At 61.5% G+C, this 40,625-nt stretch carries 40 protein-coding genes, 3 tRNA genes and 2 pseudogenes (1 of these 45 running past the window's edge); 26 read left to right on the top strand and 19 right to left on the bottom strand.

The features are described 5' to 3' along the window. Positions 1–76: 76 nt before the first annotated feature. Positions 77–556: a hypothetical protein gene (locus A9513_RS06290; protein ID WP_141678345.1), complete on the bottom strand. Its 480-nt coding sequence runs from the start codon at positions 554–556 to the stop codon at positions 77–79. 85 nt (positions 557–641) lie between these two features. After that, the gene (locus A9513_RS06285) at positions 642–1,118 is read right to left on the bottom strand and encodes a pilin (RefSeq protein ID WP_065084258.1); all 477 of its coding nucleotides are present in this window, start codon (positions 1,116–1,118) and stop codon (positions 642–644) included. A 226-nt stretch (positions 1,119–1,344) separates the two neighbouring features. Here A9513_RS06285 and pilB point away from each other — a divergent pair, with 226 nt between their 5' ends. From pilB to yacG, 5 genes are all read left to right on the top strand, one after another. Then, on the top strand, positions 1,345–3,048 hold the full coding sequence (gene pilB, locus A9513_RS06280) for a type IV-A pilus assembly ATPase PilB (protein ID WP_065084257.1): 1,704 nt from the start codon (positions 1,345–1,347) through the stop codon (positions 3,046–3,048). Positions 3,049–3,051: 3 nt separating this feature from the next. Further along, positions 3,052–4,269 carry a type II secretion system F family protein gene (locus A9513_RS06275; protein WP_065084256.1) on the top strand — a complete coding sequence of 406 codons (1,218 nt, stop codon included), beginning with the start codon at positions 3,052–3,054 and terminating at the stop codon, positions 4,267–4,269. A 2-nt stretch (positions 4,270–4,271) separates the two neighbouring features. Continuing rightward, complete coding sequence (locus A9513_RS06270) at positions 4,272–5,144, top strand: A24 family peptidase (protein WP_065084255.1); 873 nt, start codon at positions 4,272–4,274, stop codon at positions 5,142–5,144. Positions 5,145–5,209: 65 nt separating this feature from the next. Beyond that, on the top strand, positions 5,210–5,818 hold the full coding sequence (gene coaE / locus A9513_RS06265) for a dephospho-CoA kinase (protein WP_065084254.1): 609 nt from the start codon (positions 5,210–5,212) through the stop codon (positions 5,816–5,818). After that, on the top strand, positions 5,815–6,021 hold the full coding sequence (gene yacG / locus A9513_RS06260) for a DNA gyrase inhibitor YacG (protein ID WP_065084253.1): 207 nt from the start codon (positions 5,815–5,817) through the stop codon (positions 6,019–6,021). Before coaE ends, yacG begins: the two co-directional genes overlap by 4 nt. Positions 6,022–6,107: 86 nt before the next feature. On the opposite strand, the gene A9513_RS06255 is transcribed toward yacG, so the two are convergent. The 3 genes from A9513_RS06255 to A9513_RS06245 all read right to left on the bottom strand — a co-directional run bounded on the left by A9513_RS06255 (position 6,108) and on the right by A9513_RS06245 (position 7,550). After that, positions 6,108–6,323: a hypothetical protein gene (locus A9513_RS06255; protein WP_065084252.1), complete on the bottom strand. Its 216-nt coding sequence runs from the start codon at positions 6,321–6,323 to the stop codon at positions 6,108–6,110. 106 nt (positions 6,324–6,429) lie between these two features. Further along, on the bottom strand, positions 6,430–7,119 hold the full coding sequence (locus A9513_RS06250) for an energy-coupling factor ABC transporter permease (RefSeq protein ID WP_065084251.1): 690 nt from the start codon (positions 7,117–7,119) through the stop codon (positions 6,430–6,432). Further along, on the bottom strand, positions 7,116–7,550 hold the full coding sequence (locus tag A9513_RS06245; protein ID WP_083196031.1) for an FAD/FMN-containing dehydrogenase: 435 nt from the start codon (positions 7,548–7,550) through the stop codon (positions 7,116–7,118). The genes A9513_RS06250 and A9513_RS06245 overlap by 4 nt, the downstream gene beginning before the upstream one ends. Positions 7,551–7,671: 121 nt before the next feature. Here A9513_RS06245 and A9513_RS06240 point away from each other — a divergent pair. From A9513_RS06240 to A9513_RS06230, 3 genes and pseudogenes are all read left to right on the top strand, one after another. Next, a pseudogene (locus tag A9513_RS06240) lies at positions 7,672–8,301 on the top strand (DUF1780 domain-containing protein). Between the two features lie 94 nt (positions 8,302–8,395). Then, positions 8,396–8,566: a DUF3094 domain-containing protein gene (locus A9513_RS06235; RefSeq protein ID WP_065084249.1), complete on the top strand. Its 171-nt coding sequence runs from the start codon at positions 8,396–8,398 to the stop codon at positions 8,564–8,566. Positions 8,567–8,619: 53 nt separating this feature from the next. Further along, positions 8,620–9,918: an NAD(P)/FAD-dependent oxidoreductase gene (locus tag A9513_RS06230; RefSeq protein ID WP_065084248.1), complete on the top strand. Its 1,299-nt coding sequence runs from the start codon at positions 8,620–8,622 to the stop codon at positions 9,916–9,918. 201 nt (positions 9,919–10,119) lie between these two features. On the opposite strand, the gene cyoE is transcribed toward A9513_RS06230, so the two are convergent. From cyoE to A9513_RS06190, 8 genes are all read right to left on the bottom strand, one after another. Further along, positions 10,120–11,007: a heme o synthase gene (gene cyoE, locus A9513_RS06225; RefSeq protein WP_065084247.1), complete on the bottom strand. Its 888-nt coding sequence runs from the start codon at positions 11,005–11,007 to the stop codon at positions 10,120–10,122. Between the two features lie 11 nt (positions 11,008–11,018). Next, complete coding sequence (gene cyoD / locus A9513_RS06220) at positions 11,019–11,381, bottom strand: cytochrome o ubiquinol oxidase subunit IV (RefSeq protein WP_065084246.1); 363 nt, start codon at positions 11,379–11,381, stop codon at positions 11,019–11,021. Beyond that, on the bottom strand, positions 11,381–12,016 hold the full coding sequence (cyoC, locus tag A9513_RS06215) for a cytochrome o ubiquinol oxidase subunit III (RefSeq protein ID WP_065084245.1): 636 nt from the start codon (positions 12,014–12,016) through the stop codon (positions 11,381–11,383). Before cyoC ends, cyoD begins: the two co-directional genes overlap by 1 nt. A gap of 3 nt (positions 12,017–12,019) precedes the next feature. After that, the gene (gene cyoB, locus A9513_RS06210; RefSeq protein WP_065084244.1) at positions 12,020–13,999 is read right to left on the bottom strand and encodes a cytochrome o ubiquinol oxidase subunit I; all 1,980 of its coding nucleotides are present in this window, start codon (positions 13,997–13,999) and stop codon (positions 12,020–12,022) included. 6 nt (positions 14,000–14,005) lie between these two features. Continuing rightward, positions 14,006–15,001, bottom strand: coding sequence for a ubiquinol oxidase subunit II (gene cyoA / locus A9513_RS06205; RefSeq protein WP_065084243.1), 996 nt, complete (start codon positions 14,999–15,001; stop codon positions 14,006–14,008). 937 nt (positions 15,002–15,938) lie between these two features. Continuing rightward, a tRNA-Lys gene (locus A9513_RS06200) sits at positions 15,939–16,014 on the bottom strand. A gap of 6 nt (positions 16,015–16,020) precedes the next feature. Further along, positions 16,021–16,097: transfer RNA gene (locus tag A9513_RS06195), tRNA-Pro, on the bottom strand. 9 nt (positions 16,098–16,106) lie between these two features. After that, positions 16,107–16,182: transfer RNA gene (locus A9513_RS06190), tRNA-Asn, on the bottom strand. Between the two features lie 217 nt (positions 16,183–16,399). Between A9513_RS06190 and A9513_RS06185 the strand changes: the two genes are divergently transcribed. Together A9513_RS06185 and A9513_RS06180 are read left to right on the top strand one after the other, a co-directional pair. Then, a complete protein-coding gene (locus A9513_RS06185; RefSeq protein ID WP_065084242.1) occupies positions 16,400–18,703 on the top strand; it encodes a DUF1631 domain-containing protein in 2,304 nt (767 codons plus the stop codon). Positions 18,704–18,713: 10 nt separating this feature from the next. Continuing rightward, positions 18,714–19,067, top strand: coding sequence for a PilZ domain-containing protein (locus tag A9513_RS06180; RefSeq protein ID WP_065084241.1), 354 nt, complete (start codon positions 18,714–18,716; stop codon positions 19,065–19,067). A 301-nt stretch (positions 19,068–19,368) separates the two neighbouring features. On the opposite strand, the gene clpB is transcribed toward A9513_RS06180, so the two are convergent. After that, a complete protein-coding gene (clpB, locus tag A9513_RS06175; protein WP_065084240.1) occupies positions 19,369–21,933 on the bottom strand; it encodes an ATP-dependent chaperone ClpB in 2,565 nt (854 codons plus the stop codon). 536 nt (positions 21,934–22,469) lie between these two features. Between clpB and A9513_RS06170 the strand changes: the two genes are divergently transcribed. The 5 genes from A9513_RS06170 to A9513_RS35975 all read left to right on the top strand — a co-directional run bounded on the left by A9513_RS06170 (position 22,470) and on the right by A9513_RS35975 (position 26,643). Next, positions 22,470–22,802: a hypothetical protein gene (locus A9513_RS06170; RefSeq protein WP_065084239.1), complete on the top strand. Its 333-nt coding sequence runs from the start codon at positions 22,470–22,472 to the stop codon at positions 22,800–22,802. A 121-nt stretch (positions 22,803–22,923) separates the two neighbouring features. Beyond that, on the top strand, positions 22,924–23,892 hold the full coding sequence (locus A9513_RS06165) for a DUF932 domain-containing protein (RefSeq protein WP_065084238.1): 969 nt from the start codon (positions 22,924–22,926) through the stop codon (positions 23,890–23,892). A gap of 75 nt (positions 23,893–23,967) precedes the next feature. Beyond that, positions 23,968–24,969 carry a YqaJ viral recombinase family protein gene (locus tag A9513_RS06160; protein WP_065084237.1) on the top strand — a complete coding sequence of 334 codons (1,002 nt, stop codon included), beginning with the start codon at positions 23,968–23,970 and terminating at the stop codon, positions 24,967–24,969. 76 nt (positions 24,970–25,045) lie between these two features. Next, on the top strand, positions 25,046–25,987 hold the full coding sequence (locus tag A9513_RS06155; protein WP_065084236.1) for a hydrolase or metal-binding protein: 942 nt from the start codon (positions 25,046–25,048) through the stop codon (positions 25,985–25,987). Between the two features lie 92 nt (positions 25,988–26,079). Continuing rightward, complete coding sequence (locus A9513_RS35975; RefSeq protein ID WP_176707220.1) at positions 26,080–26,643, top strand: hypothetical protein; 564 nt, start codon at positions 26,080–26,082, stop codon at positions 26,641–26,643. A 1-nt stretch (position 26,644) separates the two neighbouring features. Here A9513_RS35975 and A9513_RS06145 read toward each other — a convergent pair whose 3' ends face one another. Then, positions 26,645–27,007 (bottom strand): helix-turn-helix domain-containing protein, encoded by a 363-nt coding sequence (locus A9513_RS06145; protein WP_065084235.1) that lies wholly within the window; start codon positions 27,005–27,007, stop codon positions 26,645–26,647. A gap of 143 nt (positions 27,008–27,150) precedes the next feature. Between A9513_RS06145 and A9513_RS06140 the strand changes: the two genes are divergently transcribed. Next, positions 27,151–27,600 carry a hypothetical protein gene (locus A9513_RS06140; RefSeq protein ID WP_065084234.1) on the top strand — a complete coding sequence of 150 codons (450 nt, stop codon included), beginning with the start codon at positions 27,151–27,153 and terminating at the stop codon, positions 27,598–27,600. A gap of 60 nt (positions 27,601–27,660) precedes the next feature. Here the strand turns inward: A9513_RS06140 and A9513_RS06135 are convergent. The 3 genes and pseudogenes from A9513_RS06135 to rluD all read right to left on the bottom strand — a co-directional run bounded on the left by A9513_RS06135 (position 27,661) and on the right by rluD (position 30,571). Further along, a pseudogene (locus A9513_RS06135) lies at positions 27,661–28,656 on the bottom strand (IS30 family transposase). A gap of 233 nt (positions 28,657–28,889) precedes the next feature. Then, positions 28,890–29,615, bottom strand: a complete 726-nt coding sequence (pgeF, locus tag A9513_RS06130; RefSeq protein ID WP_065084233.1) for a peptidoglycan editing factor PgeF — start codon at positions 29,613–29,615, stop codon at positions 28,890–28,892. Next, positions 29,612–30,571, bottom strand: a complete 960-nt coding sequence (gene rluD / locus A9513_RS06125; RefSeq protein WP_065084232.1) for a 23S rRNA pseudouridine(1911/1915/1917) synthase RluD — start codon at positions 30,569–30,571, stop codon at positions 29,612–29,614. Before rluD ends, pgeF begins: the two co-directional genes overlap by 4 nt. 147 nt (positions 30,572–30,718) lie before the next feature. Between rluD and A9513_RS06120 the strand changes: the two genes are divergently transcribed. The 4 genes from A9513_RS06120 to A9513_RS06105 all read left to right on the top strand — a co-directional run bounded on the left by A9513_RS06120 (position 30,719) and on the right by A9513_RS06105 (position 35,076). Then, the gene (locus A9513_RS06120; protein ID WP_065084231.1) at positions 30,719–31,744 is read left to right on the top strand and encodes an outer membrane protein assembly factor BamD; all 1,026 of its coding nucleotides are present in this window, start codon (positions 30,719–30,721) and stop codon (positions 31,742–31,744) included. Between the two features lie 157 nt (positions 31,745–31,901). Next, positions 31,902–32,144: a PP0621 family protein gene (locus tag A9513_RS06115; protein WP_065084230.1), complete on the top strand. Its 243-nt coding sequence runs from the start codon at positions 31,902–31,904 to the stop codon at positions 32,142–32,144. Continuing rightward, positions 32,134–33,723, top strand: coding sequence for a PAS domain-containing sensor histidine kinase (locus A9513_RS06110; RefSeq protein ID WP_065084229.1), 1,590 nt, complete (start codon positions 32,134–32,136; stop codon positions 33,721–33,723). The genes A9513_RS06115 and A9513_RS06110 overlap by 11 nt, the downstream gene beginning before the upstream one ends. Before the next feature lie 15 nt (positions 33,724–33,738). Further along, a complete protein-coding gene (locus A9513_RS06105; protein ID WP_065084228.1) occupies positions 33,739–35,076 on the top strand; it encodes a sigma-54 dependent transcriptional regulator in 1,338 nt (445 codons plus the stop codon). A 13-nt stretch (positions 35,077–35,089) separates the two neighbouring features. Here the strand turns inward: A9513_RS06105 and thiO are convergent, their stop codons facing one another. Next, a complete protein-coding gene (gene thiO, locus A9513_RS06100; protein ID WP_065084227.1) occupies positions 35,090–36,199 on the bottom strand; it encodes a glycine oxidase ThiO in 1,110 nt (369 codons plus the stop codon). A gap of 195 nt (positions 36,200–36,394) precedes the next feature. Between thiO and A9513_RS06095 the strand changes: the two genes are divergently transcribed. From A9513_RS06095 to A9513_RS36410, 6 genes are all read left to right on the top strand, one after another. Beyond that, the gene (locus tag A9513_RS06095) at positions 36,395–36,907 is read left to right on the top strand and encodes a GspH/FimT family pseudopilin (protein ID WP_065084226.1); all 513 of its coding nucleotides are present in this window, start codon (positions 36,395–36,397) and stop codon (positions 36,905–36,907) included. 152 nt (positions 36,908–37,059) lie between these two features. Further along, positions 37,060–37,548: a GspH/FimT family pseudopilin gene (locus tag A9513_RS06090; RefSeq protein WP_065084225.1), complete on the top strand. Its 489-nt coding sequence runs from the start codon at positions 37,060–37,062 to the stop codon at positions 37,546–37,548. Next, entirely contained in the window at positions 37,545–38,003 is a 459-nt protein-coding gene (pilV, locus tag A9513_RS06085; protein WP_065084224.1) for a type IV pilus modification protein PilV, read from the top strand. Before A9513_RS06090 ends, pilV begins: the two co-directional genes overlap by 4 nt. Further along, a complete protein-coding gene (locus tag A9513_RS06080) occupies positions 38,000–38,896 on the top strand; it encodes a PilW family protein (RefSeq protein WP_065084223.1) in 897 nt (298 codons plus the stop codon). The genes pilV and A9513_RS06080 overlap by 4 nt, the downstream gene beginning before the upstream one ends. Next, the gene (locus A9513_RS06075) at positions 38,893–39,363 is read left to right on the top strand and encodes a PilX N-terminal domain-containing pilus assembly protein (protein ID WP_065084222.1); all 471 of its coding nucleotides are present in this window, start codon (positions 38,893–38,895) and stop codon (positions 39,361–39,363) included. Before A9513_RS06080 ends, A9513_RS06075 begins: the two co-directional genes overlap by 4 nt. Before the next feature lie 22 nt (positions 39,364–39,385). Then, positions 39,386–40,625 carry the beginning of a pilus assembly protein gene (locus A9513_RS36410; protein ID WP_065084221.1) on the top strand. The gene runs 2,711 nt beyond the window's last position, so 1,240 of the gene's 3,951 nt are visible here — the first part of the coding sequence; the start codon lies at positions 39,386–39,388; its stop codon lies beyond the right edge, outside the window.

Here is a 40,625-nt window from a genome sequence, read left to right as displayed (position 1 = left end):
GCGCAAGCGCTTCAATTGGAAATGCCCGATTGAGGTCATGACAGAGGTAGTGGCGTTGCAGCATGATGCACCTGCTTCAATCCAGTAACCGTGTTGCACTCAGCTTCTGCAACCGCCTAGGCTCGCCATAACTGAAAACAAATTTACTTCCATACGCAGCTGGTAACACCAACAAGGTGAGCAGCGCAAGATAGCGAAGTGGCCCATTGAACAACTTTCGCAACAGCAGATAAGAGCACAATAAAAAAGCGACGCGCCCAGCCAGTGTTAGCCACGCGAACAGCTCGGAGGCCGGAAAGTATTTCATCAGCCCGCCAAGTAGCCGGGGGAACAACGTATAACTGGCCTGACTTCCGTAAGCGAAGAAAAGATCCTTGCCAAACTCTTCGGGATAGAGCGCAAGCAAACCTTGACCGAGGTAGAACACTGCATCATGCCGAATACCCGCATAGGGCCGCAACGCCAATAACAAAGCCAACGCCAACAACGCCATGATCAGCTTGTTCAGGCAGGTATTTCCGGCTTTGAAATGATTACCCCAACCTTCAAACGACATAATGGCGAGCCAGCATCAAATTACGAGATTCAGCAACAGATAAAAAGAAACCCCGGAAACCGGGGTTTCTTCTCACACCAAGCTATTAGCCGCGGCAGGAACCCGGCAGGTACTTGGCAGGGATCGGGCTGGTTGCGCCCGGCTTGCAGACCCACTTGAATACGGTTTTGCCCACATCGCTGTTGGCGATAGCAGTGGTATCGTTGGCGTACGGAATCAGCTCCAGAGTTTTGGACCGAACCTCGGTCGGCAGGTCACTCGCAGTGGAGGTAGTTACAGTGATCTTGCCAGCGCTGTCGGTAGCAACGGTAGATACGTACTTGGTGGTAGCTGCGGTGGACTCACAACCCCAAGCGCCAGCCGACGGCAGAGCAGAACCGTTCGCAGTCTGGATGGTTTCGGTGATGCTAGTACGGCATTGCGACGCAGCCAGAACAACCTCGGAAACTTTCGCACGCACAGTGTAATCCTGATAGGCCGGCAGAGCGACTGCGGCCAGGATGCCGATGATCGCAACAACGATCATCAGTTCGATCAGAGTGAAGCCTTTTTGAGCTTTCATAATTCTCTCCAGGGTTTTAGATTCGGTCCGGGGACCTAAGCCCTGAGAAAGCAGGTTCCGTGCCAAATCTTCCACTCCAGAAAACACGGCCCGACGGGGATGCTTCAGATATCGATCAGCGAAATTACGCAAGAAGTGACGTTTTTTGGCATAAGCGGTTGTGTGATTTGGCACCTTTTCACATCTGCGTTATAAGGCTTTCAATTCCTTATTCGGCCACCGTCCCATGAACGATCAAGTCGTCCTGTCCGGCCTCGCTCGCCAACTCGTGCAGTCTCAGTTACTTGATGAGAGAAGCGCACAGCAGGCACAACTGCAGGCTCAACGTAACAAACTGCCCCTGGTGACGTATCTGGTGCAGAACAAGCTGGTGAAGAGCCGCCCGTTGACGGAGCTGGCAGCGGAACAATTTGGTGTTGCCTTCTGCGATCTGGGCAGCCTGGATCGTGAAAGTTTCCCCAAGGAACTGGTCAGCGAAAAACTGGTACGCCAGCATCGCGTGCTTCCTCTATGGAAGCGCGGCAACAAGTTGTTCGTAGGCGTATCGGACCCTACCAACCACCAGGCCATTACCGACGTACAGTTCAGCACTGGTCTGACAACCGAGGCGATTCTCGTCGAGGATGACAAGCTTGGCGAAGCCATTGAAAAGTTATTCGAAAGCGCCACTGGCGGCCTGGACGATCTGGGTGATGTCGATCTGGATGCCCTGGATATTGAAAGCGGCAACTCGGAGCAAAGTGACGACTCAATCGGTGGCGACGCCGATGACGCCCCCGTCGTCCGCTTCGTCAACAAGATGCTGCTCGACGCCATCAAGAGCGGCTCGTCCGACCTCCACTTCGAACCCTACGAAAAGATTTACCGCGTTCGCTTCCGTACCGACGGTATGTTGCATGAAACGGCCAAGCCTCCTATCCAGTTGGCCAGCCGCATTTCCGCACGCCTGAAGGTCATGGCCGGCCTGGACATCTCCGAACGCCGCAAACCCCAGGACGGCCGGATCAAGATGCGCGTATCCAAGACCAAGTCCATCGACTTCCGTGTCAACACCCTGCCCACTCTATGGGGCGAGAAGATCGTGATGCGGATTCTCGACTCCTCCAGTGCGCAGATGGGGATCGATGCACTGGGCTACGAGGAAGCGCAGAAGCAGCTTTACCTGAATGCCCTCAAGCAGCCCCAAGGCATGATCCTGGTGACTGGCCCTACCGGTTCAGGAAAGACGGTATCGCTCTACACTGGCCTGAACATCCTCAACACCCCGGATATCAACATCTCCACCGCCGAAGACCCGGTCGAGATTAACCTCGAAGGCATCAATCAGGTCAACGTCAATCCCAAGCAGGGAATGGACTTCGCCCAGGCACTGCGCGCCTTCCTGCGCCAGGACCCGGACGTGATCATGGTCGGCGAGATCCGTGACCTGGAGACCGCCGAGATCGCCATCAAGGCAGCACAGACCGGCCACATGGTAATGTCCACCCTGCACACCAACAGCGCCGCCGAGACGCTGACCCGCCTGCTGAACATGGGCGTAGCATCATTCAACCTGGCAACGTCCACCAACCTTATCATCGCCCAGCGCCTGGCACGCAAGCTCTGCCCGCACTGCAAGAAGGAACACGATGTTCCCAATGAAGCACTCCTGCATGAAGGCTTCCCGGCGGACAAAATCGGCACCTTCAAACTATACGCCCCAGTCGGGTGCGACAATTGCAAGGATGGATACAAAGGACGTTTGGGTATTTATGAAGTGGTTAAAATCACGCCCGCCCTGCAGCGCATTATCATGGAAGAAGGCAACTCCATTCAGATCGCCGAGCAAGCCCGCAAAGAAGGCTTCAACGATCTGCGCACCTCGGGCCTGCTGAAAGCCATGCAAGGCATCACCAGCCTCGAGGAAGTCAACCGCGTGACCAAGGATTAATCCATGGCGGAAAAAGCATTGAAGACCAGTGTCTTTACCTGGGAGGGCACTGATCGCAAGGGCGGGAAAGTCAAAGGGGAGCTTTCCGGGGTCAATACAGCCTTGATCAAGGCTCAACTGCGCAAGCAGGGTATCAACCCGACCAAGGTGCGCAAGAAGGGTATCTCGCTGCTGGGCCGCGGCAAGAAGATCAAGCCGATGGACATCGCCCTGTTCACCCGTCAGTTGGCAACCATGATGGGCTCTGGCGTCCCGCTGCTGCAGTCTTTCGACATTATTGCCGAAGGCTTCGACAACCCGAACATGCGCAAGCTCGTTGACGAGATCAAGCAGGAAGTCGCCGCCGGTAATAGCCTGGCCAATTCCCTGCGCAAGAAGCCACTGTATTTCGACGATCTGTATTGCAACCTCGTTGATGCGGGCGAGCAATCCGGTGCGCTGGAAACCCTGCTGGATCGGGTCGCCACCTACAAGGAAAAGACCGAATCGCTCAAGGCGAAGATCAAGAAGGCGATGACCTACCCCATCGCGGTCGTTGTCGTCGCCATCATTGTTTCCGCCATCCTGCTGATCAAGGTAGTGCCGCAATTCCAATCGGTATTCGCCAACTTTGGTGCAGAGTTGCCAGCATTCACCCGCATGGTCATTTCCATTTCGGAAGTCCTGCAGGAATGGTGGTTCATTGTCCTGATCGCCTTGTTCGCAACGGCATTTGCACTAAAAGCCGCGCATCAACGATCCGAGAAGTTCAGAGACTCAGTGGATCGCACCATACTGAAGGTCCCGGTTGTCGGCGATATCATCTATAAGTCCGCCGTTGCGCGTTACGCTCGTACGCTTTCCACCACATTTGCCGCTGGTGTTCCGCTGGTGGAGGCTCTGGATTCAGTATCCGGCGCAACAGGCAACGTGGTATTCCGCAATGCGGTGGGCAAGATCAAGCAAGACGTCTCCTCCGGCACACAACTGAACTTCTCCATGCGCACCACCGGTGTCTTCCCGAGTATGGCCATCCAGATGGCCGCAATCGGTGAAGAGTCGGGCTCGCTAGACGCCATGCTCGACAAAGTCGCCAGCTATTACGAAGAAGAGGTCGACAACGCCGTCGACAACCTGACCACCCTGATGGAGCCCATGATCATGGCCGTTCTGGGTGTACTGGTCGGCGGCCTGATCATTGCCATGTACCTGCCAATCTTCCAACTGGGCAACGTAGTCTAAGCATGCAAGTGATCGACTTCCTGGCCAGCACCCCGCTGGCCTTTGTTTTATGCGTCACCCTCCTCGGCCTGCTGGTCGGCAGCTTCCTCAACGTGGTGATCCATCGCCTGCCGCGGATGATGGAACTGGACTGGCAGCAGCAGGCGCGTGAAACCCTGGGCCTGCCGGAAGGCGAGAAACGGCCGACCTACAACCTGATCCTGCCGAACTCCCAGTGCCCGCACTGCGCCCACGAGATCAAGCCCTGGGAGAACATCCCGGTGGTCAGCTGGCTGGCGCTGGGCGGCAAGTGTTCGTCGTGCAAGGCGCCGATCAGCAAGCGCTATCCGCTGGTCGAACTGGCCTGCGGCACGCTATCGGCCTTCATTGCCTGGCACTACGGCTTCGGCTGGCAGGCCGGGGCGATGCTGCTGCTGACCTGGGGCCTGCTGGCGATGAGCATGATCGATGTCGATCACCAGCTGCTGCCGGACGCCCTGGTGCTGCCGCTGCTCTGGCTGGGGCTGATCGTCAATCACTTCGGGCTGTTCACCAACCTGGGCGACGCGCTCTGGGGCGCGGTGTTCGGCTACCTGAGCCTGTGGTCGGTTTACTGGCTGTTCAAGCTGATCACCGGCAAGGAAGGCATGGGCTACGGCGATTTCAAGCTGCTGGCCATGCTCGGTGCCTGGGGTGGCTGGCAGGTGCTGCCGCTGACCATCCTGCTGTCGTCGCTGGTGGGCGCGGTGCTGGGTGTGATCATGCTGCGCCTGCGCAACGCCGAAACCAGTACGCCCATCCCCTTCGGGCCCTATCTGGCCATTGCCGGCTGGATTGCGCTGCTCTGGGGTGATCAAATAACCGCGACCTATCTGCAGTTCGCCGGTTTCCGCTAGCCTTCTCCCGCGCCGAGTCTCGTCGGCGCATCTGGACGGCCACCGGGCCGGCTGAAAGGAGAACGATGAAACCCTGGATCCTGGGCCTCACCGGCGGTATTGGCAGCGGCAAGAGTGCCGCCGCCGAACACTTCGCCTCGCTGGGCATACACATGGTCGACGCCGACCACGCCGCTCGCTGGGTAGTTGAGCCCGGCCGGCCTGCCCTGGCGCAGATCGTCGAGCGCTTTGGCGACGCCATGCTGCTGCCGGACGGCCAGCTCAACCGCGCCGCATTGCGCGAGCGCATCTTCAAGGCCGAAGACGAACGTCGTTGGCTGGAGCAGTTGCTGCATCCGCTGATCGGCAAGGAAATCGTCAGCAACCTGGCGCAGGCGCAATCACCCTACGCCATCCTGGTCTCGCCGCTGCTGGTGGAGTCCGGGCAATACCGCATGGCCCAGCGCGTGCTGGTGGTGGACACCCCGGAACACCTGCAACTGGAACGCACCATGCGCCGCGACCGGGTGTCCGAAGAACAGGTTCGCGCGATTCTCAAGGCCCAGGCCTTGCGCGACGACCGACTCAAGCACGCGGACGACGTACTGCTCAACGATGGCGACCTCGGTCACCTGCACCAGCAGGTCGAGCGTCTGCATCAGTTCTATCTAGGCCTGCGTGGAGGACAACCATGAGCCAACCCCTGACCGTGGAATGCCCCACCTGTGGCGCCCCCGTGGAGTGGAGCGCCAAGAACGAATACCGCCCCTTCTGCTCGCACCGTTGCAAGCTGATCGACCTCGGTGCCTGGGCGGCGGAAGAGCACGCTATCCCCGGCGACAACCTCGAGGATGAACTGTTTTCCGGCGACCTGGACAAACCGCCACGCGGTCATTGAGCCGTAACGGAAAAGCCGCCCTGAAGGGCGGCTTTTTTGCGTCTACTGGTGACATCGACCTACAGAAAAGCCAGAGCGCTGCACGTTCAAGGCCGCATGAAAGCGTAGTCCCGTTCCTCATCCAGGTTGTCGGCGAGGAAATGCAGCTCGTGGCCCAGGTCATCCTGCGTGCGGACCTGCGCGTTGGCCTGCACCACCGCGCTGAGCAGCGCGCGCACAACCAGTTGCGGGTCCTGCCCGGCCGCCTCGGCTTCGATCAGCAGTTCGTGGAGGCGCTGCTCGGCCCAGCTGTGAATGCTCATCGGCAATCTCCTTGCGAAGGGGGGCCAAGCTTCCCTGATCGTAGGAGGTTTCCGAACTGACCTGGATCAAACCGCGAGGGCAATGTGCCTCGCAGATGGCCCGACATCAGCGTGATTCATCGTCATCCTTCCACGGCGCCTGCAGGTAGCGCGTGCGGTTGAAGGTCTCCAGCCAGTCCGGGTAGAAGACCACCAGCCCGGTGACGATGGTGCCGTTGATGAAGGCTTCGGGAAACATGATCAGCCAGAGGTAGCCGATGAAGTCCTCGATCCATGGCGGCATCGGGAACAACCCGTCCATCCACAACAGGCCCAGCCCCAGCAGCAGGCTGCAGAGCGCCGCCAGCGCCGCCGGGAAGAACCCTGAGCAGAAGATGTAGACGAACAGGTTTCGCGGCTGGCGGCGCTCGACGAAGATCGCCGCCAGCTCGGTGATGACCACCGGGATCAGCACCAGCAGGATGCCGTTGACGCCAATGGCCGCCCAGTCCTGGCGGCCGATGGCGCACAGCCCCAGCTGCGCCACCAGGCCGACGATGATTGCCAGCGGCCAGTCCAGCAGCAGGGTCACGGCGGTCATGCCGATGAAGTGGAAGGACACGCCGGAAGCGAAGTCGCGCCGCACCAGCCAGAGCAGGAACAACCCGAGCATGGTGCCGAACACCAGATGCTGGCGGCGGAAGTCACTGACCAGTTCCAGCCACGGCGCGCGCCAGATGGCCCAGGCGACGATGGGCAGGTAGATCGCCCAGCCGATCTCCAGGGTTTCCGCCGACAGCAGCTGTGCGGCGATCACGGTGTGCTTCGCTCCAGCGCCTGACGCAACGCTTCAGCTGAATCGAGCTGATGAGTTGAGACGACCTCGCCCTGTTCGAGTTGCAGCCAGGTCAGCGCATCGGCCTGGGCCGGGAAGCGGTTGGCCACGCGCGGCTCGCGGTCGAGCAACACGCGGTAGGAGCAGTCGTGCATGGCGGGGATGGCGAACAGCTTCGAGATAGCCGCCGGCATACGACTGATGTCCGCAACGAAGGCTGCATGGCGCGCTTCGAGATAGCCTGCCGGCCGCCCGGCCAGCGCCGCTTTCACCAGCTTCGAGCCCGCCATGTCGTGGGCGACCAACAGGACCTTCAGGTCAGTTGTCGCCGTGTAGGGTCTGTCGAACTGATCCAGTAGCGTCCAACCGATGGCCGGCGAGTCCTGCGCCACCGCCACGCTCGCCAGCACCATCAACAGCATCCCGCCCAGCACTCGTCTCACGCATCCCCCTCGTCCGGAACCGCCAATCATTGGCAACAGTCTACACCGCCATCGGCGCCCGCCTGCGGTTGCCAGCAACTATGCTTGAGTCATGAACGAGTCTGACTATCTGCGCCTGCTGACGCGCCAGGCGGAACAAGCCAACGACTTTCTCTCCAACTCCCGCAAGTGGGAACGGGAGTGCTGGGCCTGCCAGCGGCTGCTGCAGGCGCTGAAGGTGCCGTATCGCCAGGAAGACTTCATCGCCCCCACGCAGCAGCCGCCGGACGTGCTGTTTCGCGACGCCAGCTTCGAGGTGTTCTTCGTTCTCGACCAGGGCCGCCGGCTCAACGAGGAATGAAAGGAGGAGCTGCTGCGCCGGCGCATGGCCCAGAGCCTCAACCAACTGATCCGCCGCGAGCAGCGACCGCGGCGGATTCCCTGTGCGGAATTGCAGGCGCGCCTGGCGCCGACGCTGCGCAAGAAGGCGCACAATTACACCGAACGCGGCATCGACCCGCGCGAGTTGGACCTGCTCGCCTTTGTCAGCCTCAAGCGCGAGACCCCCGATTTCAACACGCCCTTTCCGCCGCCGACCGAGTACCTGCGCCAGGGTTGGCGCTCGCTGTCGGTAGTTGGCCCGACCTTCGCCCGGGTGCTCTTCGCCCACAGTGACGCGCCGGACTTCCTGCGCGGCAGCCTGGGTCGCAGCATCCTTTTCGACATGGGCGTCGGCCTGTAAATAGGCGCCGACGCAATGCTGCATTGATCGGCGGCGCATTGAGGGGCCGCCCAAGCCCTACTAGAATGCTCGACATTATAAACGGAGGCCGCCCATGCCCAGTCGCCTGAGCCCCGAAGACCAGCAGAAGGTCGATCAGTACCTCAGCTCCCCCGTCCACCAGGTCCAGCGTGCGCCCTTCAAGCCCTGGCTGATGATGGGGGGATTGCTCGCGGTGGTCATCGCCCTGGGTTTGCTGAGCCGCCTCCTGGCCTACCTTGCGTGAGCGCCGTGCCGCCACGGGCCGATACAGGATTCCTTAAGCTATGAGAATGCACCATGTCCCATCGTATCGTGATCGTCGGCGGCGGCGCCGGCGGGCTGGAGCTCGCGACCCGTCTCGGCCGCACCCTGGGTAAAAAGGGCAAGGCGCGCATTACGCTCGTCGACGCCAACCTCACCCACATCTGGAAACCCCTGCTGCATGAAGTCGCCGCCGGCTCGCTCAACTCTTCCGAGGATGAGCTGAACTACGTCGCCCAGGCGAAATGGAACCACTTCGAATTCCAGCTCGGCCGCCTCGACGGCCTGGACCGCGCGAGCAAACGCATCCAGCTCGCCGCCACGCTCGATGAGCAGGGCGAAGAACTGGTGCCTGCGCGCAGTCTGGACTACGACACGCTGGTCCTGTCCATCGGCAGCACCACCAACGACTTCGGTACCGCCGGAGCCGCGGAGCACTGCATCTTCCTGGACACCCGCGAGCAGGCCGAGCGCTTCCACAAGCTGCTGCTGACCCATTACCTGCGCGCCCACGCCGGGCAGGACAAGGACGATCAGATCAGCGTCGCCATCGTCGGCGCCGGTGCCACGGGGGTCGAGCTGTCGGCGGAACTGCACCACGCCGCGCAGGAGCTGGCGGCCTACGGCCTGACCGGCATCCAGCCGCAGAACATGCGCATCACCCTGATCGAGGCCGGCCCGCGCGTGCTGCCGGCGCTGCCCGAGCGCATCAGCCAGCCAGTCCACCAGACACTGGAGAAACTCGGCGTACGTGTGGCTACTGGTTCGGCTGTACAGGAAGTGACAGCCGAGGGTCTGCGCACTTCGGCTGGCGAGTTCATCCCCGCAAGCCTGAAGGTCTGGGCAGCGGGCATCCGCGCGCCGAGCCTACTCAAGGACATCGACGGGCTGGAGACCAACCGCATCAATCAATTGGTGGTCCGCTCGACCCTGCAAACTACTCGCGACGACAACATCTTCGCCTTCGGTGACTGCGCCGCCTGCCCGATGGGCGACGGTAGCGAACGTACCGTGCCGCCGCGCGCCCAGGCCGCACACCAGCAGGCTTCGCTGCTGGCCAAGGCGCTGGTCGCGAAGCTGGATGGCAAACCGCTGCCGGAGTACCGCTACACCGATTACGGCTCCCTGATCTCGCTGTCGCGTTTCAGCGCGGTGGGCAATCTGATGGGTAACCTGATGGGCAGCGTGAAGCTCGAGGGCTGGCTGGCGCGGATGTTCTACGTGTCGCTCTACCGCATGCACCAGATGGCGCTGTACGGGCCGTTCCGCACCGCGCTGCTGATGATCGAGGACCGCATCGGGCGCAGCACGGAGCCGAGGTTGAAGCTGCATTGAGGTTGGAGAGAATCGGCGGATAACGGCTTCGCCGTTATTCGCCCTACGCAGGACCTCCGATGGAGAGGCAAACGTAGGGCGAATAACGCGCAGCGTTATCCGCCATCTAAATCAAACCTGGCATCAGCGATGAATCGCCTACTCATACGCACATGAAAAAGCCGCCCCGAGGGGCGGCTTTTTCGTTGCAGCAGAGCAGCCTTACAGCGCCGCCAGCATCGACTGGGCCGGGATGGCCTGGAAGTCGATGGACATCATCAGGCTCAGCACGCTGATCGCAATGATGGAGAAGGCGAACAGCTGGCGGGCCCAGCGGCGGTCGTCTTCGGCGCTGAAGCCTTTCACCGCGATGAACAGCCACCAGGCGCTGACGGCCAGCGCCACCACCAGGTATCCGTAGCCGGCGAAGCCGGTCACGGTCAGCAGCAGGGTCGCAAGACCAAAGGCCAGCACGTAGTAGAGGATCTGCTTCTTGGTCGCTTCGATGCCCCGCTCCACCGGCAGCACGGGAATCCCGGCGGCGCGGTAGTCGTTGAGGCGGAAGATCGCGATGGCGTAGCTGTGCGGCATCTGCCAGAGGCAGAAGATCAGCAGCAGCACCGCCGCGCCCATGTCGAAGTGTCCACTGGCAGCGCAGTAGCCCACCACCGGCGGCATGGCTCCGGAGAGACTGCCGACCAGCGTGCCGTAGACCGAGCTGCGCTTGAGCCAGAGGCTGTAGAGCACGACGTAGACGAAGAAGCCGAACGCGGCGAGCAGGGTCGCCTGCACGTTGGTTTTCCACGCCAGCAGGCCGAAGCCCGCCGCGCCGAGCACCACACCGTGGGCCAGGGCGGCCTTCAGCGAGATCTGCCCGGTCACGGTGACACGGCTACGGGTACGCTCCATGAAGCGATCGATGTCGCGGTCGATGCAGTTGTTGAACACACAACCGCTGGCAACGACCAGGGACAGGCCGATCACGGTAGCCAGCAGCAGCATCGGGTCAACGCTGCCGCGTGCGGCGAGGAAGTATCCCCCCGCCACCGCGATCAGGTTGCCGAAGATGATGCCCGGCTTGGCGACCAGGAGATAACGCTTGAGTTTCACGGCATCGGCCCTCAGGGCATCGGCATCATCAGGCTGTCTGCGGTGTAGATGATCCACAGCGACAGGCCGACCACCAGCAGGATGATGATGGCGGTGAAGATGAATGCCATCACGTTCCAGCGGCCTTCGGAGCTGAAGTTCATGTGCAGGAAGCAGATCAGGTGCACGACGACCTGGACCAGGCCCAGGATCACCATGGTCAGCAGGGTGGCGTGACGCGAGAAGCCGCCGTCGATGACCATGTAGAACGGGATCGCGGTCAGGTTCACCGAGAGGACGAAGCCGATGGCGTAGGAACCCAGGCTGCCGTGACCGGCGCCGTGGTTGTCGTGGCCGGCACCGTGGGAGTCATGATGATGTGCAGCAGCGGTCATTACAGAGCCCCCATCAGGTAGACGACGGTGAAGACGCAGATCCAGACGATGTCCAGGAAGTGCCAGAACAGGCTCAGGCACATCATGCGGGTGTTGTTCTGCGCGGTCAGGCCACGGGTGCCAATCTGCGCCATCAGCACCAGCATCCACAGCAGGCCTGCGGACACGTGCAGGCCGTGCATGCCGACCAGGGTGAAGAAGGACGACAGGAAGGCGCTGCGGCTCGGGCCGAAGCCTTCGACGATCAGGTGATGGAACTCGTTGAGTTCCATGCCGATGAACGCGGCGCCGCACAGGAAGGTCACGCCCAGCCAGGCGATGGCCTTGCCCTTGGCACCCTTGTGCGCAGCCAGCATGGCCAGGCCGTAGGTGCAGGAGGAGATCAGCAGGATCGCGGTTTCGACGGCCACGTAGGGCAGTTCGAAGATGTCCTTGCCGCTCGGGCCGCCGGCCGTGTGGTTGACCAGCACGGCATAGGTGGCGAAGACGCTCGCGAACAGGATGCAGTCGGTCATCAGGTACAGCCAGAAGCCGAAGACCGTCATGCCGCCGCTGTCGTGGGCGTGGGCGTGGTCATGGTCGTGCGCCGCTTCGTGCGTATCGACCAGGTGTTGATTCAGTACTGCCGTAGACATCGCTTATACCTGCGCAGTGGCGAGTTTCTGGAAGTTGGCGTTTTCGATGCGCTCGATCTCATCGGGCTGGACGTAGTAGTCCAGGTCGGTGACATAGCTGCGCACGATAACCGAGGCGATCATGCCGACGAAGCCAACACCCACCAGCCACCAGATGTGCCAGATGGCGGCGAAGCCGAAGATGAAGGCGAACAGCGCGATGGAGAAACCAGCGGCGGTGTTCTTCGGCATATGGATCGGTGCATAGGCCGGCAGCTTGCGGTACGCGGTACCGGTCTGCTTCATCTCGTGGAACGCGTCGATGTCGTTGACCTTCGGCAGTTCGGCGAAGTTGTAGTACGGCGGCGGCGAGGAAGTGGACCATTCCAGGGTACGGCCACCCCACGGGTCGCCGGTCAGGTCGGCCAGTTGCTTGCGGTTCTTGATCGAGACCAGCAGCTGGATCAGCTGGCAGACGATACCGAAGAAGATCAGCACGGCGCCGAAGAAGGCCACCACCAGGTACGGCTTCCACATCGGGTTGTCGTAGTGGTTCAGGCGACGGGTCATGCCCATGAAGCCGAGGATGTACAGCGGCATGAAGGCCATGTAGAAGCCGACCAGCCAGCACCAGAAGGAACGCTTGCCCCACTTCTCGTCCAGCTTGAAGCCGAAGGCTTTCGGGAACCAGAAGACGAAGCCGGCCAGGTAGCCGAACACCGCACCACCGATGATGGTGTTGTGGAAGTGAGCGATCAGGAACAGGCTGTTGTGCAGCAGGTAGTCAGCGCCCGGGATGGCCAGCAGAACGCCGGTCATGCCACCGATGGTGAAGGTGACGATGAAACCCAGGGTCCACAGGATCGGGGTGTCGAAGCGCAGGCGGCCACGGTAGATGGTGAACAGCCAGTTGAACAGCTTCACCCCGGTCGGGATGGAGATCAGCATGGTCGCCACGCCGAAGAAGCCGTTGACGTCGCCGCCCGAACCCATGGTGAAGAAGTGGTGCAGCCACACGGTGAAGCCGAGGAAGGTGATCGCAGCGCTCGCCCACACCATCGAGGTGTAGCCGAACATGCGCTTGCCGGCGAAGGTCGCGGTGACTTCGGAGAAGATACCGAAAGCCGGCAGGATCAGGATGTACACCTCAGGATGGCCCCAGGCCCAGAAGAGGTTGATGTACATCATGGCGTTGCCGCCCAGCTCGTTGGTGAAGAAGTGCATGTCGAAGTAACGGTCCAGCGACAGCAGGCCCAGGGCCGCGGTCAGGATCGGGAACGACGCAACGATCAGGATGTTGGCGAAGGTGCAGGTCCAGGTGAAGATCGGCATCTGCATCAGCTTCATGCCGGGGGTGCGCATCTTGAACACGGTCACCAGGAAGTTGATACCCGTGAGCAAGGTACCCATACCCGATATCTGCAGAGCCCAGATGTAGTAGTCCACACCCACGCCCGGGCTGTAGGCCAGCTCGGACAGCGGCGGGTAGGCGACCCAGCCGGTGCGGGCGAACTCGCCCAGGCCCAGGGAGACGTTCACCAGCATGGCGCTGACGACCAGTAGCCAGAAGCTCAGGGAGTTCAGGAAGGGGAACGCCACGTCGCGCGCGCCGATCTGCAGCGGCACGGCCAGGTTCATCAGACCAGTCATGAAGGGCATGGCCATGAAGATGATCATGATCACGCCGTGAGCGGTGAAGATCTGGTCGTAGTGTTCCGGCGGCAGGTAGCCGTGGTTGGCGCCTTCAGCCAGCGCGAGCTGGCCGCGCATCATGATGGCGTCGGCAAAGCCGCGCAGCAGCATGACCAGGGCGACGATGATGTACATCACGCCGATTTTCTTGTGGTCGATGGACGTCAGCCATTCGGTCCACAGGTAGGTCCACTTGCGGTAGTAGGTGATCGCGCCGAACACACCGAGGCCCAACAGGGCGACGATGGCCAGCGTGATGACGATGATCGGCTCGTGATACGGCACGGCCGACAGTGTCAGTTTCCCGAACATCTGCGGTTACTCCTGGCTCGGATTCATTTGCATGCCAGGCATGCCTTGCATGTTGCTCATGTCGTGGCCCGCCATGGCGGCCTCGTCATGCGCTGCTTCGCCGTGCTCGCCCTTCTCGGCCTGTTCTTTGGCTTCGTGGGCCTTGGCCATCGCGTGGCCGGCGTGTTCCCACTTGTTCAGCACATGGGAGAACAGCTCGGGGCTGACGGTGGCGAAGTAGGTCGCCGGGACGTTCTCGGTCGGCTTCACCAGCTCCGGGTACTGATCCAGGTTCAGGGTCTGCTGCGAGGCCTTGACCTTCGCGACCCACTCCTGGAAGCCCTGCTCGGAGGTGGAGATGGCCTTGAACTTCATGCCCGAGAAGCCGCCGCCGCTGTAGTTCGCGGAGATACCGTCGAACACGCCTTCTTCGTTGGCGATCAGGTGCAGCTTGGTCATCATTCCGGCCATGGAGTAGATCTGGCTGCCCAGCTGCGGGATGAAGAAGGAGTTCATCACCGAATCCGAGGTGATCTGGAAGTTCACCGGAGTGTCTTTCGGGAAGGCGATTTCGTTGACGGTGGCGATGCCCTGTTCCGGGTAGATGAACAGCCACTTCCAGTCCAGCGAGATGGCCTGGATGGTCACCGGCTTGACCTCGGAGTCCAGCGGACGGTACGGGTCCAGCTTGTGGGTGCTCTCCCAGGTGATCCAGCCGAGCACGGCGATGATCAGGCAGGGCACCAGCCACACCACCAGCTCGATCTTGGTCGAGTGCGACCAGTCCGGCATGTAGGTGGCCTTGGTGTTCGAAGCCCGGTATTTCCAGGCGAACCCGAGGGTCATCAGGATCACCGGCACCACCACGATCAGCATCAGCAGGGTTGCCGTGATGATCAGGGACTTCTCGTCGGCGCCAACCTGCCCTTTCGGGTCGAACAGCGCCATGTTGCAGCCACCGAGCATCAGCATCGGCAGCAGCGCAAGTCTCTTCAAAATTCCTGTGTACTGCTCTTTTTTCATCTTGCGGCCTTAGTGGATGAAAATCGCCTCACCGCCCATGAGCCTTCGCCACGCATTGCTCGACGACTCGTTACCCGCGACTTTTCCAAGCCGCCTGCCAGGGCTGTCATGGATTCACGAACGCGGCCGCAAGGATTCCAGGCAAAGGGAGGTCGCCCGGTCTTCGCGATGCGAAACCGATTTCGTCAGCTGATTCGTTCCGTGTTATTCAGCGTGTGGTGTCTGGACTGGCGGCTCGTTGAAGCGCGCGCGTCGCACACCGGATGCACGAGCGGATTGCCCGACTCGTCTTATGACAGGAGCCCACCGATGGCAGCCCCCTGTTGTTATGCCGCTGCACCACAGGGTGAACACTGGCAATGATCTGCGTCAGTGCGACTCAGCGATTTGGGGGTAGGAAATGGACGGCGGATATTACAAAGCATTTCAGAAACCCCTTTCAAGGCCCCGCCCTTTCATTTTTAACAAGATATTTTCTCACCCCATGAAACAGTCCCGACTCGAATCGTTCAGAAAACACCCAATTAACACATGAGAGAAAGGGGCTTTCCCTCCCTGCCAAGTCTCGGCTCCGGCCTCCACGAAAATACGTCGGCCCCATGAACCACGGGCGTTTCAGCCCTTCAAGAAAGACCTTCCGCGAGCCGCTAAAGCATCTGGCAAAGACCTTGCCATGACGGCGATCAAGAACCTTTTCAAAAGCTCGAAAATGGCTCCGCGCATCCTGCGACACATCGACGCATCAGGCTTTTTGCAAGGGCTAATATGCGACCAATTGTGACGATCGTTCCGAGTGCAAAGCACGAAACGATCGTCACAAAGGAGTGCGGATGAATGTTCTACGACAGGATCTGGAAGAGGCGATTGTTGCGGAAAAAGAAAAAGCCCGCAGTCTCTATGAGACTGCGGGCTTTTCTTGGCTCTTGCGAGCCTGATATGGTGGGTCGTGTAGGATTCGAACCTACGACCAATTGGTTAAAAGCCAACTGCTCTACCGACTGAGCTAACGACCCTGAATTTGGTCGGGGTAGGGGGATTCGAACTCCCGACATCTTGCTCCCAAAGCAAGCGCGCTACCGGACTGCGCTATACCCCGTTTGAAAGTTGGCTCCGCGACCTGGACTCGAACCAGGGACCCAATGATTAACAGTCATTTGCTCTACCGACTGAGCTATCGCGGAACGACGAACCTTTCAATCTCTTCCACTTCGCTTCCGGCTTCACCGGAATCCCGTATCAGAGGCGCGCCATTTTACGTATATCGAAACGTCTGTCAACACTCTGATCCAAAAAGTTTTTCTGTGCTTTGCAGGGGGCCAGGCTGATTGCTATATCTGCATGGAAAAACTCGAGTGATCCACCGCGAGTGTAAACGGAACGATCACGCACAGGATGGCCATGAGCAACAAGGACACCCCACCGCCCTCCCCCATCGCCAGCCGGGTGATCCAGCCCCGCTTCGGCGAGTTGGTGCAGGCTTGCCGCCAGTTGGCGATGAATCACCTTGCCGAGCTCCTGGGCAATGTCTTCGCCCAGGTGGACGACGCGCTCTTCGAATGCGCCGAGAAAGCCGAGAACAACCAGGTCCAGGCCCTGTTCTTCGACGCCATGCGCGAAGTCCGCCGCGAGCGGCCGAACCTCGAGCGCTTCTACCACCAGCGCATCGCCCAGGGCCTGAGCGACTTCCTCGAAGGCAAACTGCCTCTCACGGAGCCGCTTGAAGAGCTGGACATGGACCAGCTGACCCTGGTCGGCAACGACGAATATGAAGAAACGCTGCTGGTGACCAACATGGTCAACCAGGTGCGCGCGCACTGTGCACAGCAGCTGTTCGCGCTGGATCAGCGCCTGGCACTGCTCAACAACGGCAGCAAGCTGGGCGAGGACCGTAATCCCTTCGGCCCGCAGGCCATTGCCCAGGCGTTCCGCGACACCCTGGCGCGCAGTGTCTTCCCGCTGCGGATCAAGACCATCCTTTATGTGCTGTTCGACCAACAGGTCATGCAGCATCTGCAACCTATATATGAACAGCTGAACAAGCGCCTGGCCGACGGCGGGGTCCTGCCCAACCTGAAATACCGCCCGCAAGGCCAGCGCCCGGCGTCCTCCCACACACCACGCCCGGCGAAGATTGCGGAGAAAAGCACCACGATGCCGGACGACGGGGCACCAGTGCTGCCGCCCTACAGCGCCAGTGACCTGCCGGACATGCCACCCGGCGACCGCAATGCCCTGTTCGGGGGCCTCGCCGTGCTGCTCGCCGAACGCCGTCGGCGCGGCGACAAGGCCACGTTGTTCGGCAACACCCAGAGTATCGTCAGCTTCGGCCCCACCACCGCCACGACGACCTATAGCGCCAATGAGCTGCTGGAAGCATTGAACCGCCTGCAGCGCGAATCGGCCCACGAGCTGGCCCAGCGCCTGCGCCAGCCGCAACCGGTCGATGCCTTGAAAGCCGATCTGCAGCGCCACCTGGAAGCCGGTAGCGCGCAGCCGAACAATACCCGGCTGACCGACCAGGAAGCCGATGTCATCGACCTGGTGGGCATGGTCTTCGATTTCATCCTCGATGACGAGAACTTGCCCGACAGTTGCAAGACCACCCTCTCCCACCTGCATACCCCACTCCTCAAGGTGGCTCTGCTGGATAAGCAGTTGTTCACCCAGCATCACCATCCCGCCCGCAAGCTGCTCAACGCCATGGCCCAGGCCGGCGTGCTCTATGGCGGCGAGGGCGAGGAGCGCGCTCTGCTGGCGAAGATGCACTGGGTGGTCGAGCGAGTGATCCAGGACTTCGTCGGCGACCTGTCGCTGTTCGACACCCTGCTGGGCGACTTCAACGAGTACGTCACCAACCTGCGGCAGAAAGTCGAGTTGCGCGAGCGCCGCGCCATGGAGGCCGCCCGTGGCCGCGACCGCCTGCTGGCCGCGCGGGAACAGGCGCTGGAGGCCATCGCCAAGGTGACCTGCGAACGAGAACTGCCGGAGCTGGTGCGTAATTTCCTCGAGCTGAGCTGGTGCGATGCTCTCACCTTCATCGTGCTACGCAGCGGCGAGCACAGCGAGGAATGGAAGCGCGCCTGCGAAGTCGGAGAGCAACTGGCTTGGAGCGTCACGCCGCTGGACGCCGCAGGCCGCGACCACCTGCAGGCAATCCGCCTGGCCCTGCTCGAAGACTTGCGCAAGGGCCTGGAGGTGCTGGGCGGTTATCACGAGGACGGCATCCGCCGGCTGCTGCAGGACCTGGTCGCCTGCCAGCACGCGATCCAGGCGCAGAAGCCTCAGATCGCCGCGCAGCTCAAGCAGGAGCTGCCGGAGAGTCCGCTGAGCGTCATGCTCGGCGCCGAGGGCCATACCCTGGCCAAACCCAACGGCGAGGCACTGTCCGAGCGCGTGCGGGTCTTGATGAAGGAGCTCAGCCACCTGGAGTTCGGCACCTGGTTCGAGTTCAGCGACACCACTCCGGCATGCCGGCTCAAGCTTTCCTGGTTCAGCCCGACCACGCGCAACTACATGTTCGTCGACCACACTGGGCAGCGGGTGGCGGTCAAACCGATAGTGCAGTTGGCCCAGGAAATGGAAGCGGGCAAGGTCCGCCTGGTACCGACGGAACAGTCCGCCCCGCTGATGGATCGCGCGCTGAGCGCGATCTACCGGGTCCTGCAACGCTTTACTTCCGGGCGTGGCCCGGCACAGACCTGAGGAGCAGTCGATGGGAGAACGTCGCCAGCACAGCCGGCAGCAGACTGGGCTGACCGTGGAAGTCTTCGACCGCCACTCCGGGCGCAGCCTGGGCCGCCTTGCCGACCTGTCCGCGGAGGGTTTCATGCTCTGCGGCGTGGAGGTTCCCGAAGCCGATTCAGTCTGGGACTGCCGGCTCGTGCCGGCACCGCCGCTGGACGAAATCGGCGAGATCCACCTGGGCGCGGATTGTCTGTGGAGCCGCACCGGCGCCGATGGTCAGCTGGGCTGGGCAGGCTTCCACATCATTGATATCGCCGAGGATCAGGCCGAACTGATCGAGCAACTGCTGGTCATGCTCGGTGGCACCCGCGAGACCGGCTGATCGACGATCCCCCTCAGGAACATGCCAGGCGCCCCGCCTCTCCTGCAAGATCAAGGCCCCTCACCCTAACCCTCTCCCGCAAGCGGGAGAGGGGACCGCTCTGAGCAGGATGAAACAACGGCATCAGCCGGCACCATCGGCCCTCTCTCCGAGGGAGAGGGCCGGGGCGAGAGGGAACGGCTCCATCCGGAAGCAGACTGTTGCGCCTATAGCTGCGCAGCCTGAGGTTTGCGAGCAAGCGAGCGTCAACAAGCCCCATAGAAAAGCCCGCCGATTGGCGGGCTTTTTCGTGGAGCAGGGATCAGGAGAAGACGATCTCGTCGTTCTCGACCTTGGCGTGGATCTTCGCGCCGGGGTTGAACTTGCCGACCAGGATCAGTTGCGCCAGCGGGTTCTCGATCCAGCGCTGGATCGCGCGCTTGAGCGGCCGCGCGCCATACACCGGGTCGAAGCCGACGGCGATCAGCTTGTCCATCGCCGCATCGCTCAGCTCCAGGCTCAGTTCGCGCTCAGCCAGGCGCTTGCGCAGGCGGCCCATCTGGATCTGGGCGATGCCGGCGATCTGCTCGCGGGCCAGCGGTTCGAAGACCACCACTTCGTCGATCCGGTTGATGAATTCCGGACGGAAGTGTGAATTCACCGCATCCATGACCGCCGCGTGCTGGGCTTCACGGTCGCCGACCAGTTCCTGGATCTGCGCCGAGCCGAGGTTGGAGGTCATCACCACCACGGTGTTGCGGAAGTCCACCGTACGGCCGTGGCTGTCGGTCAGGCGACCGTCTTCCAATACCTGCAGCAGCACGTTGAAAACGTCCGGATGGGCCTTCTCGACTTCGTCGAGCAGCACCACGGAGTACGGCTTGCGGCGCACGGCCTCGGTCAGGTAGCCACCCTCTTCATAGCCGACGTATCCCGGAGGCGCGCCGATCAGGCGAGCCACGGAGTGTTTCTCCATGAACTCGGACATGTCGATGCGCACCAGCGCTTCCTCGGTATCGAAGAGGAATTCGGCCAGGGCCTTGCACAGCTCTGTCTTGCCCACCCCGGTCGGGCCGAGGAAGAGGAACGAGCCGCTGGGACGATTCGGGTCCGCGAGCCCTGCACGGGAGCGGCGCACGGCGTTGGAAACAGCCACCACCGCCTCGTTCTGGCCAATGACGCGCTTGTGCAGCTCGTCTTCCATGCGCAGCAGCTTCTCGCGCTCGCCTTCGAGCATCTTGGAGACCGGGATGCCGGTCCACTTGGCGACGACTTCGGCGATTTCCTCGTCGGTCACCTTGTTGCGCAGCAACTGCTTCTCGGTCTGGCCGTGCTGGTCGACCATCTGCAGGCTGCGCTCCAGGTCCGGGATGGTCTGGTACTGGATGCGCGCCATGGTTTCCAGGTCGCCCTTGCGCCGCGCCGTCTCCATTTCCTGCTTGGCCTGCTCGATCTTCTGCTGGATCTGCGCGGAACCCTGGACCTCGGCTTTCTCCGATTTCCAGATTTCCTCGAGGTCGGTGTACTCGCGCTCGAGCTTGGCGATGTCTTCTTCCAGCTTGGCGAGGCGCTTCTTGGTGGCCTCGTCGTCTTCCTTCTTCAGCGCCTCGCGCTCTATCTTCAGTTGGATCAGGCGGCGATCCAGGCGGTCGAGTTCTTCCGGCTTGGAGTCGATCTCCATGCGGATGCGGCTGGCGGCCTCGTCGATCAGGTCGATGGCCTTGTCCGGCAACTGGCGGTCGGTGATGTAGCGATGGCTGAGCTTGGCCGCGGCGATGATCGCACCGTCGGTGATGGTGACGCCGTGGTGCACCTCGTAGCGCTCTTTCAGGCCACGCAGAATGGCGATGGTGTCTTCCTCGCTCGGCTCATCCACCATGACTTTCTGGAAGCGGCGCTCCAGGGCGGCATCCTTCTCGATGTACTGGCGGTATTCGTCCAGGGTGGTGGCACCGACGCAGTGCAGCTCGCCGCGGGCCAGGGCTGGCTTGAGCATGTTGCCGGCATCCATGGCGCCCTCAGCCTTGCCGGCGCCGACCATGGTGTGCAGTTCGTCGATGAACAGGATGACCCGGCCTTCCTGCTTGGACAGCTCGTTGAGCACGGCCTTCAGGCGCTCTTCGAACTCGCCGCGGAACTTGGCGCCGGCGATCAGCGAGCCCATGTCCAGCGCCAGCAGACGCTTGTCCTTCAGGCCGTCGGGCACTTCGCCGTTGACGATGCGCTGGGCCAGGCCTTCGACGATGGCGGTCTTGCCGACGCCGGGTTCGCCGATCAGCACGGGGTTGTTCTTGGTACGGCGCTGCAGGACCTGGATGGTCCGGCGGATTTCGTCGTCACGGCCGATCACCGGGTCGAGCTTGCCGTCCTCGGCGCGCTTGGTCATGTCGACGGTGTACTTGTCCAGCGCCTGGCGCGAGTCCTCGGCGTTCGGGTCATTGACCGCTTCGCCGCCGCGCAGGTTGGCCACGGCATTCTCCAGGGCCTTCTTGGACACGCCCTGGCTGGTCAGCAGCTTACCAAGCTTGGTGCTGTCGTCCATAGCGGCGAGCAGCACGAGTTCGCTGGAGATGAACTGGTCGCCCTTCTGCTGTGCCAGGCGGTCGGCCTGGTTAAGCAGGCGCGCCAGGTCCTGCGACAGGTTCACGTCGCCGGTGGGGTTCTGGATCTTCGGCAGCGTGTCCATCTCTTTATTGAGAGCGGAGCGGAGCGCGGGGATGTCGAAGCCGACCTGCATCAGCAGGGGCTTGATGGAGCCGCCCTGCTGCTCGATGAGCGCGGACAGCAGGTGCACCGGCTCGATGGCCGGGTGGTCATGTCCAACGGCCAGGGACTGGGCATCGGAGAGTGCAAGCTGGAGCTTGCTGGTCAAACGGTCGATTCGCATGAGGGTCGTCCTTCCTTTCTATAGGCGGGTCGGAGCGATGAGTGCCCCTGGTCACGACTAACCCGCCGGGATGCCAGATAGATAAGGGCTATTTTGGTCGGTTCAAGCCATTTAGCCATGACACCGGTCAGATCGTGGTATTGGCATGGAGTCCGGCGCAATTTGACGAGAGCGTTCCTAACAGCGAATCTTTTTCTCGAAGCGCACAGAGAGTCCGGTTGTCGCAAACAAGATCCACTCCAAGAGCAGGACACCTCCCAGAGAAACATCCGCCCATACGGAGCTCCCCCTCAGAAAGCAGATTGAGACCGAAGACTCATGTCACGAGTGCTCCATTGAGGCCGGAATGATCGGTCGACCTGAGCCCCTGATGCCTCGATGAAGCGAGAGAGCTTTCGCCTATGTAGACCAGCCATCCTGTCGTGATGTCGGAGGCCATCACCTCGATTCAAAGAAATTTCAGACCTGTATCACCTAAGGGAAGACGGGCACGTATGGCCCTCTTCAGCCCTTTCCGTTGAACAGGAGTCTGAAAAATGCCGATTTACTGCCCTTCCTGTAATTCTGAGCACATTCGTACCCGCAATTTCGCCCGCAAAGTGGGCGGCGCAGCCGGAGCGCTCGGTGGCGCAGCGACCGGTGCCGCCAGCGCGGTCACAGGTGCCCAAAGTGGCGCAGCTCTGGGCGCCGTTGCGGGTCCCATTGGCGCCGTACTCGGCGGCGTAGCAGGCGCCATTCTGGGCGGCCTGGCAGGCGGAGCTGTCGGCAGCCTGGCCGGTGCACGCATGGGCGAGGAAATCGATGCCCTGGTGCTCGACAACTTTGAATGCCTGGCCTGCGGCCAGGTGTTTTCGGTCAGCGAAAACTAGCCCTTCCCGGTCATACGGCGCTCCCATGCGCGTCCTTTCCTCTCATTTTTTCCACACGTCGATGCTCGCTACTGAAGCGAGTATCGGCGCTCGCTGGCTCATCTCTGGCAAGGAGATCTTTATGGCTCATCTCATCGAACAAATGGCTTATGTCGGTACCACACCATGGCATGGCCTGGGCAATCAACTCACCCAGCAACAACCCATCGAAGTCTGGCAACGTGAAGCCGGCATGGACTGGGAAATTCTCGAAAGTCCGGTTCACTTCAAGTCCGACGCCATCGGCCATCTGGGCACCATCCACTCCTTCCCCGAGCAGAAGGTGCTCTATCGCTCGGACAGCAAAGCGCCGCTATCGGTGGTTTCCCAGCGCTACCACACCGTACAGCCACGCGAGGTGCTGGAATTCTACCGCGATCTCACCGAGGTCTCTGGCTATGAGCTGGAGACTGCTGGCGTGCTCAAGGGAGGGCGAAAGTTCTGGGCGCTGGCACGCACGGGGCAAGGCACAGCCCTGAAGGGCAATGACCAGGTGAATGGCTATCTGCTGCTGGCCACCTCCTGCGACGGCACCCTGGCCACCACGGCGACGCCGACCACGGTGCGCGTAGTGTGCAACAACACCCTGACCATCGCCCTGGACGGTACTAGCCGGGCAATCAAGGTGCCGCACAACACCCGCTTCGATCCGCAGTTGGTGAAGAAGCAACTCGGTATCGCCGTCTCGCAGTGGGATGAGTTTATGTATCGCATGCGGACGTTGGCTGAGCGAAAAGTGAAATCCAAGGAGGCGTTGAGCTTCATCACCACCGTACTCGGCGACAGTTTGCCTACCAGTCAGCAAGGCAAGACTGTGCCGAACATTCGCGCCATGCAAAAGGTGGAAAGCCTGTACCAAGGACACGGCCGAGGCAGTCAGTTGGACTCAGCGCGCGGTACAGCCTGGGGACTGCTCAATGCCGTCACCGAGTTCGTCGACCACGAGCGTCGTGCGCGCAGCAACGAGTACCGCATGGACTCGGCCTGGTTCGGCCAGGGCGCCCAGATCAAGCAACGCGCCCTGGATGCCGCACTGCGCCTGGTCGCCTAACCCGTTCGTTCATCAATCCTCTCGCCCGATCAGCCTCGCGCTGATCGGGCGTTTTTATGTCTGCAGGTGAATACGATGAAAGCAACCTCATTGCATGACAGCACCCGCCCCCGTCCGGCCCTGCGCCTGGTCAGCACCAAGGATCTATCTCGTGACGAGTGGCTGTCAGTGCGTAAACACGGTATCGGCAGCTCGGATGCCGCCGCCGCAGTCGGCCTCAATCCCTACCAGTCGCAACTGGAGTTGTGGCTGGAGAAGACAGGCCGCGATGCCCTGTTGCCCAAGAGCGATCCCCTCGATGAAGACAGCCCTACCTACTGGGGCAACATCCTCGAACCTATCGTCGCCACCCACTACACTCAACGCACCGGCAATCGGGTACGCCGGATCAATGCCGTGTTGCAACATCCCGATCCTACTCTGAGTTGGATGCTCGCCAATATCGACCGCGAGGTGATCGGCGCCAACGATGTCCAGATTCTCGAATGCAAGACCGCGGGCATCAATGGCGCTCGACTTTGGAAAGAAGGCGTACCGGTGTATGTGCAACTGCAGGTCATGCACCAGTTGGCAGTGACCGGTAAACGGGCCGCCGATGTGGCTGTACTGCTCGGTGGTCAGCACCTGGAGATCCATCGCATTGAGCGCGACGACGAGCTTATCGCGCGGCTGATCGAATTGGAGCGGGACTTCTGGAGCTACGTGCAACGCGATACGCCGCCACCGGCGGATGGCTCCAACTCCGCGGAGCAGGCGTTGCGCTGTCTGTACCCACAGGATAGCGGCAGCACCCTGGACTTCACCCAAAACCCTCTCCTGTCGGGCGCCTTCGATGAACTGCAATCGGTTCGTGCCAGCCTGGAACTTCAGGGCAAACGCGAAGCCGAGCTGAAGCAGCAACTACAGCAAGCCATGGGCGAGGCCAGCCGGGCGCAGTTCGCCAATGGCTCGGTGTCCTGGCGCAAGGCCAAGGACAGTGTGGTGCTCGACGTACCGCGGCTGCTCAAGGAAAAGCCCTACCTGTTGGCACGCTATCCCTGCACCAAGACCGGCAGCCGCCGCTTCCTGATCCTCTGATCTCGTTTCCCCCATTGGCCACTCCGGCGCTCATGCGTCGGGGTGGTCTTTTTTATTCTTCCACTGGAGAACCACCATGCTCAAAGGCTTGGCCATTACCCCGCCGGTGCTCGGGCGGATTTCCATCGGCAAGGTCGTCGAAAAGAACGGCAAGCGCCTGCCGGAGAAGGACGACCAATTCACAATTACCTCGCAGGTGCAACTGCGCGATGGGTGGATCAATCATCCCCTGGACGAAGCGTTGCGTAAGGCCCAGGGCGGCAAGATCCGCTGCATCCCGATTCGACTGATGTTCAACGCACCGGAACTGAATTTTCGCGCCGAATATTGCCTGTTCGACCGGCAGTCGGGGAGGCCTTCTTGCGTCGGCAACGGCGAAACCTGCAAGCGTCGTGGCCAGGACGGTATCGAGTCGCTGCCCTGCCCTTCACCCGATGCCTGTCCCCTGGCCAAGGGTGGAGCCTGCAAGCCCTACGGTCGACTCAATGTGGTCATCGGCGATGAGGATGCGCTGGGTAGCTTCGTCTTTCGCACGACCGGCTTCAACAGCATCCGCACCCTGGCGGCGCGACTGCAGTACCTGCAGGCCATCTCCGGTAATCGCCTGGCCTGTCTCGCCCTGGAGCTGCGCCTGCGCGGCAAGTCCACCCGTCAAAGCCATGGTTCGCCGATCTTCTACGTCGACATCACCGTACGTAACGGCGTTGCCCTAGAGCTGGCATTGCAGCAGGCGCGCGAGCTCGATGAACTACGCCAGGCTTCGGGGTTTGATCAGGCGGCCCTGGATGCCACCGCTCGCCTGGGCTTTGCCAATGGCGCCTTCGAGGACAGCGAGGACGAAGGCAACGCCATCGTCGATGAGTTCTTCCCTGCACCGTCTACCGATACGCCAGCCCAAGCGTTATCGCAGCCCAAGCACTCGGCGCCCCTGCCAACGAGTGGCAAATCCCACTCCACGCTTTCCAGCTTACTGAAACAACGTGCCGAAGCGCGCTCGCTCGAGAACCCACCAGCCTGAGACGGCATAAACAGGAGCCCCTTTGGGCTCCTGCTGTCCATCACATCTCTTCACTGTCACCGGATGCCAACCTGCATCCGTTCGGAGGCCCCATGACTCTCAATCCCTTTCTCCGCGGTTACGACAAACTGTCCATCCAACTGCTGGTACAGGACCTGCAACCAGGTGGCTCGCTGCGAGCGTTGTCCTACGTGATCCACGCAAAGGACCGGGATCACACACTGGTCCTGGGTGTACAACCCACACTGGAGCAGGCACAGCAAATCGTTGAACGGCTGACCTTCGCGACTGGGCATTTCAGCCGCTGCTGGGAAATCAGTACTGCGCATCTGCCAGAAGCCGTCGTGGACGAATTGTTCAGCCTCGCCTATGCCGATAAACCACTGCACTTACGCGAACTACACATCGAGTTCTTCGAGATGTCCGGACACAGTGTCGTCGGCTGCAAACTGAGAAATACCCCCTGGACGGAGGATAACCTGGAACTGTTCAGCACCCGCCCGGCCGATTTGCGCCAGCGGCAGCTGGACTACGGCTTGCCCGTAGAATTCGTCGACATCCTGCACCTGGCTGGGAAAGCCAATGTGCGCTTTCTGTTGCTCGATCCAGATGCGCCGACGCTGGCGGGATTACCGTGCTTCGCGAACATGGCCTAATTCAGCGAGCCTTTCCCTGCTTGCGGCTAAGCCGCCCGCTCAACTGCTCCACGATCTCCATCACCAACAGACGATCCGCCTCGTTCAGTCCACCCAACAGCTGGCTGATTCGGCTCGTCTGATCGGTCACGCGTGAACTCGACTCATTGAGCAACTCGGCTGCCTCGCAATCGAATACCGAGGCCAGTTCGAGCAAGCGCAGCACCGTCGGAATGACCACCCCACGCTCGATGCGTGATACCGCCTCGCTCCCCACTCCGAGGCGCTCGGCAACCTCCTCCTGCGTCATGCCACAGCGCACCCGCTGCTTGGCAATCGCTCGGCCCACAACTTCAGCCAAGTGTTTCTGATCAATCTCGGACATGACGCCTCCCATCTCAACCTTGATGGTTGGCTACCGCCCCATTGACATGAAGGACACAAAGCGATGATTCTCAACCTATTAGGTTGTATCCCTACTCAGAAACCACTTTCCTCTCAGCTCTATCAACAAAAGGACGTGTCCTCATGAAAAGGAATCTACTGCTCGCAGCTTTTTTGACAGCGGTTGCCGTCTCCGCAGCCAGCGCTGGCACTTACGAATGGACTAGCGGTTACGCCCAAGGGGTCCAAGAACACTTGGTCGACGATGGCAATGGCAACGAACTGAATATCTCCTGCCCGGACGATGGTGAAAGTGCCGTCAGCGCCTACGCCTCGATTGCAGGCAAGCAGTACTCGTCCAACGACGACATTGGCTTCGATGTCATCGTCGACGGCACTACCTACAGCAATCCCTTCTTCACCGACTGCCATGCCTGTGGCTCCAACTTTCCTGGATTCTGGGCGGCGCTGCGCAAGGCCAACAACCTGCAGATCAGTGCAGAGGGCAAGACAGTGAAGCTTCCGACCAAGAATCTTTCACAGGTTCTCCAACCTCTGAACAGCAATAAAAACCTCTGTCGTTCCGCTTGGTAGTTCAGCCCGGAGCGACAACTTATATCCTTGGCGATTTCAGAGACCGAGCGCAACACTCTGTCATTGAGTTACGGATGGACTCTCATGATGCTTGGCTATCATCGCCGTCATCATTTCGATGGGACACTTGTAATTGAAATGCTGACGCGGGCGGATATTCCACTCGTAGGCAATAGCATCCAGTTGCTCCTGGCTGTGGCCAGACAAGTCCGTGTCTTTGAGCAGGTACTGGCGAATTAGGCCGTTGATGTTTTCGTTACTGCCGCGCTGCCAAGGGCTATGCGGCTCACAGAAGTAAACAGCCACTCCAGTACGCTGGGTGATCTCGGCATGACGCACCATTTCCCGGCCCTGGTCGTAGGTCAACGTTTTACGCGCAGCCCGCGGCATGCGGTTCAACGCGGCAATGAAACCCTCGACAGCCGAGGTGGCGGTTGCGTCGTTCATCTTCACCAGCATCAGATAACCCGTGCTGAGTTCTACCAGTCTTCCCACCGCAGAAGCATTGGCTTTGCCCTTGATCAAGTCACCTTCCCAGTGACCCGGCGTCAGGCGATCCTCCACCTCCGGTGGTCGCACATGAATACTGACCAAGTCGGGGATTTAGTCACGACGGTCAACCTCGCCCGCGCGGGGGCGGCGACTGGTTTTGCCTTGGCGCAGGCAGATGATCAGCGCCTTGCGAAGCTCACCGACGGGCAGCGCGTAAATGGCGTTGTAGATTGTCTCGCGACAGACGTACACGTCTTCAAAATTTGGGAATTTCATATCTCGAAGCTTGCCGGCAATTTGCTGAGGAGAAAAGCGCTTTCGCGGCAGATGTACCACCAGGTCGAACAACTCACTGTCCGGCAGCAGCTTGCGCTGAGGACGGCAGGCGGTGCGACGCTGGCGCATGTGCTGTTGAGCTTGGCTCGCCCTGTAATAGTTGGCCTCGGAGCTGTTGCGACGAAGCTCGCGGCTGATGGTCGAGGGACTTCGATCAAGCATTCTGGCGATGGCTCGCTGGCTCAAACCCTGAAGCTGGCCAAGCTAGATCGTGATGCGTTCTTCGATACTGAGTTCTTAGTAGGTCATGGCAACACCGTACCGGATTGGTCAGGTGTTGCACTCAGCTTTTGCCGCCGTCAGGATTTTTCGTTTTCCTACGCGGGCTGTTGACGCTGATAGACCCGCAATACTCCAAGACGGGCAACGGCTGTTTGCCGTATCCACTGGAGACCATGCCTTGCCCCCACCCGCCGCAAAACTGATTCGCCCTGCTTCACCGAAGGAGTCGAACGGTGAGGTTATGCTAACCAGACCAGACTGGCCAGGCGGCCGGTGCAGGCATTGCGGCGGTAAGAATAGAAGTCCTCGGTGTCAGTGAATGTGCAGAAGTCCCCACCGTAGACGGCAGTTACACCCTTCACCGCGAGGCGGATACGCGCCAGTTCATAGATGTCGGCCATGTACTTGCCCGCATTGGCACTGGGCAGGAAGGCGTGCTCGGCTTCGGCGTGGCCCTTCAGGAAGGCTTCACGCACTTCCGGGCCGACTTCAAAGGCCTGCGGGCCGATGGACGGCCCCAGCCAGACCAGCAGCTCAACCGGCGCGAGGCCCATGGCGTCCACGGTTGCTTCCAGAACGCCGCCCGCCAACCCGCGCCAGCCGGCGTGGGCTGCACCGACACGAGTACCCGCGCGGTCGCAGAACAGCGCCGGCAGGCAATCAGCAGTCATGATGGTGCAGGCAATACCACGCGTGGCGCTCCAGCTGGCATCCGCAGTGGAGACAACAGACGGATCCGCCTCGACCACATCGATACCGTGAACCTGGCTCAGCCAGGCAGGCTGGCAGCCCAGCTCGGCGGTCAGGCGGCGGCGGTTCTCGGCCACGGCAACCGGGTCGTCACCGACATGGTCACCGAGGTTGAAACTGTCGAAAGGCTCGAGGCTGACGCCGCCGGCGCGGGTCGTCACGCAGGCGCGGACGTTCGCTGGAATCGGCCAGTCGGGCGTCAGCCACGGGCTCATACGAAGGACTCGTTGTCCTGCCGCAGCAGGCTCAGCAGCCAGGTGAAGTCATCCGGCAGCGGCGACTCCCACTTCATACGCACGTTGGTGGCCGGGTGATCCAACTCCAGGAAGCGCGCATGCAAGGCCTGACGCGGGAAATCGCGCAGGGACTCGATCAGCGACGGGCTGGCCCCCGGCGGAATGCGGAAACGTCCGCCGTAGGTGGGGTCGCCCACCAGCGGATGGCCAATGTGCGTCATATGGACGCGGATCTGGTGGGTACGTCCGGTTTCCAGCTTCACCCGCGTGTGGGTATGCGCACGGAAGCGCTCCAGCACGCGGTAATGGCTGATGGCGACCTTGCCGGTCTCGATCACCGCCATCTTCTGGCGCTGTACACCATGACGGCCGATGGGCGCGTCGACGGTGCCGCCAGCGACGATCACGCCGGTGACGATGGCCTCATAGATGCGGCTGACGCTGCGCGCCTGGAGCTGGGCAACCAGATTGGTGTGCGCTTCCAGGGTCTTGGCCACCACCATCAAGCCGGTGGTGTCCTTGTCCAGGCGGTGCACGATGCCGGCGCGCGGCACGTTGGCCAGGTGCGGCACATGGTGCAGCAGCGCATTGAGCAGGGTGCCGTCCTGGTGGCCGGCGGCGGGGTGAACCACCAGGCCGGTCGGCTTGTCGATGACCAGGATGTGGTCGTCTTCATAGACGATGTCCAGCTCGATGTCCTGGGCAACCCACTCTCCCTGGGCTTCCAGCTCGACGTCCAGTTCCAGGCGCGAGCCGGCATGGACGATGTCGCGCGGACGCAACACGGCGCCGTCGACCTTGAGACGACCGTCCTTGATCCAGCCAGCCAGGCGGGAGCGGGAGTGGTCGGAGAAGAGCTGGGCGGCGACCTGGTCGAGACGCTGACCACCGAGGTCGAACGGCACTTCTGCCGCGAGTTGGATCATATTGGACATGACGGGACACGAAGGGCGCGCGGCCTTTTGGTTCAGCGGCACGCTGTGGTTAAATACGGGGCCTTTGTCCCAGGGGTATCCCTGGGGCGCCAATCATAACAGACGGTTGCGGCCGCGACAGCCGACCGTCCAGGGACGCAAGCCGCCATGCAAGTGAAACACCTGCTGCTGATCGCCACCCTCGCCTTCGTCACCGCGTGCTCCTCCAAGGGCGACAAGGTCGATGAGAACCTGAGCGAAAGCCAGCTGTACCAGCAGGCACAGGAAGACCTCAACAACAAGAGCTACACCAACGCCGTGGCCAAGCTGAAGGCGCTGGAGTCCCGCTACCCCTTCGGCCGCTATGCCGAGCAAGCCCAGTTGGAACTGATCTACGCCAACTACAAGAACATGGAGCCCGAGGCCGCCCGCGCCTCCGCCGAGCGCTTCATCCGCTTGCACCCGCAGCACCCGAACGTCGACTACGCCTATTACCTCAAGGGCCTGGCCTCCTTCGACCAGGACCGCGGCCTGCTGGCGCGCTTCCTGCCGCTGGACATGACCAAGCGCGACCCGGGCGCCGCCCGCGACTCGTTCAACGAGTTCGCCCAACTGGTCAGCCGCTACCCCAACAGCCGCTACGCCCCGGACGCCAAGGCGCGCATGATCTACCTGCGCAACCTGCTGGCGGCCTACGAAGTGCACGTCGGCCACTACTACCTCAAGCGCCAGGCCTACGTCGCCGCCGCCAACCGTGGCCGCTACGTGGTCGAGAACTTCCAGGAAACCCCGGCTGTCGGCGATGGCCTGGCGATCATGGTCGAGGCCTACCAGCGCCTGGGCCTGAACGACCTGGCGGACTCCAGCCTGGAAACCCTGAAGACCAACTACCCGGACAACCCCAGCCTGAAGGATGGCCAGTTCGTTCCGCGTGAAGACGAAGCCGACAACCGTTCCTGGCTGGCCAAGGCCACCCTGGGCCTGATCGAGACCAACGATGCCCCGCCGCACATGGAGACCCAGGCATCCAAGGACGTGATCAAGCAGTACGAAGACGCCGAACAGCAGATTCCCGCCGAGCTCAAGCCCGAGAACCAGAGCGACGTGGAAGAGGAGCAGCACGAGTCCGAGGGCAACGCCGGCAGCAGCGACCGCTCCTGGTTCAGCTACATGACCTTCGGTATCTTCGACTGATACCAGCAGGTTCGACGAAAAAGGGAGGCTTCGGCCTCCCTTTTTTCATACTGGGCAGCCATGGGCGCTTTTTGCCGATGGACCGCAGGGTGCGCGCACGGGCTCACTGTGCGTCACCGCGCGGCTTGGATAAACTGCCGCTCTTTATGCACAAGGGATTGCCATGACCCGTCTGCTATTCTGGATCGCCCTCTTCGCCCTCGGCTGGTGGTTGTGGCGCAAAGCTACCCGGCCGGCGCGTACCGTCGACAAGCCCAAGGGCGACGACCCGGCCGCGCCTATGGTCCGTTGCGCGCAGTGCGGCGTGCATGTGCCGCAGACCCACGCCCTGCAGGACGAGAGCAAGTGGTACTGCAGCCGCGCGCACCTCGAACAGGACCGCTCCGACCGTGGTCGCTGAAGGGATCTCCCTCACGGGGCAAGGCCTGCGGGTCCTGCGCCTCTACCACCTTTATCGCCTGACCATCGGGCTGGTGCTGGTGCTGCTGATCTCCAGCAGCCTCGACGATGACTTCCTCAAGCTGGCCCATCCCGAGCTGTTCCACATCGGCTGCTGGATCTACCTGGTTATCAACATCTTCATCGCGGCCCTGATGCCGACCCCGCGGCAGTTGCTGCCGCTGTTCATCCTGGCAGCGCTGGACATCTTCCTTCTCAGCGCGCTGTTTTATACCGCCGGCGGCATTCCCAGCGGCATCGGCAACCTGATGGTGGCGGCCGTGGCCATCGCCAACATCCTGCTGCGCGGGCGGATCGGCCTGCTGATCGCCGCCATCGCCGCCATCGGCCTGATCTACCTGACCTTCTACCTGAGTCTCAGCCAGCCCACCGCCCTCAATCATTACGTGCAGGCCGGCGGCCTCGGCGCCCTGAGCTTCGCCTCCGCCCTGCTGATCCAGGCCCTGGCCCGACGCCAGCAGGTGGTGGAGAGCATCGCCGAGCAACGCGCCACCACGGTAGCCAACCTCGAGGAACTGAACGCGCTGATCTTGCAGCGCATGCGCACCGGCATCCTGGTACTGGGCGATCGCCACCGGGTGCTGCTGGCCAACCAGAGCGCGACGGCCTTACTCGGCGGCCATGACCTGCCCGGGCACGCGCTGACCGAGTACAGTCCACAACTGGTCTCCAGCCTGCAGCAATGGCAACAGAACCCCGCCCTGCGCCCGCCGAGCCTGCAACCCATGGACTCCGGTCCGATCGTGCAGCCGAGCTTCATCCCGCTGCGCCGGGGCAACGAACAGCACATCCTCATGTTCCTCGAGGACATCTCGCAGATCGCCCAACAAGCGCAGCAACTCAAGCTCGCGGCCCTGGGCCGGCTGACCGCCGGCATCGCCCATGAAATCCGCAACCCGCTGGGCGCGATCAGCCACGCGGCGCAGCTGCTGCTGGAGTCGGAGGAGCTGGACAAGCCCGACCGGCGCCTGGCACAGATCATCCAGGACCAGTCGCGACGCATGAACCTGGTCATCGAGAACGTCCTGCAACTGTCGCGCCGGCGCCAGGCCGAGCCGCAACTGCTCGATCTGAAATACTGGCTGCACCGCTACGCCGGAGAAATGCGCGAGAGCCTGCGCGACGGCCAGCAGATCCATGTGGAGACCGGCCCTGGCACGGTGCAGACCCGCATGGACCCGCATCAGTTGACACAGGTACTGACCAACCTCGTGCAGAATGGGTTACGGTACAGCACACAAAAGAACGGCACCGGTCAGGTCTGGCTGCGTCTGTTCCGCGACAGCGAAACCGACCTGCCAGTGCTCGAAGTGCTCGACGACGGGCCCGGCATCACCAACGAACAGCGGGGGAAGCTGTTCGAGCCGTTCTTCACCACCGAAAGCAAGGGCACCGGCCTAGGCCTGTACATCTCCCGCGAGCTGTGCGAAAGCAACCAGGCTCGACTGGATTACAAGACGCGTGACGAAGGTGGCAGTTGCTTCCGCATCACTTTCGCCCACCCGCGCAAACAAAGCTAAGAAGACGCAAACACCATGAGCCGTCAAAAAGCCCTGATCGTCGACGACGAACCCGACATCCGCGAGCTGCTGGAAATCACCCTCGGCCGCATGAAGCTGGACACCCGCAGCGCCCGCAACGTCAAGGAAGCCCGCGACTTCCTGGCGCGCGAGCCCTTCGACTTCTGCCTCACCGACATGCGCCTGCCCGACGGCACCGGCCTGGACCTGGTGCAGCACATCCAGCAACGCCATCCGCAGATGCCGGTGGCGATGATCACCGCCTTCGGCAGCCTGGACACCGCGGTGCAGGCGCTCAAGGCCGGCGCCTTCGACTTCCTGACCAAACCGGTGGACCTGGCCCGCCTGCGCGAGCTGGTGAACTCCGCCCTGCGCCTGCGCTCGCCGAATGCCGAGGAAGCGCCGGTGGACAACCGCCTGCTCGGCGACTCGCCGCCCATGCGCACCCTGCGCAACCAGGTGGCCAAGCTCGCCCGCAGCCAGGCGCCGGTGTACATCAGCGGCGAGTCCGGCAGCGGCAAGGAGCTGGTAGCCAGGCTGATCCACGAACAGGGCCCACGGGAGGTCCAGACCTTCGTGCCGGTCAACTGCGGCGCCATCCCCTCCGAGTTGATGGAAAGCGAATTCTTCGGCCACAAGAAAGGCAGCTTCACCGGCGCGGTGGAAGACAAGCTCGGCCTGTTCCAGGCAGCTAACGGCGGCACCCTGTTCCTCGACGAAGTGGCCGACCTGCCGCTGCCGATGCAGGTCAAGCTGCTGCGCGTCATCCAGGAAAAGGCCGTGCGCGCCGTGGGAGGCCAGCAGGAGGTCCCGGTGGACGTACGCATCCTCTGCGCGACCCACAAGGACCTGGCAGCCGAAGTGGCTGCCGGCCGGTTCCGCCAGGACCTCTACTACCGCCTGAACGTCATCGAACTGCGTGTTCCACCGCTGCGCGAGCGACGCGAAGACATCCCGCTGCTGACCGAGCGCGTGCTCAAGCGCCTGGCCGGGGACAACGGACTAGCGACCGCCACGGTCAGTGCCGACGCCCTGGAGAAGCTCAAGAGCTACCGCTTCCCCGGCAACGTGCGGGAGCTGGAAAACATGCTGGAGCGCGCCTACACGCTCTGCGAGAACGACATCATCCAGCCCCACGACCTGCGTCTGGCCGAAGCCAGTGCCCCGGACAATGGTGGCGAAGCCAGCCTCGCACAGATCGACAACCTCGAGGATTACCTCGAGGACATCGAACGCAAGCTGATCATGCAAGCCCTGGAAGAGACCCGCTGGAACCGCACCGCCGCCGCCCAGCGCCTGGGCCTGACCTTCCGCTCGATGCGCTACCGCCTGAAGAAACTGGGGATCGACTGATCCCCGCTCGCTCTCAGACGATGGGCGTCGCCACCAGACGCCCCTGAGGCGCATAAGGCGCCGCCTCGATGATCGGCGGGCGCTTCTGCATCAGGTCCGCCAGCAACTGGCAGGACGCCGGCGCCAGCACCAGACCATTGCGGTAGTGCCCGGTGTTCAGCCAGAGACCCTGATGGCCGGGCACCTCGCCAATGAAGGGAATACCTTGCGGCGAGCCCGGACGCAGCCCCGCCCAGTGGTTCACCGGCACCATGCCCGCCAACGCGGGAATCAGCTCCTCTGCCGAGGCGCGCAAACTGCTCAGGGCCTCATCCGATGGAGTCTTGTCGAAGCCGGCATGCTCCAGCGTGCTACCGACCAGGATGTGCCCATCGCGACGCGGAATCGCGTAACGCCCCTTGGCCAGCACCATGCTGGAGAGGAAGTCCGGGGCGCAGCGGTAAAGGATCATCTGCCCCTTCACCGGCTCAACCGGCAGCACCAGCCCCAGCTTCGCCAGCAACTCGCCGCTCCAGGCGCCAGCCGCCAGCACCACCGAGTCGGCGGTGAAGTCTCCCTGTACCGTGCGGACTCCCCTCACGGCGCTGCCGTCCTTCAGGAAGCCGCTCACCTCGATCTGTTCCCGCACGCTCACATTCGGCAGTCGAACCAGCGCCTCGCGCAGGGACTTGGCCAGGCGCGGGTTGCGCACATTGGCCACGCCGGACATGTACACGGCGCGCTCGAAGCCCTGTCCCAGCACGGGCACCGCCTCATGCACGGCGCCGATGTCCACTTCCGAAAGCGGGCGCCCATGGGCCTCGGCCCACGCCAGGGCTTCGGCCTGGTCATCCAGGTCCAGCCAGTAGAGGCCAGTGACATGTACCTCGGGGTCGAGCCCGGTATCGGCGAGCAGGCGATCGCCCAGTTGCGGATAGAAGTCCTGCGACCAGTGGGCCAGATTGGCGACCGCTGCGCTGTAGCGCCACGGATAGAGCGGCGAAACGATGCCGCCACCGGCCCAGGACGCCTCGCGTCCGGTCTCGCCACGCTCCAGCAGGACCACCTCGGCGCCCGCCTGCCCCAGAGTCCAGGCAGTCAGCATCCCGACTACCCCACCGCCCACCACGATCATGTCCGGCATAGCACGCCCCACATCACAGGAAAACCAACGGCCCATCGCCGGCCGCACACTATACCGGGCATGGACCGCTGACGGAGCAAGACGGAAGTCGATGCGGCATCGGACCGCTCCTACAACATCCATCCAACTCGTCGCCGGGCGCGCCGTGGCTTGCCGCCAATACTTTCCACTCCGAAAGACTCGAAGGATCCGACCATGTCCAGGGAACGGGGCTTTACCCTCGTCGAATTGCTGCTCGCCCTCGCAATCGTCACCATCGCGCTGTCCGTCGCCACGCCCTCCTTCACCGAGCTACTGCGCAACCAACGCGCACGCACGGCAACCCATGAGCTACGCCAGGCCATCGATTTCACCCGGGAAAGCGCCGTCCATAGCGGGCGCCCCATCAGCATCGTGGCCATCGCGGGCAACTGGGCCAATGGCTGGGAGGTCATGGTGGACGCGGACAATACCGGCACTCGCAGCGAGGACAAGCCACTACTCGCCAGCCACGCAACGCTGAATGGCGTCCGAGTCCTCGCCGACAGCACCTCCAGCCGCTACCTCCACTTCACGCCACGCGGCAACGGCATCCAGCCCAACGGCGCCTTCCACTCCGGCACGCTGACCATCTGCGGCGAGGGATCGAGCCACTATCGCATCGTGATCAACAAGGCCGGGCGCATTCGCGAAGAGGTGGGAGATACCAGCAATAGCTGCTCCCGCTGACTCGTTTCACAACCACATCGAGACACGGCTCACAGAAGATCAGCACCGATGACCGGACATCGCCATAACGAGAACGGTCATCCATAGAAAAAAGACATTTCCTACGAGACTAGGCAGCATTGCCACTATCCAAAAAGTGAGGAATGCGCTCTATGTCGCGCCCGATGTATTCGGCAGGATTCACGCTGATCGAGTTGATGGCGGCAATTCTTGTCCTGGCAATTCTCATCAGTATCGCTGCCCCATCCTTCACCAGCAGCATTCGCGATAGCCAGATCGCAACCACCAGCAATGAGTTGCAGACCGCCCTGCAACTGGCGCGCTCCGAAGCAGTAATGAGGCACAGCAACGTGATTGTCTGTCGCCGCAACTCGGCCGGAGACGATTGCGAGAATGGCACCAACTGGAGTGCCGGATGGCTGATCCGACAAAGCGGTGGCGACATCATCAAGGTCTGGCAAAGCGTACCCGACGTAGCCATCGTTGGGCCGAACACCGGTGTCACCTATCAGCGCAGTGGCATGATCAGCACGACCGCCAGCTTCTCTGTCACGCAATCCAGTTGCACCGGTTCCCAGAAACGCACGATATCCATCGCGCTCAGCGGCCTGAGCAAAATCGCGAAGGCGGACTGTCCATGAAGAGCCTACATACGCAGCAGGGAACGACCCTGATCGAGATTCTCATCGCCGTGGTGATCCTTGCCGTCGGCCTGCTCGGCATGGCCGGCTTGCAGGCCACCAGCGTCCAAACCAACCAGGGGGCGTACTACCGCTCACAGGCAAGCATTCTTGCCAACGACATGGCGGATCGCATGCGCGCCAACCGCGATAGCGCGATTGCCGGCAACTACACCATGAGCGACTTCCCTGCATCGTCTTCCAGTAACAGCGTCACCGGCACCAGGGCTGAGAAAGACCAGGCCGAGTGGCTCAATCGCCTGGCAAGCGCTCTGCCCTCTGGCACCGGCAAGGTCGCGCTGAATGCGAACGTCATTACCATTTCCGTGCGCTGGGACGATAACCGGGCCCGTATCAAGGCAACTACCGATACAACCACCCCAACGGAAACCTTTGAGTACCGGACCCGCCTATGAAACCCAACCACTATTCGTCACAGTCGGGTCTGTCTCTGGTCGAGTTGATGATCGCCATGTTGCTGGGGCTACTGCTGATCGGCGGTGTGCTGCAGATATTCCTTTCCAGCAAGCAGACGTTCAGTTCGAATACGGCCCTTTCGCGCGTTCAGGAAAATGGACGCTTCGCCTTGGGGCTCATCACCTATGACCTGCGCAACGCCGGCTACAAGGGAGAGTGCGTCAGCCTGCTGAACAACCTCACCGGACTCACCGATGTACGCTACACCCTGGATATGGCGCTGCAAGGCTGGGAGAGCAGCCAGACCATTCCAAGCTGGTTTACAGAAACCCGCCGTAGCGGTACGGACGCCATTCTGCTCAAGCATGCGGCGGCAACCAGCGGCGCGACCCCGTCGGCGGCGTCCACCTCCAGCAGCATCAACACAACGGCAGAGACCGGGATCGCGCAGAACACCATCCTGGTACTCGCCGACCCCATTGGCTGCGATATGTTCAAGAACAACTCAGGCGCCACTGCTTCCGCCGTTTCGGTGGACAGCGCGACCTTCGGGCATACCTACCCGAGCACCGCCGATATCCTCAAGTTCGAAAGCACGATCTACTACATCAAGAACAATTCGGCTGGTAGCCCTTCGCTCTATCGCATTCGCTACAACAGCGGTGCAACTGCAGAGGAAGTTGCCGAGGGGATCCAGGACTTGCAGATCAAGTATGCCGTCGGGGATGCGAACGGGGCGGTCAGTGGGGACTATGTGGATGCGTCGAGCATCACCAACTGGGCCAACGTGGTCTCCGCACAAGTAACCGTGACGGCTATTAGTACCGATAGAATCAACCCCATGAGCCGTATCTTCACCTCGACCATCGGTATCAGGAATCGACTGCCATGACTTCTTACAGTCCCTCCCACGGGCAACAGGGCGCAGTGCTGGTCGTTGCACTGATCATGCTTCTGCTGCTCACCATCATCGGCATCAGCAGCATGCGCAGTACAACGATGCAGGAACGCATGGCTGGCAACCTACGTGATGAAAGCCAGGCGCTCCAGGCCTCGGAAGCAGCCATGCGTCAGGGTGAGGCGTATGTCAAAAGCCAATCCGTGACGTTCTGGCAAGCCTATTCCGCCAGCAACGCCTGGACAGATGCCACGGCAATCACGGGACTGGCAACTCCCAAGTACCGGCTGACCAACCTCCCGGGTATCACCATCGTCAAGGCTGGCTCTTCAATCGAAGCCGGTGCGCCCATCACGGTTGCAGTAGTGCGGGTGGAAGCCCAAGGGTTCGGTGCCATACAGAACTCAGACAATACCTCGGCCTCCAGCTATCAACTGAAGTCGATGTACATCAAGCGCTGACTAGCCATTCGAGAATCCCAATATGTTCAAGAAACTCGCATTACCCAAGAAACTGGGAGTCTGGTGCTCATCGTTCCTCGGCTTCAGCATGATCTTCATGCAGGCGGTGGAGGTCCAGGCCGCCGTCTCCCAAAACCCGATGCTATTGGGTAGCTCCAACGTACCCGGGAGCCTGCTGCTAACACCGTCCGTGGAATGGCCAACCATTCTCTCGGTCGCCAACCTGGGCAGCTACAGTTCCGCGAACAAATACACCGGCTATTTCGATTCGGAGAAATGCTACAAGTACAACTACGACTCCAGTCTGCCGCTGTACGACTACAGCAAGGCCAAGGATGACAAAGGTGCACTGCTCAATGCCGATGCACAGCTCAGGGTGAATACCTACTTCTACCCCGTTGGCGCAGCCACCAATCGCAAATGCAATGTAGGCTCTTCCAAAATGGAATGGAGTGGCAACTTCCTCAACTGGGCCGCCACCCCCACTATCGACCCATTCCGCAGCGCGCTGACTGGCGGTAACAGGGTACAGGACACCAACACCCTGACTGTGCTGCAGAAAGCCCGTCATGACGGCCAGAACAGCGCAGGAAACCGTCTGAGCAGTGGCACCAACGGCACTGGAATACTACCCGCCACTGAAATCACCGGCGCAACGCCTGCCTTCACTAGCACTGGCGGCTGGAGCAACTTCTACGTTCGCCTGGACGGTCTCAATTACGACATGATGTTCTCCAACTGGAAGGATGGCATCGGCGGCGGCGGATTTGACGGAACCAAGACCGCCGAATGGGTGGACTACAGCGAAACAGGTGATCAATGGGGATCTAGCGGACTGAAGCCCAATTACACCGTTGGTTCTGGCAGTAATAAACAGACCAAGAGCGTGTACCGCGTTCGGGTACAGGTAAAAGTCTGTGACGCCTCTATGCCTGAAGGCAACTGCAAGCGCTATGGCAGCAATTACAAGCCCGAAGGGCTACTGCAGAAATACTCCAATACGCTGCGCTATAGCGCCTTCAGTTACCTGAACGACTCGGACGGTCTTCGAGATGGTGGCGTACTCCGCGCCAACCAGAAGTACATCGGCCCAACCCTTGGCGAAGGCGGTGACGACAATCCTAAAAAGGAATGGAGCCCCAGTACCGGCATATTTCTCAGCAATCCAAACCCCACCGACGCCACGAATACTGGTAACGGCGTTACCCAAAGCGGGGTTATCAACTACATAAATAAATTCGGATCGATGACGGACAAGAACC

It is taken from the genome of Pseudomonas sp. AU12215, from assembly GCF_001675465.2.
GTDB lineage: Bacteria > Pseudomonadota > Gammaproteobacteria > Pseudomonadales > Pseudomonadaceae > Pseudomonas > Pseudomonas nitroreducens.
This window is presented reverse-complemented; position numbering and strand designations above follow the sequence as displayed.

What these genes read in the sequence shown, in the direction of transcription:
- A9513_RS06105 (WP_065084228.1), top strand. Translation starts at nt 33,739, where the DNA reads ATGAGCCGTCAAAAAGCCCTGATCGTCGACGACGAACCCGACATCCGC.
- A9513_RS06075 (WP_065084222.1), top strand. Translation starts at nt 38,893, where the DNA reads ATGACTTCTTACAGTCCCTCCCACGGGCAACAGGGCGCAGTGCTGGTC.
- pgeF (WP_065084233.1), bottom strand. Translation starts at nt 29,615, where the DNA reads ATGAGCCCGTGGCTGACGCCCGACTGGCCGATTCCAGCGAACGTCCGC.
- A9513_RS06120 (WP_065084231.1), top strand. Translation starts at nt 30,719, where the DNA reads ATGCAAGTGAAACACCTGCTGCTGATCGCCACCCTCGCCTTCGTCACC.
- thiO (WP_065084227.1), bottom strand. Translation starts at nt 36,199, where the DNA reads ATGCCGGACATGATCGTGGTGGGCGGTGGGGTAGTCGGGATGCTGACT.
- coaE (WP_065084254.1), top strand. Translation starts at nt 5,210, where the DNA reads ATGAAACCCTGGATCCTGGGCCTCACCGGCGGTATTGGCAGCGGCAAG.
- A9513_RS06290 (WP_141678345.1), bottom strand. Translation starts at nt 556, where the DNA reads ATGTCGTTTGAAGGTTGGGGTAATCATTTCAAAGCCGGAAATACCTGC.
- A9513_RS06145 (WP_065084235.1), bottom strand. Translation starts at nt 27,007, where the DNA reads ATGTCCGAGATTGATCAGAAACACTTGGCTGAAGTTGTGGGCCGAGCG.
- A9513_RS06245 (WP_083196031.1), bottom strand. Translation starts at nt 7,550, where the DNA reads ATGGTGCTGGCGAGCGTGGCGGTGGCGCAGGACTCGCCGGCCATCGGT.
- A9513_RS06170 (WP_065084239.1), top strand. Translation starts at nt 22,470, where the DNA reads ATGCCGATTTACTGCCCTTCCTGTAATTCTGAGCACATTCGTACCCGC.
- cyoD (WP_065084246.1), bottom strand. Translation starts at nt 11,381, where the DNA reads ATGACCGCTGCTGCACATCATCATGACTCCCACGGTGCCGGCCACGAC.
- pilB (WP_065084257.1), top strand. Translation starts at nt 1,345, where the DNA reads ATGAACGATCAAGTCGTCCTGTCCGGCCTCGCTCGCCAACTCGTGCAG.
- A9513_RS06235 (WP_065084249.1), top strand. Translation starts at nt 8,396, where the DNA reads ATGCCCAGTCGCCTGAGCCCCGAAGACCAGCAGAAGGTCGATCAGTAC.
- A9513_RS06180 (WP_065084241.1), top strand. Translation starts at nt 18,714, where the DNA reads ATGGGAGAACGTCGCCAGCACAGCCGGCAGCAGACTGGGCTGACCGTG.
- A9513_RS06080 (WP_065084223.1), top strand. Translation starts at nt 38,000, where the DNA reads ATGAAACCCAACCACTATTCGTCACAGTCGGGTCTGTCTCTGGTCGAG.
- A9513_RS06270 (WP_065084255.1), top strand. Translation starts at nt 4,272, where the DNA reads ATGCAAGTGATCGACTTCCTGGCCAGCACCCCGCTGGCCTTTGTTTTA.
- A9513_RS06230 (WP_065084248.1), top strand. Translation starts at nt 8,620, where the DNA reads ATGTCCCATCGTATCGTGATCGTCGGCGGCGGCGCCGGCGGGCTGGAG.
- A9513_RS06155 (WP_065084236.1), top strand. Translation starts at nt 25,046, where the DNA reads ATGCTCAAAGGCTTGGCCATTACCCCGCCGGTGCTCGGGCGGATTTCC.
- clpB (WP_065084240.1), bottom strand. Translation starts at nt 21,933, where the DNA reads ATGCGAATCGACCGTTTGACCAGCAAGCTCCAGCTTGCACTCTCCGAT.
- A9513_RS06160 (WP_065084237.1), top strand. Translation starts at nt 23,968, where the DNA reads ATGAAAGCAACCTCATTGCATGACAGCACCCGCCCCCGTCCGGCCCTG.
- A9513_RS06275 (WP_065084256.1), top strand. Translation starts at nt 3,052, where the DNA reads ATGGCGGAAAAAGCATTGAAGACCAGTGTCTTTACCTGGGAGGGCACT.
- A9513_RS06095 (WP_065084226.1), top strand. Translation starts at nt 36,395, where the DNA reads ATGTCCAGGGAACGGGGCTTTACCCTCGTCGAATTGCTGCTCGCCCTC.
- cyoB (WP_065084244.1), bottom strand. Translation starts at nt 13,999, where the DNA reads ATGTTCGGGAAACTGACACTGTCGGCCGTGCCGTATCACGAGCCGATC.
- A9513_RS35975 (WP_176707220.1), top strand. Translation starts at nt 26,080, where the DNA reads ATGACTCTCAATCCCTTTCTCCGCGGTTACGACAAACTGTCCATCCAA.
- A9513_RS06140 (WP_065084234.1), top strand. Translation starts at nt 27,151, where the DNA reads ATGAAAAGGAATCTACTGCTCGCAGCTTTTTTGACAGCGGTTGCCGTC.
- A9513_RS06255 (WP_065084252.1), bottom strand. Translation starts at nt 6,323, where the DNA reads ATGAGCATTCACAGCTGGGCCGAGCAGCGCCTCCACGAACTGCTGATC.
- rluD (WP_065084232.1), bottom strand. Translation starts at nt 30,571, where the DNA reads ATGTCCAATATGATCCAACTCGCGGCAGAAGTGCCGTTCGACCTCGGT.
- A9513_RS06185 (WP_065084242.1), top strand. Translation starts at nt 16,400, where the DNA reads ATGAGCAACAAGGACACCCCACCGCCCTCCCCCATCGCCAGCCGGGTG.
- pilV (WP_065084224.1), top strand. Translation starts at nt 37,545, where the DNA reads ATGAAGAGCCTACATACGCAGCAGGGAACGACCCTGATCGAGATTCTC.
- A9513_RS06090 (WP_065084225.1), top strand. Translation starts at nt 37,060, where the DNA reads ATGTCGCGCCCGATGTATTCGGCAGGATTCACGCTGATCGAGTTGATG.
- cyoA (WP_065084243.1), bottom strand. Translation starts at nt 15,001, where the DNA reads ATGAAAAAAGAGCAGTACACAGGAATTTTGAAGAGACTTGCGCTGCTG.
- A9513_RS06285 (WP_065084258.1), bottom strand. Translation starts at nt 1,118, where the DNA reads ATGAAAGCTCAAAAAGGCTTCACTCTGATCGAACTGATGATCGTTGTT.
- A9513_RS06165 (WP_065084238.1), top strand. Translation starts at nt 22,924, where the DNA reads ATGGCTCATCTCATCGAACAAATGGCTTATGTCGGTACCACACCATGG.
- cyoC (WP_065084245.1), bottom strand. Translation starts at nt 12,016, where the DNA reads ATGTCTACGGCAGTACTGAATCAACACCTGGTCGATACGCACGAAGCG.
- yacG (WP_065084253.1), top strand. Translation starts at nt 5,815, where the DNA reads ATGAGCCAACCCCTGACCGTGGAATGCCCCACCTGTGGCGCCCCCGTG.